At 35.3% G+C, this 57,671-nt stretch carries 73 protein-coding genes (2 of these 73 only partly in view); 50 read left to right on the top strand and 23 right to left on the bottom strand.

Annotated features, from left to right (window positions below):
- The 23 genes from JOC34_RS02460 to JOC34_RS02350 form a co-directional block, all read right to left on the bottom strand.
- On the bottom strand, nt 1–159 hold the 5' portion of the coding sequence (locus JOC34_RS02460; RefSeq protein ID WP_205135117.1) for a hypothetical protein. 24 nt of this gene lie to the left of the window's left edge; 159 of the gene's 183 nt are visible here — the first part of the coding sequence; it begins with the start codon at nt 157–159; its stop codon lies beyond the left edge, outside the window.
- A gap of 39 nt (nt 160–198) precedes the next feature.
- A complete protein-coding gene (locus JOC34_RS02455) occupies nt 199–396 on the bottom strand; it encodes a hypothetical protein (protein WP_205135116.1) in 198 nt (65 codons plus the stop codon).
- Between the two features lie 51 nt (nt 397–447).
- Nucleotides 448–840, bottom strand: a complete 393-nt coding sequence (locus JOC34_RS02450) for a hypothetical protein (RefSeq protein WP_205135115.1) — start codon at nt 838–840, stop codon at nt 448–450.
- A gap of 26 nt (nt 841–866) precedes the next feature.
- Entirely contained in the window at nt 867–1,100 is a 234-nt protein-coding gene (locus tag JOC34_RS02445; RefSeq protein ID WP_205135114.1) for a hypothetical protein, read from the bottom strand.
- A gap of 23 nt (nt 1,101–1,123) precedes the next feature.
- Nucleotides 1,124–1,294 (bottom strand): hypothetical protein, encoded by a 171-nt coding sequence (locus JOC34_RS02440; protein WP_205135113.1) that lies wholly within the window; start codon nt 1,292–1,294, stop codon nt 1,124–1,126.
- A gap of 23 nt (nt 1,295–1,317) precedes the next feature.
- Complete coding sequence (locus JOC34_RS02435) at nt 1,318–1,617, bottom strand: hypothetical protein (RefSeq protein ID WP_205135112.1); 300 nt, start codon at nt 1,615–1,617, stop codon at nt 1,318–1,320.
- A 28-nt stretch (nt 1,618–1,645) separates the two neighbouring features.
- The gene (locus JOC34_RS02430; protein ID WP_205135111.1) at nt 1,646–1,900 is read right to left on the bottom strand and encodes a hypothetical protein; all 255 of its coding nucleotides are present in this window, start codon (nt 1,898–1,900) and stop codon (nt 1,646–1,648) included.
- Between the two features lie 39 nt (nt 1,901–1,939).
- Entirely contained in the window at nt 1,940–2,152 is a 213-nt protein-coding gene (locus JOC34_RS02425; protein ID WP_205135110.1) for a hypothetical protein, read from the bottom strand.
- 21 nt (nt 2,153–2,173) lie between these two features.
- On the bottom strand, nt 2,174–2,353 hold the full coding sequence (locus JOC34_RS02420; RefSeq protein ID WP_205135109.1) for a hypothetical protein: 180 nt from the start codon (nt 2,351–2,353) through the stop codon (nt 2,174–2,176).
- Between the two features lie 36 nt (nt 2,354–2,389).
- The gene (locus JOC34_RS02415) at nt 2,390–2,587 is read right to left on the bottom strand and encodes a hypothetical protein (protein WP_205135108.1); all 198 of its coding nucleotides are present in this window, start codon (nt 2,585–2,587) and stop codon (nt 2,390–2,392) included.
- A 52-nt stretch (nt 2,588–2,639) separates the two neighbouring features.
- Complete coding sequence (locus JOC34_RS02410) at nt 2,640–2,810, bottom strand: hypothetical protein (RefSeq protein WP_205135107.1); 171 nt, start codon at nt 2,808–2,810, stop codon at nt 2,640–2,642.
- 44 nt (nt 2,811–2,854) lie between these two features.
- Entirely contained in the window at nt 2,855–3,124 is a 270-nt protein-coding gene (locus JOC34_RS02405) for a hypothetical protein (protein WP_205135106.1), read from the bottom strand.
- A gap of 22 nt (nt 3,125–3,146) precedes the next feature.
- On the bottom strand, nt 3,147–3,311 hold the full coding sequence (locus JOC34_RS02400; RefSeq protein WP_205135105.1) for a hypothetical protein: 165 nt from the start codon (nt 3,309–3,311) through the stop codon (nt 3,147–3,149).
- A 174-nt stretch (nt 3,312–3,485) separates the two neighbouring features.
- The gene (locus JOC34_RS02395) at nt 3,486–3,668 is read right to left on the bottom strand and encodes a hypothetical protein (protein ID WP_205135104.1); all 183 of its coding nucleotides are present in this window, start codon (nt 3,666–3,668) and stop codon (nt 3,486–3,488) included.
- Nucleotides 3,669–3,748: 80 nt separating this feature from the next.
- Nucleotides 3,749–4,039: a hypothetical protein gene (locus JOC34_RS02390; protein ID WP_205135103.1), complete on the bottom strand. Its 291-nt coding sequence runs from the start codon at nt 4,037–4,039 to the stop codon at nt 3,749–3,751.
- 258 nt (nt 4,040–4,297) lie between these two features.
- On the bottom strand, nt 4,298–4,561 hold the full coding sequence (locus tag JOC34_RS02385) for a hypothetical protein (RefSeq protein WP_205135102.1): 264 nt from the start codon (nt 4,559–4,561) through the stop codon (nt 4,298–4,300).
- Between the two features lie 135 nt (nt 4,562–4,696).
- Complete coding sequence (locus JOC34_RS02380) at nt 4,697–5,038, bottom strand: hypothetical protein (RefSeq protein ID WP_205135101.1); 342 nt, start codon at nt 5,036–5,038, stop codon at nt 4,697–4,699.
- Between the two features lie 26 nt (nt 5,039–5,064).
- Nucleotides 5,065–5,268 carry a hypothetical protein gene (locus tag JOC34_RS02375; RefSeq protein ID WP_205135100.1) on the bottom strand — a complete coding sequence of 68 codons (204 nt, stop codon included), beginning with the start codon at nt 5,266–5,268 and terminating at the stop codon, nt 5,065–5,067.
- A 29-nt stretch (nt 5,269–5,297) separates the two neighbouring features.
- Nucleotides 5,298–5,579 carry a hypothetical protein gene (locus JOC34_RS02370; RefSeq protein ID WP_205135099.1) on the bottom strand — a complete coding sequence of 94 codons (282 nt, stop codon included), beginning with the start codon at nt 5,577–5,579 and terminating at the stop codon, nt 5,298–5,300.
- 129 nt (nt 5,580–5,708) lie between these two features.
- Complete coding sequence (locus JOC34_RS02365) at nt 5,709–6,038, bottom strand: hypothetical protein (RefSeq protein ID WP_205135098.1); 330 nt, start codon at nt 6,036–6,038, stop codon at nt 5,709–5,711.
- Nucleotides 6,039–6,072: 34 nt separating this feature from the next.
- Nucleotides 6,073–6,291 carry a hypothetical protein gene (locus tag JOC34_RS02360; protein WP_205135097.1) on the bottom strand — a complete coding sequence of 73 codons (219 nt, stop codon included), beginning with the start codon at nt 6,289–6,291 and terminating at the stop codon, nt 6,073–6,075.
- A gap of 1,676 nt (nt 6,292–7,967) precedes the next feature.
- Nucleotides 7,968–8,681, bottom strand: coding sequence for a hypothetical protein (locus tag JOC34_RS02355; RefSeq protein WP_205135096.1), 714 nt, complete (start codon nt 8,679–8,681; stop codon nt 7,968–7,970).
- A 484-nt stretch (nt 8,682–9,165) separates the two neighbouring features.
- Entirely contained in the window at nt 9,166–10,224 is a 1,059-nt protein-coding gene (locus JOC34_RS02350) for a tyrosine-type recombinase/integrase (RefSeq protein WP_205135095.1), read from the bottom strand.
- Between the two features lie 322 nt (nt 10,225–10,546).
- Between JOC34_RS02350 and JOC34_RS02345 the strand changes: the two genes are divergently transcribed.
- The 50 genes from JOC34_RS02345 to JOC34_RS02100 form a co-directional block, all read left to right on the top strand.
- Complete coding sequence (locus JOC34_RS02345; protein WP_205135094.1) at nt 10,547–10,684, top strand: hypothetical protein; 138 nt, start codon at nt 10,547–10,549, stop codon at nt 10,682–10,684.
- 49 nt (nt 10,685–10,733) lie between these two features.
- Nucleotides 10,734–13,250: a hypothetical protein gene (locus tag JOC34_RS02340; RefSeq protein WP_205135909.1), complete on the top strand. Its 2,517-nt coding sequence runs from the start codon at nt 10,734–10,736 to the stop codon at nt 13,248–13,250.
- A 216-nt stretch (nt 13,251–13,466) separates the two neighbouring features.
- Entirely contained in the window at nt 13,467–13,739 is a 273-nt protein-coding gene (locus JOC34_RS02335) for an HU family DNA-binding protein (RefSeq protein ID WP_205135093.1), read from the top strand.
- 110 nt (nt 13,740–13,849) lie between these two features.
- Nucleotides 13,850–14,515: a PhoH family protein gene (locus tag JOC34_RS02330; RefSeq protein ID WP_205135092.1), complete on the top strand. Its 666-nt coding sequence runs from the start codon at nt 13,850–13,852 to the stop codon at nt 14,513–14,515.
- 33 nt (nt 14,516–14,548) lie between these two features.
- On the top strand, nt 14,549–14,755 hold the full coding sequence (locus JOC34_RS02325; RefSeq protein WP_205135091.1) for a hypothetical protein: 207 nt from the start codon (nt 14,549–14,551) through the stop codon (nt 14,753–14,755).
- Between the two features lie 4 nt (nt 14,756–14,759).
- A complete protein-coding gene (locus JOC34_RS02320) occupies nt 14,760–15,956 on the top strand; it encodes a hypothetical protein (protein ID WP_205135090.1) in 1,197 nt (398 codons plus the stop codon).
- 82 nt (nt 15,957–16,038) lie between these two features.
- A complete protein-coding gene (locus JOC34_RS02315; protein ID WP_205135089.1) occupies nt 16,039–16,281 on the top strand; it encodes a hypothetical protein in 243 nt (80 codons plus the stop codon).
- Between the two features lie 27 nt (nt 16,282–16,308).
- The gene (locus tag JOC34_RS02310) at nt 16,309–16,752 is read left to right on the top strand and encodes a DUF1617 family protein (RefSeq protein WP_205135088.1); all 444 of its coding nucleotides are present in this window, start codon (nt 16,309–16,311) and stop codon (nt 16,750–16,752) included.
- Nucleotides 16,753–16,754: 2 nt separating this feature from the next.
- Entirely contained in the window at nt 16,755–16,979 is a 225-nt protein-coding gene (locus JOC34_RS02305; protein ID WP_205135087.1) for a hypothetical protein, read from the top strand.
- 38 nt (nt 16,980–17,017) lie between these two features.
- Complete coding sequence (locus JOC34_RS02300) at nt 17,018–17,275, top strand: hypothetical protein (RefSeq protein WP_205135086.1); 258 nt, start codon at nt 17,018–17,020, stop codon at nt 17,273–17,275.
- Complete coding sequence (locus tag JOC34_RS02295; protein WP_205135085.1) at nt 17,275–17,487, top strand: hypothetical protein; 213 nt, start codon at nt 17,275–17,277, stop codon at nt 17,485–17,487. The genes JOC34_RS02300 and JOC34_RS02295 overlap by 1 nt, the downstream gene beginning before the upstream one ends.
- A 2-nt stretch (nt 17,488–17,489) precedes the next feature.
- Nucleotides 17,490–17,843: a hypothetical protein gene (locus JOC34_RS02290; protein WP_205135084.1), complete on the top strand. Its 354-nt coding sequence runs from the start codon at nt 17,490–17,492 to the stop codon at nt 17,841–17,843.
- A gap of 626 nt (nt 17,844–18,469) precedes the next feature.
- On the top strand, nt 18,470–19,357 hold the full coding sequence (locus JOC34_RS02285) for a hypothetical protein (RefSeq protein WP_205135083.1): 888 nt from the start codon (nt 18,470–18,472) through the stop codon (nt 19,355–19,357).
- Complete coding sequence (locus JOC34_RS02280; RefSeq protein ID WP_205135082.1) at nt 19,357–21,078, top strand: hypothetical protein; 1,722 nt, start codon at nt 19,357–19,359, stop codon at nt 21,076–21,078. The genes JOC34_RS02285 and JOC34_RS02280 overlap by 1 nt, the downstream gene beginning before the upstream one ends.
- 11 nt (nt 21,079–21,089) lie before the next feature.
- Nucleotides 21,090–22,607, top strand: a complete 1,518-nt coding sequence (locus JOC34_RS02275; RefSeq protein ID WP_205135081.1) for a hypothetical protein — start codon at nt 21,090–21,092, stop codon at nt 22,605–22,607.
- A 29-nt stretch (nt 22,608–22,636) separates the two neighbouring features.
- Entirely contained in the window at nt 22,637–23,785 is a 1,149-nt protein-coding gene (locus tag JOC34_RS02270; RefSeq protein WP_205135080.1) for a hypothetical protein, read from the top strand.
- A gap of 51 nt (nt 23,786–23,836) precedes the next feature.
- Nucleotides 23,837–24,280 carry a hypothetical protein gene (locus JOC34_RS02265; RefSeq protein WP_205135079.1) on the top strand — a complete coding sequence of 148 codons (444 nt, stop codon included), beginning with the start codon at nt 23,837–23,839 and terminating at the stop codon, nt 24,278–24,280.
- 54 nt (nt 24,281–24,334) lie between these two features.
- A complete protein-coding gene (locus JOC34_RS02260; RefSeq protein ID WP_205135078.1) occupies nt 24,335–25,420 on the top strand; it encodes a hypothetical protein in 1,086 nt (361 codons plus the stop codon).
- Between the two features lie 4 nt (nt 25,421–25,424).
- A complete protein-coding gene (locus tag JOC34_RS02255; RefSeq protein WP_205135077.1) occupies nt 25,425–26,201 on the top strand; it encodes an HNH endonuclease in 777 nt (258 codons plus the stop codon).
- An 81-nt stretch (nt 26,202–26,282) separates the two neighbouring features.
- The gene (locus tag JOC34_RS02250) at nt 26,283–26,747 is read left to right on the top strand and encodes a hypothetical protein (RefSeq protein WP_205135076.1); all 465 of its coding nucleotides are present in this window, start codon (nt 26,283–26,285) and stop codon (nt 26,745–26,747) included.
- A 13-nt stretch (nt 26,748–26,760) separates the two neighbouring features.
- Nucleotides 26,761–27,153, top strand: a complete 393-nt coding sequence (locus JOC34_RS02245) for a hypothetical protein (protein WP_205135075.1) — start codon at nt 26,761–26,763, stop codon at nt 27,151–27,153.
- Nucleotides 27,146–27,796, top strand: coding sequence for a hypothetical protein (locus tag JOC34_RS02240; protein WP_205135074.1), 651 nt, complete (start codon nt 27,146–27,148; stop codon nt 27,794–27,796). The genes JOC34_RS02245 and JOC34_RS02240 overlap by 8 nt, the downstream gene beginning before the upstream one ends.
- 19 nt (nt 27,797–27,815) lie before the next feature.
- The gene (locus tag JOC34_RS02235) at nt 27,816–28,124 is read left to right on the top strand and encodes a hypothetical protein (RefSeq protein ID WP_205135073.1); all 309 of its coding nucleotides are present in this window, start codon (nt 27,816–27,818) and stop codon (nt 28,122–28,124) included.
- A complete protein-coding gene (locus JOC34_RS02230; protein ID WP_205135072.1) occupies nt 28,125–28,616 on the top strand; it encodes a hypothetical protein in 492 nt (163 codons plus the stop codon).
- A complete protein-coding gene (locus JOC34_RS02225) occupies nt 28,610–29,353 on the top strand; it encodes a hypothetical protein (protein ID WP_205135071.1) in 744 nt (247 codons plus the stop codon). The genes JOC34_RS02230 and JOC34_RS02225 overlap by 7 nt, the downstream gene beginning before the upstream one ends.
- The gene (locus JOC34_RS02220) at nt 29,353–30,105 is read left to right on the top strand and encodes a hypothetical protein (RefSeq protein ID WP_205135070.1); all 753 of its coding nucleotides are present in this window, start codon (nt 29,353–29,355) and stop codon (nt 30,103–30,105) included. Before JOC34_RS02225 ends, JOC34_RS02220 begins: the two co-directional genes overlap by 1 nt.
- Nucleotides 30,106–30,202: 97 nt before the next feature.
- Nucleotides 30,203–30,658, top strand: a complete 456-nt coding sequence (locus JOC34_RS02215) for an Ig-like domain-containing protein (protein ID WP_205135069.1) — start codon at nt 30,203–30,205, stop codon at nt 30,656–30,658.
- Nucleotides 30,659–30,756: 98 nt separating this feature from the next.
- A complete protein-coding gene (locus tag JOC34_RS02210; RefSeq protein WP_205135068.1) occupies nt 30,757–31,293 on the top strand; it encodes a hypothetical protein in 537 nt (178 codons plus the stop codon).
- A 14-nt stretch (nt 31,294–31,307) separates the two neighbouring features.
- Nucleotides 31,308–31,790: a hypothetical protein gene (locus JOC34_RS02205; protein WP_205135067.1), complete on the top strand. Its 483-nt coding sequence runs from the start codon at nt 31,308–31,310 to the stop codon at nt 31,788–31,790.
- A gap of 14 nt (nt 31,791–31,804) precedes the next feature.
- Nucleotides 31,805–32,806, top strand: coding sequence for a tyrosine-type recombinase/integrase (locus tag JOC34_RS02200; RefSeq protein ID WP_205135066.1), 1,002 nt, complete (start codon nt 31,805–31,807; stop codon nt 32,804–32,806).
- A 173-nt stretch (nt 32,807–32,979) separates the two neighbouring features.
- On the top strand, nt 32,980–33,786 hold the full coding sequence (locus JOC34_RS02195) for an FxLYD domain-containing protein (protein ID WP_205135065.1): 807 nt from the start codon (nt 32,980–32,982) through the stop codon (nt 33,784–33,786).
- Nucleotides 33,787–34,075: 289 nt separating this feature from the next.
- Complete coding sequence (locus JOC34_RS02190) at nt 34,076–34,222, top strand: hypothetical protein (protein WP_205135064.1); 147 nt, start codon at nt 34,076–34,078, stop codon at nt 34,220–34,222.
- Nucleotides 34,212–34,661, top strand: a complete 450-nt coding sequence (locus tag JOC34_RS02185) for a putative toxin-antitoxin system toxin component, PIN family (protein ID WP_205135063.1) — start codon at nt 34,212–34,214, stop codon at nt 34,659–34,661. The genes JOC34_RS02190 and JOC34_RS02185 overlap by 11 nt, the downstream gene beginning before the upstream one ends.
- Nucleotides 34,662–34,797: 136 nt before the next feature.
- Nucleotides 34,798–36,348, top strand: coding sequence for a phage tail tape measure protein (locus JOC34_RS02180; RefSeq protein WP_205135062.1), 1,551 nt, complete (start codon nt 34,798–34,800; stop codon nt 36,346–36,348).
- 154 nt (nt 36,349–36,502) lie between these two features.
- Nucleotides 36,503–37,300, top strand: coding sequence for an endonuclease domain-containing protein (locus JOC34_RS02175; RefSeq protein ID WP_205135061.1), 798 nt, complete (start codon nt 36,503–36,505; stop codon nt 37,298–37,300).
- Between the two features lie 150 nt (nt 37,301–37,450).
- A complete protein-coding gene (locus JOC34_RS02170) occupies nt 37,451–42,439 on the top strand; it encodes a transglycosylase SLT domain-containing protein (RefSeq protein WP_205135060.1) in 4,989 nt (1,662 codons plus the stop codon).
- Between the two features lie 65 nt (nt 42,440–42,504).
- Nucleotides 42,505–43,299: a phage distal tail protein gene (locus tag JOC34_RS02165; RefSeq protein ID WP_205135059.1), complete on the top strand. Its 795-nt coding sequence runs from the start codon at nt 42,505–42,507 to the stop codon at nt 43,297–43,299.
- A gap of 27 nt (nt 43,300–43,326) precedes the next feature.
- Nucleotides 43,327–50,073: a DUF7359 domain-containing protein gene (locus tag JOC34_RS02160; RefSeq protein ID WP_205135058.1), complete on the top strand. Its 6,747-nt coding sequence runs from the start codon at nt 43,327–43,329 to the stop codon at nt 50,071–50,073.
- Between the two features lie 21 nt (nt 50,074–50,094).
- Nucleotides 50,095–50,385: a hypothetical protein gene (locus tag JOC34_RS02155; protein ID WP_205135057.1), complete on the top strand. Its 291-nt coding sequence runs from the start codon at nt 50,095–50,097 to the stop codon at nt 50,383–50,385.
- Nucleotides 50,386–50,389: 4 nt separating this feature from the next.
- Complete coding sequence (locus JOC34_RS02150) at nt 50,390–50,542, top strand: hypothetical protein (RefSeq protein WP_205135056.1); 153 nt, start codon at nt 50,390–50,392, stop codon at nt 50,540–50,542.
- 61 nt (nt 50,543–50,603) lie between these two features.
- Entirely contained in the window at nt 50,604–52,940 is a 2,337-nt protein-coding gene (locus JOC34_RS02145; protein ID WP_205135055.1) for a right-handed parallel beta-helix repeat-containing protein, read from the top strand.
- A 61-nt stretch (nt 52,941–53,001) separates the two neighbouring features.
- Nucleotides 53,002–53,340 (top strand): phage tail fiber protein, encoded by a 339-nt coding sequence (locus tag JOC34_RS02140; protein ID WP_205135054.1) that lies wholly within the window; start codon nt 53,002–53,004, stop codon nt 53,338–53,340.
- A 12-nt stretch (nt 53,341–53,352) separates the two neighbouring features.
- Nucleotides 53,353–54,249, top strand: a complete 897-nt coding sequence (locus JOC34_RS02135; RefSeq protein WP_205135053.1) for a hypothetical protein — start codon at nt 53,353–53,355, stop codon at nt 54,247–54,249.
- Between the two features lie 53 nt (nt 54,250–54,302).
- Nucleotides 54,303–55,040: a hypothetical protein gene (locus JOC34_RS02130; RefSeq protein WP_205135052.1), complete on the top strand. Its 738-nt coding sequence runs from the start codon at nt 54,303–54,305 to the stop codon at nt 55,038–55,040.
- A 13-nt stretch (nt 55,041–55,053) separates the two neighbouring features.
- Nucleotides 55,054–55,269 (top strand): hypothetical protein, encoded by a 216-nt coding sequence (locus JOC34_RS02125; protein WP_205135051.1) that lies wholly within the window; start codon nt 55,054–55,056, stop codon nt 55,267–55,269.
- A 119-nt stretch (nt 55,270–55,388) separates the two neighbouring features.
- A complete protein-coding gene (locus JOC34_RS02120) occupies nt 55,389–55,637 on the top strand; it encodes a hypothetical protein (protein WP_205135050.1) in 249 nt (82 codons plus the stop codon).
- A 354-nt stretch (nt 55,638–55,991) separates the two neighbouring features.
- Nucleotides 55,992–56,255, top strand: a complete 264-nt coding sequence (locus JOC34_RS02115) for a hemolysin XhlA family protein (RefSeq protein ID WP_205135049.1) — start codon at nt 55,992–55,994, stop codon at nt 56,253–56,255.
- An 18-nt stretch (nt 56,256–56,273) separates the two neighbouring features.
- Nucleotides 56,274–56,714, top strand: a complete 441-nt coding sequence (locus tag JOC34_RS02110; RefSeq protein ID WP_205135048.1) for a hypothetical protein — start codon at nt 56,274–56,276, stop codon at nt 56,712–56,714.
- Nucleotides 56,715–56,753: 39 nt separating this feature from the next.
- Complete coding sequence (locus JOC34_RS02105) at nt 56,754–57,047, top strand: phage holin family protein (protein WP_205135047.1); 294 nt, start codon at nt 56,754–56,756, stop codon at nt 57,045–57,047.
- Nucleotides 57,048–57,144: 97 nt separating this feature from the next.
- Nucleotides 57,145–57,671 carry the 5' portion of an N-acetylmuramoyl-L-alanine amidase gene (locus tag JOC34_RS02100; RefSeq protein WP_205135046.1) on the top strand. The gene runs 703 nt beyond the window's last position, so 527 of the gene's 1,230 nt are visible here — the first part of the coding sequence; the start codon lies at nt 57,145–57,147; its stop codon lies off the right edge, out of view.

Below are 57,671 nucleotides of genomic sequence, written 5' to 3'. Positions count from 1 at the left end.
GTCTAACTCGCCTGTAATCTGCATAACGCTACTTTCTTTTATCTTATTTAAAGCAATCATGTACAACGTGTTATCATCTTCTATAGGTTCATCATTCTCGATAACTGCCCTAACTTCTCCGAAATCAGTGTTAAAAGACACAATATACTCATAACTCATTTTCATTACCTCCAATTATTTTTCAATATAAGAACGGTTTTATTGAATTTCTATTTTCCTTATATCTTCATCTAAAAACTTATAATAAGCCTTGCTTTTTGCTTCTTCTGGATTGTTTGCCCAAATACCTGTATATGTTGTACTGTCCATGTATATCACTTTAATATCGTAATATTTTTGTTTGCTTCTTCTTTCTATTATAGAATCTTTAAAATTGCTATTTTTTACCCAATTCATTTTAACAACCTCCATATAATTTATTGTTGTCCTCTGAATAAAACAATGAATTTATGCAATTAATTCATATTTCCCCTGGCTAATTAATTCTTTTCTTTTGTTAAGTTGTTCTTTTAAAGTTGTTTGCAAATATTCTGTTGGTAGATAATAACCGCCAAACATGCTACTGCCAACCTTTGTGACTAACCCTTGCTTTTCTAATGATTGCTTAATGTCATTTTCTGCAATACTTTTTTTACGTCCGTCAAATTCAACTGTCATGAAGAAATACTTTAGTTTATGACCTTCCAAAGTTTCTACTTTATTTCTAAAATCAAATTCTTTTGCGCTTTCTATATTTTCCCTATAAGATTCATCAATATAATTTTCTAATATAATCTCATTGATGGAAATATATCCACTTGATGGTGATTCCTCAATTTTTACATAAGCATTTGCTTTCATTTTGACAACCTCCATTATTATATTGTTTATACTCTTTCAAACTTTAATTTCCATGATGGATAAACACCGCTTGTGCAATCATGTTCTTTAATTAAGTGTGCAATGTGCTGTAAATTATCGTCTTGACTATCCCAGTCATGCGTTTCAAAGCCTATTTTCCAATGTAAATTTTCAATCATTCCATGCATAAAACCATTCTTGATTGTGGCTGCAATTACTTCCTGCTCATTATCTGATAGACCATTATAATTAATATTCATGTCGTAACCTCCCAATAATAATTTTATATTAATTCAACTTTTATACATTGCTGCATATCATCGTGTGGCTTTTCTTCCGTGTCCCCAAAGTTAAACCACTGATTTAAAAAGTAGTCCTTTGCGCTTTCTAGTGTGCCGTTTATGTCTGTTGTAGATGTATCACCATTTGAATATGTACATTTAATTGCTATCATTTTACATTCCTCCTATTTGTCGTTTAATAAAAATTATCTTTTTCAGTTTTCCATGATATGCTTTTAATTTCTTCAATTTCTAGGTTTATAAGACTTTGAAATAAGATACCTCCATATTCATTTAAGTGTTCCTCGTTTTCCTGTACGTCCTCACAATCAATAAGATAGGTTAATCCTTCCTTTTTGTCGTAAAGTCTGTAGTTGGTATCCCATGTATTTAAAGGTTTTGTTATTGCATAGTTTTCATTTTTACTAATTATATTTCCATGTCCATACTTTAAGCTGTCTACCAAATTTGTTAATTGCGATTGTGCCATAATCATTCCAATTCCTCCTAATATAATATTGATTTTATCCGATTAGTTTTTTCATTCTAAGGTTTTCCACTGCTTCTATATTCTTACTCAAAATTTTATGAAAGCTTACCTTTGCTTTGTTTGATTGCAACCCATCTAAATAACTTCCTACAAAATATTTTTCTGCTTCATATATGTTATTAGACTTATCCTTAATGAACATAGATAAATTTTCACCATGTAATAATTCAACTTCCTTTTGCTTTACCTCGTTTTCTAAGTTGCTAAAATCTATAAGAATTGTATTCATTTTTATTCCTCCTAATTTTTAAGTTGAAATGTAGTTTTTTTAATTCAAGTCCATTAAATAGTTATCTGTCTCGCATTCTGGACAACCTTTAAATCCTGTTTCTAAGTCGTTTGCGTCTTCATAAAATAGTTCTAATTCGTCATCACTTTCAAAGTACGATAAGCATTTGTTGCAACGTGTTTCATATTGATCACTTCCATGCTTATACTCTGATAATAGTTCTGACATTGTTTTTTTGTTATCCTTTTTCATTGTGGATCATTCTCCTTTGCTTTATCCTTCTTGTTCTTCTTGTTCTAACCGTTCTGGTAACACTGATTCATAAAAGTAAAACTCTAATACTTCATTGCTTAACTCATTAAAATTTAAGTTGTTTTCTGGAAATCCTTCAAATGCTCCATTAATTTGATTATTTTCTAACCAGTCAATTGTTGATTGTCTATTGTATTCCATTTATAATCATTCTCCTTTTAAATTGTTGTTTTTATCTTAAAATTCTTCTGTAATTTCCGTTTCAATAATTTCAATATCCATCATTTCGCTAACATGAAATTCAGCGTCTTCACGACTAGGGAAACCAAATTCAGTGTATGAAGCTATCTCTGTTCCTACAGGGAATATTGCCACACTATATAATTTTTCATCATTTTCAATTTCTCCTAAAATAGATACTTTTACTTTTTCCATTTTACATTCTCCTTTTAATTTAATTTTTTAATAAATTGTGACTTTTATTTAATTAATTGCTAAAATTAAATTCGATATTATCTTTAACCATTCTTATCCCATCTGCATATTGCATATATTTTTTAGCATTCTTTCTATCTCTTTCTTGTAAGCAATCCATTGCATTTTTATTCATTTGCTCAATAGTATCGTCAACAACTTTCAGCACATTTTCTATTTCCATAACACTCCGACCCCTTTTTTTTCTAATAAAATTATAGTTTTAAATTAATCAGCAAATTCCTGTTCGCTAATTTCAATCGTTGCAAAGTTTTCGCCTAATTCGCATACACCATAAAAGTTATAGAATTGTGGCTCCCCTCTATCGTCCTCATGGCTTTCCATTTGATCTAATTTGCTCCCATTGATCATTGTTAAAAATTTCTGTTTCATTTCCTTGCCAAACTTGCTCGCATTCTCTAACCTAGTAAAGCTTTTAACTTCCCATTCAGTATGCATTGATAAATCAAAATGAGCTATAACTGTATAAAATTTCATTTTCAAAACCTCCTGTATTTAATTAACATTTAATCTGTTCATTATTGACAATATAATTACTGCATGACTTGCTTTGTAATTGCTTCATAGTGTCGCTTATATTACTTGTTCGTACTGTGCTATCCGTTGCGATTCCTGCTATCATAATTACAGATAGTGACAGACCAATTAAAAACCGTTTAATCATATTATTCTACCCTCGCAATTTAACTCATACCATTTCCCATTGACTAACACCTCTTTATACAATGAAGCCTTGCCGTTAATGTCTTTTTTCCATACGTGGCGCACCTCTGCAATAACCATTTAATAACCTCCAATTATACTATAATGATACTTAATAGTAGTTAAAAAATTTTATTTATGCGATATTCGCTAACATTTTACAATTGTAATCATTTTCCAATACTTCAATAATATCATTAATCATAAATGCAGGGTGTAAAGTTTCACGACCAAACGCCTTAAATGTTACACTTCCATTATTTACAATTAGACTGATTTTATTTTCATATGGATCAATGAAGTTAATTTCTTTATTCATAGTGTTTTCACCTCTTATAATTAAATTTTATTTTATGTATGTTAGGGATTGAGTAAATAATCCCTATGTATTTTGTATTTTTATATGTCTTCCACTTCGTAATAAGTGTAGTTTTCATTATTGTCATGACATGCCATAATTAGCATATTATTTTCCGTTATTGCAAAATGGCTTATTATTATTCCATCATAGTATTGTTGTTCGTTACATGCGTTATACATTCCATAGCTGCTTGATGATGTGTACGCCATTCCCAATTTATCAGTTGATGGGATTTCTTTATTCTCATTTATTATTATTTCAATTCCCTTTAGTTCAATGTTAGACAATTCTTTTTTAAATGCTACTGTCAGATTCTCTATTTTTCTCATAATGTAAAACCTCCAATTAATTTGTATTTTTTAACTATCTTTATTATATACTCATATGAGTTAATAGTCAAGTGTTTTATAATTTATTTTACTATAAAGATACTTAATTATAGATTGTAACAAGTTATATTTAATATTATTAATGATATGATAAACATTATTATTATTCCGTAATCAACTAATTCATATGATTGTATCTTGTCTATTATTCCCCTCATGCTATTTCCTCCTTTTAATCTGTTATGCGAGCGTTTAAAGCTATATCCATATGTTGCCTTGCTCTGTCCAACAATTCTCTATATCAAACCTTGTATCGTCTTCCATGTCTGCAATACCACCTATTGTGCAACTTGCTATCATTTTCATTCCGTTATATATTATTAATTCCTGACTTGAGAAAACCCTATAATCTGTGCCGTTTGATATTATAAATTCCTTAACCTCTTCGGGTGTTATTTCCCAATTTATTATTTGCTTGGGTAACTCTTGAATGTTTTTAGATAGATGTATTATTGTTGTCATAGTGTTTATTGCTCCTTTGAATTGATTTATTTTTTATTACTTCTTAACTGTTAATTATATTATAACATCACCTTAATGTAATTGCAAGCATTATTTATAGTATAATGCTACTTAATTTTAGGTAAATAAAATTGATTAATCTATTATTACTTTTCCGGAATAATAACCATGTATTCCATGCTTCATAAGCCTATCTATTATTTCCCATTCGTTCATGTTTTCATCTATTATTATTACGGCTTTTCGGCATTGTTCTTGTAATGTAATATTAATTGCTTTATGGTCAATTAGATTATTTAATTTATTGATAACGTACTCCTTTGATGTTTTTCTGTTAAGGTAGCTGCCAGATTTTATGCCGTTCCATTGTGGCAAGCCCTCTTTTCCATCATATGCCATGTCTAACATATGCGATCTTAATTTTAGAGTATCAACTTTAATTTCCTTTGCCATTTGTTCGTTAGCTTGTATTATCATTTTATTTATCTCCTTTTTAATATAGTTTATTTCCAATATTTTTGTGGAAGTAATATAGGCTTAAATTCATATCCTGCACCATATGCTAATTTGTATTCATTTGTTAAATGCTTAAATTCCTTCCTGTCCGCTGCATAGTCGCAATGCTCGTATGCTCTATCGTAAGGCGTTTTGACTAATATTTGATACTTATACCCTCGTTCTGGTTGATATGCTTTTGGGTAACTCATTTTTATCATTCTCCTTTTAATTTTAGTTACTATTGTTTGTCCATTGAAATTACTTCATTATGCTTATTAAGTCCTACTGTAAGATTATCGCCTAACTTGTATTCGTCAGATACATCATAGATAATTGTAAAATCAGCGTCATTTCTTGGATTCTTGCAAACATACTCATGATATTCTGATTGTTGCTCGAATCCGTATTCTGATAGTGGAACAACCTCACAATTCAACACTTCATTAGCTGCAATGTCGCCTGCAAACGTTGGGACAATCAATACTTTAATTAATAGTGATACACCGAGTAAAGTTTTCATTATATTTTCTCCTTTGAGTTGATTTATTTTGTATTTCCTAACCTTGCTATAATTATATTATAACATTACTTAATGGTAAATGCAAGTGCTTTATTCGTTATATTGTTACTTAATTTTAATTAAAAAATATTAGTATTGTTCTACTTCATAACCTAATTGATCCATTATTGATTGTTGTTCCTGTGTGACTGTCTGCCACGGCTTAACTAGAATGCATTGAGTCTCTGGAATGATCATGACAAGACTATATTCCTTTACTACAACGTCCCAGAATGAATCGTCATACCTGTCTATATCGGTGAATGATTCCATCATTCTGTGTTCCTCGGAACGCTTTCCCATGTCGTATACACCGTCAATCATACTACCGTCCGTCAGTATCCATATGCCTTCATGTATATTATTTGTTAGTTGGTAGCCCTCATCTATTAAATCTAGTTTAAATTGTTCTATATTCATATTGTATTGTCTCCTTTTATAATTATGTAATTGCTTAGTAGTTAATATAGTTTATAAATGATTGTATTGTTCTTGCGTCTGTAACATCTGTTTCATGCTTTAATGATTCTAATGACTGTTTACATTCCTCTAATGCATCGGTTAAACTTATTTCACCATTGGAATACTCGTCTAATAATTCATGATAGAAACCGTTCTTATCAATTGCTTGCAAGTAATCACATATTGTAGCTAATTTTTGATTGTATCTCATTGCTATTACTTCCCTTCTTATTGTATTTCCATATCAATATACTATATAGATTATAATGCATTCATATGATAATACAATGTGATTGCTACTGTTTCATGCTATGGTATGTTACTTGGTTCATGGCATCTTATCCATGTATCGTATGCTTATCATACTTCCATATGCTATAACGTGCAATGATCCGTGCATCTTTTTCTTGTCCATGAGTAGCATTCCTATTGATAGGATAGTTGTATAAGATTGTCAATGTTCATTAGTAAGCTGATACTCGATTAGAGTTTGGACAGTGGAAATCAATCCCTTTCCTTAACTCTGTATAAGTATATTATAACACGAATCATATACTTATACAAGTATATATTGACTTAATTGAGTATATAATTAAAGTTTGTTGATTGTGTATACTTTGATACATTTGATTGTGCATTATATACAATTATATTATATATTGATTGGCTGCCTATTGTACGATTGTATGTGTGATTGAATGGATAGACTAGAGTATATAGGATAGATCGTAATAGAGTAGAGTGTGTGGCATGCATAGGCTTAACGTGCATGAGTATGATTGATACTATTGATTGCCTATGCCTATTGATACATGGTGCATGTGTGTGATGTGACTGCATGATGATATGGGTATGTGTTGCTCATGATGTGCTTGCCTATGTTCGGTTACATTTATATATTATAATATTATTTTTATATTTATTTTATTATTTAATTTTATATATAATACAATTGAAATATAGGTTTAGTTTGATTGAGATTATATGATTACATTTACTTATTGATTTATATTGACTGTATTATATATATTTATTGGACAGAGTGGCGAGAGAGTGAGACAGAGTTAGTATGATTATACAATTTTATGGATATTTATTATATTTTATATTGGATCTATACTACTGTTTAATACAAGGTAGTGATTAATATTTAGTACCTTTTATATTATAATACTTGCAATTATATTTTTGTGTTACTAAGGCGAAAAGTAAAGTTTGCTTTACATTTAAGGTGGTACACACAAGCGGTATAGTCTATTGTCAGTTAATTTATTACATTAAAGTATATACTTTCCAATTAATCATAAACATTGTCACACCAATGATTATCAGCGAAACTGTCGGTATAACGTATATTAGTAGGACAGTAAATATCAATGGTATCAAAGGGTTTCACCCATTAGAGGGGGGTCTGAAAAGTCCATGAATATAGAATATTCCGCATATATAAGGCCAACTGTTCCATTTCCACGCTCAATATAAATTAGCCAAATTAAATGTAAAATAATATAAATTAAAATATAAATATATACGTAAATTATGCAAATTTTGTCTCGTAAACGGTCTCGGGAGCGTCTCGAATGAAGTCAATAGTATCAATAGTTTTCCTCATATCATACTACACCAATATTTACTCATTTTAACAAAAAGCTATGTATAATCACCGTATAACCCTTGCCAAGCCTATGTTTGTTCGAGACAAAGTAGTCGATACGTCAATTTAAGCCTATACATGATGCATATTAATAGTATAATCCATGCTGCACCTACATTCATTCGATACACTGTCTATCGATCCATAAAAAATAACCCAGAAATTAATCTGAGTTACAAATTTTATATATCATATTTTATCTAACACCTAACTATGTAGATGATGCACTTGAGCTATTCTCTAAATTTATTCATAGCTGTATAGTTAGACTTCTTAAACGAGTCAATATCGTCCATATCTCTAAGTAAGAAGTGTTCATATTTGGTATGACCCTTATTGTCTTTCTTCAGGTAACTTGCCATCACTCCTAATTTATTCATATCGGCATAATACTTAAGTACACTCTTGTTACTATAACCTATCCATTCTGCTAATTTATTTACACTAATAAAACACTTGTCTTCTGGATTATTAGTCCACTTGTTCATCAATAAAAATAAGGAAACATGTCTGTAAGTTAGCCCATTCTCCAGCATATACCTGATTATATCTAGTGGTACAGACATATAGAAGCTACACTTCATATAATCCAAATCATTTATAATAAGCAACTCCTTTGTATATAGGCTATTCTTATTTTTAGACTTGAAATTCTTATGTGACGTTACCTTAACAACAGACAATTCTTCTAATCTACTTAATAGCACGTATACATCATCAATGCTGACCAACCTTCCATATTCGTTCATAGAGTCATAAATTTGCTTGATAGATGTGACGTAATTTAAATCAGACTTAAAATTAAATTGATCATATCGTATAAACTTTTGCAAATTTAGATATAAAGCTAATAATTTTTCACCCCCACCATCTTTAAAGTAGAAATATTCACCTTGTGTAAACCAATTACCATTAATCAAAGTATGCTTCTTAGAAAAGGCAAACATTTAGACACCCCTTTTTAATTTTATAATTACAAAACAACCAATACATAAGATAATTCATGTAAAACACACCACAACACATGCCAACAAGCAGTTTTATTCAACATCGACACGTATAATTTTCTTTGAATGAAATGAAAAAGAACAATTATAAAGCTGTCGGAGAATAATATAGTATTAATAGATCTAATAATATAGAAGTAATATGTTGTACTTTGAGCATGGATTTTTGAAAAATTAGAGGGTCAAAAAGAAAAATTTTCACAGATTTGTGTTTTTAATTATATGCAAAATCACCGTAAACCACGTCCTGTATATGATTTCTCATATTACGCTCTATGTGTTGTACTTTTATCATGGAATTGTTTAAAAAACATCTTTTTTTGCAAAACCCAAGTGTAAAATTTTCATGGATTTTTACTCCCTTGAATGTATTATAATATCACCTAATAAATTTGTCAAATACACAAACAGAAAAGCCATTCAATTAAGAATGACTCATTCCCATTTCTTTCATCTTGTTAATTATTTCATATTGTGACCCTCTACTCATTTCTTTAAATAACTTCTTCCAATCATCTGCAGACAAGTGATCTACCATTGACTCATCCATATCTAACCCAATGTATAGAGCGGGGGAATCCTTTAGGTTTTGACTTCTTTCAACGTATCCTCTAGATGTATCAATCGAACTATGGCCAAGATAATCCTTAACCTTCATAATATCATTGCCAGAAGCAGCATATGTTTCCCCGCCATATAATCTTCTAATGCTATGAAATACAACCTGTCTACTCTCATCAATACCAATAGCCTCATTGATCTCCTTCATCATTCTCTCCACTGTCTTACTGGATAACTTAAACACTTTCTCATTCTTATCATTTTCATCTTTTCTTAAATCTAATAACATCTCAGCCAGATCGTCTCGGATAGCTTGTGCATGTTTCTTACCTTTGATTGCATGGTGCAATACCCACATTCCACCTTCTCTGCGTAGATCTGTATAGTCAAGACCCAGCAGACCGTTTAATCTAATACCTGTCATTCTTGCTGTATGAATCAACGCAGCCTTTACTTTAGGTAATTTTTTATTAGGTAGTCCACTAACATATTCAATCATCTTATCAGACTCTTCCCAGTCAATATCTCCGTGATGATTCTCATCAGTCAAACTTAAACTTTTCAACCTCAATTCATCTGGTTGGATCTTGTATTTGTTTTTCTTAACCTTCTTCAGATGAGTGAATAAAGAATAAATAGCAGTCATTGTATTGTTCGTAGATGAATTGGCGTACCTTCTCTCATCCTTTAGGAATGTCCTGAACTTCTGCATTGTTGTATATTCAATATTAGTAATATCTATAGGTGTTAAAAAATAAACATCTCCACTGGTGTATCTGTTATCCTCTGTCCAGTTAAAGAACAACTCAATGCTCGCTTTATACCTCTGATGCGTCTTATCACTACCATGCTTCAAATCCTCTAGGAATGTTTCAATATCATCATATACTTCATTTCTATTTAATTCATATACGTTATTCATATTTATTAATTCCTTTCAATTGTCGTTTATAATATTTATTATACAGACATTTTAAATTAAGTCAAGTAATATTATAATATATTAATCATTCAATTGAACATATACTTTAGAGACGATTTAGATATGCTGGCTAACGTTCTAATATAGGATTGGAATGAACACATCTATATAGCATAACTACCTCTACAGGTGCCTTAAATCGATCTGTATATAAGAAGATAAACTATCCCCCATTTTTCAATAGGTTGTGATTTATAGAGGGCTTGACATTTTTATTGGGTAGCATTATAATATATGTATGCCGAAAATAAGGAGGTGAGAAATGTTGAATATATTTATCGATGAGGAAACAGGACTAAACAATATTGATTTAATTTTAGAGTCAAAATTTCGCGAAGGAGTTGACGATCTCCTAGAAGAACCTGGGACGGAAACTACATATGATCGTTTTATTTTTTAATTATAGGGTATTATTATAGTATAGTAATGGGAGGAATGATTGATTGGCGATGGACTTACAAAAACAAATACACATGTACTCTCTAGATACCTCTGCATTCTATAATGAGGTAGAGCAATCTATTCATAGAAAACTGATGAGGTCTTACGGTTACTTTAATTATTTGAAATCTTTAAAGGACGATAATCCAAACAGAAAACATTTTATCAAGTCTAGGATTGGAAAGTTGAAAAAGAAGTTAAATGTCGAACTTATTAAAAATAATAATGGAGATATGAGGAACTTGGACGGGGATCAACTTAAAGAGGCAAACGTCATATCAGTATTTGAAACAACCTTAACTAGAGTGCTCGGTGTTCTTACGAATAGCCTAACCGAAGAAATACTGGTGATTAGAGCCTATTATTTTGAAGTTCTTCGTGACTTAATACATAACGGATTTATGTACAATGGAGAAAAATACATATACTTTTCATCAAGTGCTGGTCAAATACGAACAAAGAAAGGCGTTTGGATAAAAGAAAGTTCATGGAATAAGCATAAAAACACCATCTCATGCGGGCTGAGTGTGAAAGATATCAATAAGCAAGGCGGAAGTAATATCAACAAGTATCTTGCATACATAGCTTTAACTAACAGTGCTTCAGTTGAAATAAAGGGGTTTGACATTGACAAAACAATCGTTGTAGATGATTTAGAGACAAATGTAGAGGGTTTGGTTGACTACATAGATAGGGATAGCTATGAAATAGCTAGAAAGAAAATGGACGTACCAATCGAGCATACAGATGGAGCGGGAATGATACTGCCCCAATCGAATGATAAGTCATTTATGGTTAGACTACCGTTTATTAAAGGATTACTCGTCCCCTTCCCTTTCGATAAATTCTCTGAAGATAACGATGCGACAAAAGTTACTGATATATACGGAAAAGAATGGGATATAGTGAAAGATGATATACAGATCATATTCACAAAAAGCCAATTTAAAATGTGGAAGTACTACAGTAGCTGGGATGATTACAAAGATAAATTTATAAAGTATAACTGTCAGGCAGCTAAATTAAATGAAGAAGAAGACGTCTTCAATGAAGCCAAGTTAAACTACCAGATGATACAGACACTCTCTGATATAACGGACGAAGAATTGGATGAGATATCACAAAGCACTATTGAGGACATTATTGAGATCGGTTCAGATAAAGAAACCATGCTGAGAGTACTAGGTGCAAATGAAGGTAATCCAAGAAAAAATTATTTTCAAAAAGCGCTGGAGATGTATCCAGAATTATTGAATGATATTCATGCGAAGCAATCAATTAAAGATGTTAAGAGAAGTCTTGTAAGGAATGGGAAGTCTGGCAGAATCAATATTGATGGCAAATACACCTTTATATGCCCAGACATGTATGCGTTCTGCGAGTACTTGTTTTTGGGAGACAATAACCCCAAAGGTTTATTGCACGACGGCAATGTTTATTGCAAGCTATACAACGAAGGAGAAGTTGATGTACTTAGATCCCCTCACTTGTATCGAGAACATAGCATTAAAAACAATGTTAAAAGTAAGACTTTGGATAAGTGGTTTATTACGGATGGCATCTATACCAGCATCCATGACACTATAAGTAAAATGCTCCAATTTGATGTTGATGGGGACAAAGCTCTGGTTGTTGATGATCCCACGTTTGTTAGGGTTGCAAAAAGAAATATGAAAGGCATAGTCCCACTGTATTACGAGATGGCTGTCGCGCCTAAAGAGGAAATAACTGAGTCTAAAATATATGACAGCTTAATAAAAGCTTTCCATGCGAACATTGGAGAAGTAAGTAATAACATAACTAAGATATGGAACAGTAAGGATGTTGATTTAGATGTTGTCAGATGGCTTTGCATGGAAAATAACTTTATTATAGATTATGCAAAAACGCTATATATGCCAACTAGACCGCAGCATGTAAATGACAGGATAAATTCATACATAAAAAGCAAAGTCCCCCACTTCTTTATCTTTGCGAAGGATAAAGACAATAAGAACGTGGAGGAGATTAATGACAGTGCGGTAAATAGACTCAACTACATAATACCAAATAAACGTATTTACTTTACGAAAGTTGCAGGTAAATTCGATTATAAGATGCTAATGAGGAATCCAAGAACAAAAATAGATAGTGAAATAATAGAAAGATATACATATTTAGATAGAAGAAAGAAGTGGCTTATAAGCGACGACGACGTTCGCAAGAGCAATGATAGGCTATATGTTTATAAGTTTATACGAGATAAGCTTCTCAAGATAAATAATAATCCAATATATATTACCGACACATTGGTGGAGTATTTATATGGAGAAAAAGAAAGTAGCGCAAAGACGACTTTATGGGAGTCATTCGGTGATGTACTAACAGAATCATTGGGTGCCAACGTTAAAAACAAAAGAAATTGCACAGATTGCAATTCGTCATTCAGGGTCGTTAACTCTAGACAGGTTAGATGCTCAGATTGCCAGAGTGAAAAGGTTAAAGAAGATGCTAAATTGAGGAAAAGACGACAAAGAAATGGATAAATTAAGTACATATTGCGTGACATTTTTTCAACCAAACCTTGAAATACCAGTAATGCCAACGCTTTTCCCGTTTCAATTTATAAAAACGTTAATGGTCTTTATAGGAAGGGCGAAAGTTAAACTACAAAAATAAAGGATTAGTAGTCTCTTCCCTATTTTTTTGATTAAGTAGCATTATAATATAAATAAAATTTAACAAAAGGGAGAATGAAAAGGATGAACAAAACAGATTTAATTACAGAGGTAGCAGGTAAGGTGGATTTTTCAAAGAAAGATGCAACTCAATTGGTGGATGCTGTATTTGAAACAATTCAAGAATCATTAGCAAGTGGAGAAAAGGTTCAGATTTTAAACTTCGGCAATTTTGATGTACGTGAGAGGGCTGCTCGTAAGGGACGTAATCCACAGGACGGCACTGAGATTGATATTCCGGCAACTAAAGTTCCGGCATTCAAAGCAGGTAAAGCATTGAAAGAATCAGTAAAATAATTAATTTTAAAATAACAGTACATAAAAAATAGAGTGTCTACAGTGGAAGTAAGGGGCACTCTTCCCCTCCACTCACTGATACCTAAATAAACTTAGGGAGACTATTATACATGCCCAGACCGAAAGATAATATGTTTTTTGGCTTAGAGTTAACAGACGAACAAGAAGTTTATGTGGATAGTGTATTTGACAACCTTTTTACAATTTGCAATGCGAAAGCTGGGACTGGTAAAACGACACTAGCTATCGCATCAGCAAGGTTACTAATTGCAGATAAAAGAAATGATTTAGATGGACTATTATATACATTTAACCCTGTTGAAGAAGGAACTCTCGGGTACACAGATGGTGGGGTAGAAAAGAAAGAGTCTAAGTATATTAGTCCACTGTTAGATGCATTGTCAGCGATTAACGAAGATTCTAGATTTGCTCTGAAGAGAGAAACTAATAATGACATGATTAATGAAAACACATGGGTGGAAGCCAATTCCCATGTATTCCTACGTGGAACAAATATTGTCAACAAGGTAGTTGTAATTGATGAAAGTCAAAACTTTACTAAAGGTGACTTAAAGAAGCTATTAACCAGAATACATGACTCGTGCCGAGTTATAATGATTGGCCATGACGGACAAATAGACCTGAAGAACCCTTCTAAAAGTGGATTTACTCCATACATAGAGCACTTTGAAGGTGAGGATTACGTCAAAGTGTGTACTTTGACTCATAACTTTAGGGGAAAATTGGCGCAAAAGGCTGATGATTTAGTTTGGTAGTCTAGAAAAATAGAATAAAAGGGAGTAATAAATATGTACAAGACTAACATTACGAAAGAATTTAAAAATAAAGGACTATATGATCCAGAACTGGGAAAGTTAATTTCTACAAATAAAGCAACTGAAGGTGAAACTTTCGATATTGCAGAAGCACTGAAGAAGATCGGTGCTGGCGGTGTTGAAGTTAGTATTGCAATTACTCAAAAAGACGTTATCGAAGACGTAGAGGAAAGTGAGTGATTGAATGACTTTGCCTGAATTTTTGCATAAGCGAGACGGAGAAAGTGTAGACGACTATCATATTAGACTGTTTGAAAACAAAGATGACTATGACATAGATAAATATACTATCACTAACCTATTGAATGAAGCTGCGGGAACTAATTACGATGAAAGCAAGTGGAGAAAAGACTACTCATTGTATATACGTTGGAAAGACTACATATTGCAAAATAGCTTAGATCAGGAAAGATTAGCCTTATATGAAGAATCTAGGATTGAGCAAGAAAAAGAGAAGATTCGTAAGCAGGATCAGAAGCGTGAGTATCAAAAAATGCTTCGTAACTCCGCCAGATTCGAAAATATTCAAATAGACGTTCGTGAATCTATTTTTGAATTGGAGAAAGTTAAGCCTCTTCATCCTCATGAAAAATATAAAATACATGTAAATGATGAGAAACATGGGTTAGCATTGTTTAGCGACTGGCATTTTGGGAGTGAAGTTGATAACAATCATAATAAATACAATAAAGAAATATTCGACTTACGAGTAAGAGAATTAGTTGACAAAATCATCAGACATGGCACAACAAATAACATATCTACGCTGCACATTGCTCAACTTGGTGATTTAATAAATGGGCTGATTCATGTTTCGGCTAGAGTGCAAGCGAACGAGACCTTGGTTGGACAAATCCAGCATGCATCTGAAAGATTAGCTGAAGTGATTAACAAATTAGCAAGTGTTTTCCCTAAAATTGTTTATTACAATGTTATCGGAAACCATGCACGTACATCACCCAATAAGTCGGATGTTGGCCTAAGCGAAAACTTTGAGTATCTTGTACCTTGGTTTCTAGAAGCTAGGTTAAGTCATTTAGATAATGTTGAGATGATCGTCGATAAAGATGGCTATGTGGAAGCTAATATTTTTGACAGCAAAATGGTGTTTGTTCATGGAAACTTCGATCAAGCCGATAAAGCTGTGACAAGACTTCCTCAATTACTGGGCTATGTGCCTGACTTTATTGTGGGTGGGCATGTGCACCATAATTATATGAAAGAGTATGGGAAAACTACTACTCTAGTAAATGGATCTTTGATTGGATTGGATGATTATGCCACACAAGGAAGATTTGGTGGTTCCCCTTCTCAAAAGTTTATTGTATTTGACGAGAATTATGGAATGGAATGCGAGTACATAATTAAATTTAAAAATTAATTAAGTAACATTATAATGTAGAGGTGTAAAATTACATACGCCTCTCCCCTTTCTTTCAAAATATGATTAAAGGATGATTTGAATGGCAGATATCTACAACTTTCCAGATGATCAAAATGATGAAGAATGTGACTGCGAAGCTTGTCAAATTACAGAAGAATACTTCGAAATAGTTCTTGAGTGTGAAACCAATGATGAAAAATTAGCTGTTTTACGTGGATTATTTGAGGATGCTTATGAATTAGGTCAAAAAGACATGATCATACGTGATATTGAGGTTAAAACTGATCTTTTAAACAGAAATAATGAAGATAATTATCAGTAATAATTTGGAATAAACGGAGGAAATAAAATGCAATTAAAGTTAGAAAATATTCAGGTTGGAAATTGTGTGTCCGTACTAGAAAAAATGCCTCTAAAAGGTATGAAATCTATACATAGAACACGGTTAGCTAATCAGTTAAAAGAAAAATTAGATAGAATTATTAAAGAAGAAAAGGAAATTCGTAAGGATCACAGCCATTTAAATGAAGATGATGAACCAAAAATAAAAGAAAATGGAACTTTAGATCTTAAAGTTGATATTGAAGAGTTTCGGAAAATTATGCAAGAGTTCTATGAGGATAAAATTGTAATTGATGGCGGAGACTCACAGGTCGCTTTAAAGTCTGTTAAGAATTCAGTTGAGGACTGCGAAGTTGAATGGGATGGCAAAGAAGCTGTTGCATTTGAACATTTGTATAGCGGATTTGAAGGAGAAGACAGTAAGGATGCCAAACAAGATGGTGGTGAGTAAAATTGGCTGAAGTTGAGGTAAAGATGAATGATGGTATCATTAAAAACTTAACGATTGATAACTATGATGCTGAGGAGATTGCAGAACGTTTGAATGATAGCAAGCACAATATGATTGCATTAGGAAGTGGATCGAGAGCAGTCGTGGTGCAGCGCTACTCCATTGTGCGTATCACACCCGTTGAATTAAAAGACGAAGATCAAAACGAGGATGAAGATGGTGAATAGTACATCCTCCCTATTATAATCAAAAAGGAGAGATGTAAATGCAATATGGTTCAAGTTTTCATGGAACGGATTCTATTAAAACTAGTGTAGCAAATGAAGAAATACTACCAACAGCTTCTAAGTTTTATAAATTCAGCTTGATGAATGAAGGAGATTCTACCGTAAGTATTAATGGCAGCGATCCAATTTTCTTAAAGTCTGGAATAGGATTTTCCACTGACCAGTCTGACGTATATGTTAAGTCATTTAAGTTCTTAGAAGATAACATTCAGTATTTTTGGGTAGGTGGAAGATAATGTTAGGACAAGGATATTTCTTAGGTGGATTTGGCTCTAGTAGAACGGGTTCTGGCGGCGAAGATGTAAAATTGGAAGATGGAAATATTATATTCTCCCCTACCGACCCTATTTATATTGATGAAAACGACAATGTTTATTTTGATGAAGAAAACAAGAATTCTAGAATGTACATAGAAGATAATAAAGTTTATGTGGAACAGGTGGTGTAATAATGGCAGGAATTGAAATTGCTAAAAAGAGTGATTTAGAAGGATTTGTAGATGGTGATTACGTAGATGGAAAACTCGCAGAGGTAGACACTGATATAAGCGCGTTAACTGATTTAGTTGGACAAAAAGCCGATGATAGCCACACACATAGCTATAATGATTTAACTAATACTCCCTCTATTCCAGATGTATCGGGATTAGCAACCGCAACATCTGTTGATGATCTGGCTGGTAAGGTAGCTGATAAAGCCAATTCAGGTGACGTATACCCTAAGTCTGAGGTAGATGATTTAATTTCAGGATTACAGGCGCAGATAGATGAATTGAAGACTGATAATCCAGATCCAGAAGAGTAAGTTATAAAAGGATTCTTTTATCTTAACCAAACCAATGTACGACTTTCGTCTTCATGACGATAAAAAATCTGGATAGCTACCAGCGGATTGGAATTTCGCCTCCATAAGTGCGATCTTTAAAATATGCTCGGACAGTTGACTCTGAGCGCCTTGCTAGGAAGGCTTTATAATGTTCTAGAAAATGTGTAACATTGTCAACTTTTAATACATGGTGAGGTGGGAAAGGTTCCCCACGCGCTTGGCTAATGCAACAAAAGTCGGTTAATTATTCCGTCGGAAGATAACGCCAAGCTAAAAGAGATGCAGGAGTGCCGACCTGTCACCATAAAATAGCTCATTTACCAAGATGTAAAAGGAGCATCCAGTTTTCGCAAAGCGATTACCGGTTTTTTGTACACTAAGATTCTTTTTGAGATATCCAATACTGACTAGACTCTATTGGGTATCGATTAAGAGAGTCTTTTTTGATTTTCTTATACTACTTAGAGATATGTTGTGATTAGCTATCGCGACTAACTTAGGAGAGGTTTTAACATCCCTTCCCCTCTCCTATTCTCATCGATTTATTTTTTATTAGGTAGTTTTATAGTGTAAAGGGAATAGAATTGAAGGAGGTTATGTAAGGATTGACAACTAAAAAAAATAAAATACAGCCAAAAAAAGAATGTGTGGAGTGTAAGAAAGTTTTGACTCTGCAAAGGTTTTATAAATGTGATAACTCTCCACTTTATCCTGATGGAAGGTTCCATATGTGTGTAACTTGCGTCGGCAATCTGTCCAATGGGGAAAATGGATATGAAATAGTCTTAATGATACTACATGCAATGAATAAACCTTTTATTCAGTCATTGTGGGACGACTGTGACGTATCTGGTAATTACTTTAGACAAATCAACTCACTTCCTCAGTATAGAGGATTATCATGGGATAACAGCGATTTCGGAGACAGTATTATTCTAGAGAAAACTAAAGAAAATGACAACTATGTGGATTTAGATGTTATGGAGAATAGATGGGGATCTGGATATACACCGGAAGAGTATACACTGTTCGAAAGAAAATATGCAGTACTTAAAAACAACTATCCAGAAAAAACATCCATGCATACGGAGGCTCTATTTACTTACATCAGATATCGGGTAAAGGAAGAGCTTTCAACCGCGAAAGGCGATGTTAAAGATGCCAAGGAATGGGGCACACTTGCTTCCAAGGCAGCTACAGACGCTAAAATAAATCCCTCTCAATTATCTCAAGCTGATCTGACGGATGGATTAGATACTGTTGGTCAGATAGTCAGAGCCACTGAGCAAGTCGAGGATATCATATCAATACTACCTCAATTCAAGTCAAGGCCAAAGGATAAGGTTGATTTCACTATTTGGAGTTACATTAATTACGCCAGAGACCTAGAAGGGAAGTCTTTAATTGACTACAAAGATGTGTATGAATTTTATGAGGAAAGAAAATCTGAATACGAGGACGAATACGGAATTATAGAGGAGGAAGGAGATTAATGGCATCTCACGGCAACTTCCAATCTAAAAGCGCCAAACACACCAGGAATAGACACAATAGGAACGAGCCTCAGTTTGTCGGACATGTTAAAGGCAGAAGTGAAACTGAGGATGATAATTTTACAAAAAACATTCATAAGTATAAAGATTTTGTTGTCTGGGGTAGGTTTTATCCAGATTTATTTTTCGACTTAATAACACCTGAAGTTGGTGGAATTAGACTTGACTTAGACCAGCGTGTATTCCTTAGAGCTATGTCGAGATTTCTCTCTACATATGGCGTATTTCCGCGTGGTTATGGCAAGACATACCTCGAAATACTAGGAATGTATCATGCTGCAATATTCTTTCCTGATATTGATATATCCATGACAGCTCAAACTAGAGAGAACGCAGCTAAACTGGTTGATGAGAAACATAGGGAAATAATGAAGCACTTCCCTCTCCTTAAAGAAGAAGTTCAAACGTATAGATCCTCCAAGGATAGCGTGGAAGTTGTCTTCACATCTGGCGGAAGAATAGATGTTTTGGCAAACCAGCAATCAACAAAGGGAGCAAGAAGAAAAAGATTAAACGTCGAAGAAGCTGCTCAAATAAACAATGATCTTTTTCAGGATGTTCTAGAGCCGATTGTAAATATACCAAGAAGAACTATTGGGAAAAATTCAGCTGTAAACCCTGAAGAGATGAATGGACAAATTAATTTCTTCACGACCAGCTGGTTCAGAGGCACATCCGAATACGATAGAAACATAGCTCTCTATAAAGACATGATTAACCTAAAGGGCGTATTTCTGATTGGATCGGATTGGCAATTGGCTCATTCTTTCGGTAGGGGTGAAACGAAATCTCAAATATTAAGTAAAAAGGAGAAGCTCTCCCCCACTTTCTTTGCTTTAAACTATGAAAGTCGTTGGGTCGGTGCAAGTTCTTCTGCTCTTGTAGATATTAAAAAGGTCATGGATTTAAGGGTAATGACAAAGCCGGAATACAAAACAGATGGGCGAAGTGAATATATATTGGCTATGGACGTTGCTAGAAGTGACGACACATCAAATAACCAGTCTTCCATAGCAGTTCTTAAGCTTGATAGGACAAAAAACGGAAGAATAAAACATATAAGACTTGTAAATATTATCAACCTGCCGAACGGATTGAACTTTGAGTCACAGGCTATTGAATTGAAAAAAATAAAGAAAGTATTCAATGCTTCAAAAGTAGTAATTGATGGGAATGGATTGGGAACAGCTATCATTGATGAGGTTCTTAAGGAAACATTTGATCCGAAAACAGGAGATAGTCTTGGATGTTGGAGCACAATCAACACAGATAGGGTTCCAGAAAGCAGTGATGCTGAAAAGATAGTCTACGACCTTCATTCTCAAGGTATCAATAGCGACATAATAATAAACTTTATCGACATGGTGGAAGCTCAGAAGCTACTGCTATTAGAAAAAGTTGATAATGCTAATTATGACATAAATGATGATGATGATCTGAAGAGGATTGCCCCTTTTATGCAGACAGACATATTGATTGAGGAGATTGCTAACTTAAAATTAAAAGAGTTAAACAGTGGAAAGTACACTGTTGAGCAAGTTGTTAGGAAGATTGATAAAGACAGATATTCCGCTGTCGCTTATGGGTTATGGTTTATCAAGAACTTTGAAGATGAATCACACAGCGGTGAAGAATACGAATTCGGTTTTTTCTTCAATTAGGAGGTGAATGAATGGCTGAAAGTGAGCAAAATAATTATGAATTAAATATGGATCTAACGACTGAATCTATTATTGTAGGTGGAAGATTTACTGGCATTAACATTGATAGTGTAAAGACTTGGCTAAAAAGACCAATGCAATTCAATAAAGAACTGAGGAATGCGTCAAGAATACTATATAACTCAAATGGCATATACACAAATACTATAGATTATATGGTAGCCCTCCCTACTTTGGATAAAATTGTGCATGGTAAAAACAAAAATCATAACAGATTTAAAGATAATAGAGAAAAGTTTAATGACACTTTATTAAAAATGAAAGATAAAAGGATTGCTAGGGATATATTTTTCAAGGTGGCGTTAGAAGGTATATCATTTTACTATTTTGAAACTGAGGAAAATAAACCTTTTCCTAAACATATGAGTGATCAGGATATAGATTCTATAGAGTTAAATTCTGAAGTGGTTTGTAGTGCAATCCCCCTCCCTACTGACTATTGTCGGATTGTAGGAACTAGAAATTCATCTTACATAGTAGCTTTTAACTGCGAATATTTTGATCAATTTACTGGAAAAGGAAGATCTAAAAAGTTGTTAAGATATCCCACAGAAATCAGACGAGCGTATAAAGCGTATAAAGCTGATTTTAATAAAAAGTGGGCAATATTGGACAATGATAGAACCATTACTGTAAAGATACGATCTAAAATGGATGAAAGATGGGGTCGCCCATTAGGTATGGCTGGGTATGTTGACATGTTATACGACGAGTATTTTGTTGACACTAAAAGAAAAGTATTAGATGACGTAAATAGTACGGTTATATATCAAACTTTTCCAGAAGGTGAAAAAAGTGGTCAGTCTTCTTTGACTACAAAACAACAAAAGCGTCAGCATGACAATATTAAATCAGCTTTATTCACAAAAGGTGCTACCAAAGGAGTAAATTTCTTCTCAATCGCATCTGGTACGAAGTTGGATAAATTAACTACAAACATTGAAATGTTAAAAGTCAAAGGTGAGGACGAGTTAATCAATAGGATATCTACCAGTTTAGGATTTGCTGGTAGTGCGCTAAACGGTCAAGGTGGAAGTTTATCTGGTCAGAAGTCCAATTTAGAATTGGTTTCATCTGAATTATTTAGCTGGCAAGAACAGATTCAAGAGGAATTTAATAAAGTTATTAATGCCAACATTATAAATGATAGTAAAACATACATAGAAGTCTATTACATGCCTATCACACACGTTAACCGTAAAGATATGATCCGTAATATGAAAGAGTTATATACACATGGTGGTGGGTCTCTAATCGCTTGGATATCTAGCACTGGCATGTCTTCAGATGCTTATTTGTCGTTATTGGATTATGAAAAAGAAGAAGGGTTTACTGAAAAGTATCCTCCGAATCAGACTGCATTCACCCAAACTAATAAAGACGGAGTTGATCAGAAACCGATTAATGATGATAGCGATAATGAAAATACAATGAAAAATAAAAATAATGGGAGCAATCCAGTTGAATAAACTCGGCAGCTTTAAAGGTGGTGAGAAAAATGTATATAGAAGTGGCTGAGAATAACAAAAGAACTGGAATAACTCCTATCAGAATTGTGATGCATGAAATATATAGCTCTCCTGATGAATATAACAAAAATGGAATTAGTTGGAAAAGAGAGTATGTAGAAAAACAGATAAGTACAATTAGCGGCTCACCTATCGTTGCAGAGTTTGTGGATGATGATTTTGACATGCCTTTAGGTCATGGCGATGTCTATGTTGATGACGATGGAGAAGTTTACTTTCAGAATTCTGTTGTCGTAGGGACTATGAATGACGCCAAGATTGAAAATGTTGAAATAAATAAAGAAATGAAAACTGTATTGGTTGGATACGGTCATCTTTACAACCAGAGATTTCCTAATTTTATAAAGTGGATTAAAGAAGTTAATGAATTCGAGCAGGTTAAAAGCTCAGTTGAGATATGCGCTTCTCACCCTCACAAAAACATCATTTATGAAGATGGATGGAAAGAGGCTGGCAGAGTACCTATGGAGTATCAGTATTCAGGTCATGCAATATTATCAGAAACTCCCGCAGACGATAGTGCCGTACTGTTAGAGATAAATAAATTTAAGGAGGACAAGAAAATGTCAAAAGAGTTAATTGCAGAATTAAATAGCAAAATTGATGGTAAAGATACTGAGATCAATAAGCTAAAAGTTCAAGCAGGTACAAAGGATACTGAGTTAAATGAGCTAGGTGGAAAGTTAGAGAAAAAAACCAATGAGCTTAATACTGTTATCCAAGAGTTGAATGATAAAAAGAAAGAATTAGAAGGAATTCAGGGTGAGGTAAATGAGCTTCGTGAATTCAAACAGAAGGCTGAAGGCGAGAAGTTAGCTGCAGAACTGAATGAAAAACTTTCCGCTTACACAGATGAGGAGAAATCTGTTTCTAAGGATAAAATTGAAACTTTCTCTAAGTCCCCTTCTGCTGAAAAAGTATCTGAAATTGTAAATGAAATCAACTCAGATATTGCCAAGAAGATTGTGGAAGATCGTAAGAAAAAACAAGCTACTGAAGACGAAGATAAGAAGAAAAGAGATAAAGACGATAAAGATAAAAAGTCTGAACAAAATAGTTATATTTTTGGTGACATACTTGAGGAAGATACAGAATCATCTATTGACGAGTTGCTATAAAATAACTTGTAAAATAAAAAATAAATTAAAATTTATAGGAGGAATATAAACATGTTTAACTTTGTAACAATTAGTGCTTATAATCACGTTCGTAACAACCCGCGTTGTAAGGCACAGGAGGATTTGGTAAATGGATTAGCTGTAACTTTGGATGAAGTAGCAAAGGAAGCCAACCTACCTGACACAGAAGGCGCAAAGGGTACTGAATTATTTGTAGTATTTAACATCATTGATAAGCCGGAGATTCGTAACTCAGCTGACTTTAAAGTAGAAAAAGGTGAATTCGTTCGTGCATTCTTACTTCATGATGCAAAAGAACTTCCTGTTGAAGTAGGTACCGCTGCCCTGTCCGGCCAATCTGCCGTAGGCGACAAATTAGTAGTTGAAGCTGGAACAGGTAAATGGGTAAAAGCTGGAGAAGATGACGATCATGCAATTCAACTGGAAGTAACTGCTAAAACACCTAATGGCGTAGAGGCTATTGTTAAAGCATAATTAAGTAATATTATAATACATAAACTAAAATATTAAACTCGGAGGTAATAGAACATGTACGGAATTGAATTAAATAACGTTCGTCGAGATGCGAACTTTAACACTAAAATAAACAAAAACTCAAAGGCAGTAGAAATTTTCTCTGCTATCATTAAAGGTGAAGATACAACTAAATATGGCAAGAACGTTGATACAGTAATGAAGCATATCGCTGATTTATCGAGCAAGGCTGATGCTGGTGATGGTCTTGCTAAAGCTGAGATCAACTCGTATGTACGTATCGCTTTAGAATCCCCGCTGCAAACTCGTATTGATCTGTTTGATTTTATGGGCAAATTTACAAAGGTTGGCTATGCTGATCAAGTTATGTTGACTAAATACAAGCACACTACTCGTTCTGGCTTCCAAGCTAGTCAAGGTGACGTGCCGCTTTCTACTGTTCAATGGGAAGAATCTCCAATGGCAACTCAAACCATTTCTGGTGGTTTTGCTATTAACTATCGTGAACTTTTGTCTGGAAATCTTAACAAAGTATCCGAAGGTATCGAGCAGGTTAAAACTGATATGCATAACAAGGCAATGAACTATGTATTGACTACACTGTACAATGAAGTAAAAAATCATACTGGTGTAAAATACTTTGCTGAAACTGACGGAATTCTGAAGGAAAGTGTTGATGATGTTTTAACAAAGGTTCGTCGTAATGGTCGACCATCTATTGTTGGTGACTACTCAGTTGTCTCTCAAGTTAATGGATTCAATGGTTTTGGACAAAATGCTCCTAAGAACTTCTCTGATGCAGCACTAGAAGAAATTCGTCAAGCTGGATTCTTGGGAATGTATGGTGGCGCTCCTGTTCAAGAGTTGCCTAACCAATATGACCGTACTACTTTAAATTCTGCTGGTGATAACTATACTACACTTCTTCCTGAAGGATTAATGTATGTTATTCCTAAGAATTCTGGAATGATTTCGCCTCTACAGGTTGTTCAACGTGGAGATCTTACTTCTGCGACTGGATTCCATGTAGAGAATGGTGAAGAAGTTACACGTTTTGACCTCGAAATCGGAAGCGGAATAGCGCAACCCGACGCTATTGGTATCATTTCTGATACTAACTTTGATGCTCCACAAGCCTAAATAAATGAGTCAAAGAAACACAAGGTACGATATTGAGTATGTAAAAGAAGTTTTTCTCAGCAATGGTTTTACGCTCTTAGAGGACGAGTATATTAATGTTGATACGCCTATGGATGCAATTTGTATATGTGGCAGAAAGACAAGAAAGACTCTAAGAGATGTTAGAACTGCAAAAGGGTGTAGAGGGTGTATGGGAAGCAGAATGTCCGCAAGATACAGAAGAAAATACGAAGACGTTAAGCAGTATTTCGAAGACAATGGGTGCACCCTTCTATCACCTACTTATAAAAACAATAGAGAAAAACTTGACTACATATGTGAATGTGGAAATGTTTCGAAAATATCTTTCGGAAAATTCAAAGAAGGCAAAAGGTGTAAAGAGTGTGGGAAAAGGAAGATATCCAATAAGCTAAAAGGCGTTAAAAGACCAGAAAGAAACGGCGAGAACCATCCGAATTGGAAGCACGATAAGACCGATGAAGAACGTTTGGCTGACAGAAAGTATAGAGAGTATCACGAATGGAGAAATTCTGTATTTGTGAGAGATGGATATACGTGTCAACACTGCGGTCAATTGGGTGAATCTTTAGAGGCACATCATCTGAATGGATACAGTTGGGATATTGAAAATAGAGTGAATATAGATAATGGCATAACACTATGCGAATCATGTCATAGTCTATATCACTTTCAGTTTGGCAAGCAAAATGTTGTCAAAGAAGATTTTCTATATTTTATCCAAGGGGTATCTTGGGATATGAGGTATCAGGTAGAGGTTTAGATAGAATATATATTGAATAAGAGTAGAGTTGGTCTCCCCTTCCCTGCTCTTACTTTTAGGATTAAAAGGAGGAAATATTGAATGACAATAAGTGCAGAAAAGAAAGTTCCAGTACGCAATCTATGTGGATGGGACTTATATTTTGGAAACATCGAATCAAATGGATCTGTAAGACTTCCATCTGAGGGCATTCGTAGAGTTTTATTTGGTGAAGTCATGGCTCAAGTTAATGATAATAATATTATGTTTGTTGGTACGGATGGTATCGGATCTCACGCTAGGATTTATGTTGAAGATAAAGAAGCTAGAGTTGAATTGGGCTTTGAGACCGATGGATCTAAGGATGTGCAGAATGTACTGACAGCGGATAAGGTTAAAAAGCTGTTAGAGTACAAAACTCAGAAGACATTTGAGAAACATGTCACAGAGGAAGTAGTTACTAGAGCTGAAAAGATGTTCATGATTGAGGAATCTCAGAGACAAAAATTGAATGAGTACTCTAAGATTAAGTTTTTAGAGGATTACACTGGATTTAAATATGATTAAGGACGTGGTGTAAATGGCCACACCAAAGAAGCTAGTAGTAGACAGTTTTCATACAGAATTTATGTCAACTACTGTGTTGCATTCTGAGTTAGAAGATATGTTCTTATTGAAAGCAATTGGAGACTTTGAATTAGAGTTGGATTCATTGGATTATAATGATTCGGTCGGCGAGTTTGACAGGGATCTAATTCGTCCTGAAATAACTGTATTGGGATTATTGATGTATAAGCACTATCTTGGCAGAGAAAAAGATAGAGTTATGAAGATAAACAATATCGTTGGTAAGGATATCAAATTAACCTCAATGGCGGACAGTAAACGCATAATTGCGAAAGCTTATCATGATGCGTTTGATGAGGCTGATGAAATGATGGGCAAATTAAAGGACGGTTCTTACTATGAGTGAAGACTGGTATCTTATGACATCTAATAACAAGTATTTGAGTGGATTTGAATTGGATTCATTTGAAGAAGCCTATGATGCATTTGGAGACCTATTAGATCAGTCGCCTGAGTCATACAATGTTCAAGTCAATAGTGTTGATAAGAGAATTATTATACAAACAACTCATAAAAGCATAAATAAGACGATTCTATTCTCTAAAGGAAATATTAATCAAGGCGATATTGTGCTATTTGACGATCTGAATTGGCTTGTCTTAGATATGCCTACATTTAATAGGATATATGAGAAATCTATTATGGCGGTATGCAATGAGACATTTACAGTAGTTGAAAAAGGCGAGCGATACATCAAAGATTTCGATGAATTGGGTCGTCCTGAGTATGGGTGGCACGATGATAAAAATCATGAAATATCATGTGTGGTTGAATCGAGCGCAGAGTCAATGTATAGCAGAGATAAAGTTGTCAATATGCCTGAAGGGACATTGTCCATAAAAATACCTTTTGACAAATCTCACCTTATTACGCTGGAGACTAAAATTGATGTTTTTGATGCCCCTTATCAAGTTTACAACATAAATAAAGCTAATGTATTTAAAGGTAAAGGTGTTGTTGAGTTATTTGTTAGGAAAACTACTACATAAGAGTTTGGAATGATCGGAAGTGGAACATAAAAAGGAAACTATAGATAATCTATTCGACTATTACACGAATCAGATATTTAAAATATTGTATTTGTTCGAGAATAGCGATTTAGAAGGATATAAACATGTCGGAAAAATAAAAGACGAAATCTACAGATTAGATAAAGTCATACCTGAAGTTCATGATAACTATCAATGCTATGTGCTGCTACTTAAACTGGAACATTTGTATAATCGAATGTTATTTATGGATGGTGCTCACAAGAACATCAAAAACCATGTAATGGAGTCATGTAATCTAGTGAAGGAAATCAGGGAGGTAATCTAAATGAAGATGAGGGCATTGTTGCAGGAAGTTTATAAATCCTTCTCTACGGACGAAGAATTGCTAAGACTTCTTTATTATAAGCCTGAAAGCATGAGTGATAACCCCCTCTCTCCCACTAAAGATGATGTTCTGGATATGAATGAAAAATGGGACATAATCGAAGATAGAATCAGATTCTCACCCACTGCTGATGGACTGTTGGATGATGATCCTATATGCAGAATTCTTTTTTATCAAAGTCCAAGAAACGCCCTTAAAGGTAATTATGCTAGTTCTATACAGTCATTCAACATAGACGTATTTGTGCATCGTGAATTTAATGATGTAGACATGAGATTGGCTTGGATTACAGATCATATCGGGACTAAGATGTCTAACTATTATTTCCAAAATATTGGAACTGTTAGATTTGTTTATGGTGATAATCTAGGTGCTCCTGAAGGGTACTTTGGATACACTACAACTTTTGAATACGGTGATTTTCAGTGGTAGAAAACTACAAAATGAGAATGATGGCTGGGTATCCAATTGATGTCGGAGGAATTAAGGTATGGCCTTTAACGTTAAGAGAAGTTTTGGATATTGGCGAAAAAGAGCATTCTAGTATGGTTTCTATCTTTCTTGTAGAAAAAGATAGTCTCGTTGAGGAAGGTCAGGATCTATCTGGAGTTTATGTTTATCACATAATCCATGCGCTGGCAATAAATGATCACAATATTAGAGATGTACTCCTTAATGCTATGGGAGTCATGTTTAAAGAGGATGTCAGTATAGATGAAGACGGATTCTTTATTTATAAAGATGGTGTTCAGACGTATATAACGCCAGAGCAGTTTGAGGAAATTAGAGAAGTGATTCGGATTCAAAATTATCTAGGTGATGACTCAGAATCTGAAGGTGGATACAAGCCAGCAAACAGCAAGGCTCAAGAGTATGCTGACAGAATTGCAAAAATGAAAGATAAGCTAAGGAAAGATAAAGGTGAAGACAAGGGTCTTGCCCTACACGATTTAGCTTCAATTGTATCTACACATAGCAATAATATAAATCTTTTAAATGTATGGGATTTAACCATTTACCAGTTATATGAAAACTACATAAGACTGATGGTTTGGGATGATTACCATAGTACGCATATGCATATCCCCCATATGGAAGAAAAAGATATTAAAAAAATGAAACACTGGGCAACTCCAGTTGACCTAGATACTTTAAGGAGGAAAAATTAATGCAATATGGTATTAAAGAAGTCTTAGACTTAACTATTTTAAACTATGCAACAAAGAAACCAGTATCATTTATTGACTACGCATTGGCAAGTACGAATGAGGTAACTGCTGAACGAACACCAATCAAGGGTGGTCGTGGAATGGCTAAACTCATGGAGTTTGACGGAGAGAAAGAATCTGTTCTTAACGTAACTATCCCATTGGTTGATTTGAGCTTACTAGCTCATATTGCTGGTGATGAACTTATCAACGAAACTACTGCCGAGATTCTTCAGACAGATCGATTGAAGGTTAATGACGGTAAGATTACTTTAACCAAAGAGCCTATTGGTAAAGTTTCAGTATTCGAGATCGAAGGTTTAAGAGACTTTGGTGATGAAGTGGATGCCGAATTTACCGATAAAGATGGCACAGTTGAAGGTTCCGACGGTAAGGAAGTATTTGCCATCTATCAATATGCAGCCCCTAAAGGCGCTAAGGAGATTAAAGTACGTACTGACAAATTCCCTCAAGAAGTTGAGCTTCACGGAAAAGGAATTGCTCGTTCTCAGGAGGATGGATTGGACTATCCTGTCAACGTAACTGTACATAAAGCACGTCCTCAAGCAGACTTTACTTTTACAATGGAAGGTACTGAGCCTACTGAGTTAGAGTTAGTATTTGATATGGCAGCCTTCAAGGATAGTGCTGGACACTCTACTTATATTAGCTATATCTTTGAAAGTACTCCAGAAGGACAGGATACACCCTAAGCAGCCCGTAAATCTTAAGGCTGATTCTAAGAGCGATACGAGTGCTGATCTATCTTGGAATTAGCAGGGATTAGGGCATTCCGAAAGGATGAAATTAATGTCAACAACTTATAATGTATATAGAGATGGAAAAAAGATTGCCACTGGATTGCCTAAAAAGTCTTATTTAGACAAGGGATTAACGCCTAACACTACATATAAATACCAAGTAAGTTCAGTGAACAATGTTGGTGAGTCTGATTTGTCTGAAGCTATTTCTGTTGAGACAAACTACAGCGATGTAGTTGAGGTTAAAGTGGATAAGAATCAGCTAGATTTAAATATTGGAGATACTGAGTCGTTAAATGCTACCGTCTCCCCCTCCACTGCTCAAAAAGGTGTCAAATGGGAATCAAGTGACGGTTCAGTGGTTACGGTCAGTGACGGTAACATTGAGGCTGTCGCAGAAGGAATTGCGGAAATTACTGTATCAAGTACTGCAGATTCGTCTAAGAGAGATACCTGTGAGGTTACTGTAGTAGAACCAGAACCTGAGCCGGAACCGGAAGAATAGTATTTTAAAAGTAAAATAAAGTAACAATATAATATATAGGGTCGAGGATTAAACCTCTTCCCTATTTTTTTAATCGGATAAAACGGAGGTTTTAAACAATGGCTAACAAAGAAACAGTAAGAAAGTTACCGTTAATTAAGATGGTAAATGAAGATAATAAAAAGTTTGATGAAACAATGTCAATTGAATTTTATATAGACGGAAAAAGATATGAAGTAAAACTAACCCCCTTCTTTGCCAAAGAAAGAATCGATCAATGCGTTCAAGAGCTAGTTAAAAGTGTAAAACAAGCTGAGGATGAGGGTATTGAGTTGTCTGATGGATTATTCTTCCCCCTCGTACATGCTGAAATAATTCGTGAATTTACAGATCTTACATTCCCTAAAAATCCAAAGCAGAATATACAATTTTTTATGAAGCTATATAACTCAAGATATTATGATGAAATCATGGAAATGATGCTGGAAGATGAAATAGCAAAAGTTTATGAAAAGGTATTTAAGATGATTGAAACAAATGGAAAAATAGAGAAGCAATTTAAGACCATGCAAGACGAGGTTAAGAATTTAGATATTAAGACACCTGAACTGAAGCAGCACTTGCAGGAACAGGTCAAAATCGACTCAAATGAGTAAGGATTTGATTAAGTATGGCTAGAAATTTTAGTAATTTAAATGATCTATTTGCAGCTATTCAAAGTGATATGGAAGATGTAATGAATCAAGACGTACTCCCTTCTACCTCACAAGTTATGTCAGAAAAAACACAAACCGAAGTATATGATGCATATGACCCTTATCAACATCAACGACGTGGAGCTAGTGGTGGCTTGGCAGATCCAAGCAATGTTGTTGGCACAGTAATAGATAGAACTGGGTACGGAATGACTATGCTGATTCAAAATATAACAAAAGGTGCAAATAGTGGCCAACCTATAGCTGGTCTGATTGAGCATGGTGATTCCAATGGTCATGGCGAGTACGACTGGAAAACAAACAGGAGTAATACGGCTTATAAATACCTGCAGCCAAGAAGATTTATGTTTGAATCTGTTCGGCATATGCAGCTTACCCTAAGTCACGTAAAAGCCATGAAGTCTGGTTTACGTGCGCGAGGATATACAATTAAATAGAAATGGTGGAGAATATGAGTAAAGAGATAGAAAAAAATATGCTAAGGCAAAGAGCTAAAAAGATGCCAGTTGTCACAGATGAAATGTGGAAAGAAGTTAATCAGGAGTACAGAGAATTTGTAGGTGAATACTTGTCTGCACAAAACCATTCTCCTCAAACTAGAAAACAATATACATCTGGACTTCGACATTTTGGCTACTTTCTGCTTAATTCGTTAAACAATAAACCAATGCATGAATTAACCAAAAGAGACATGTTGAGATATATGTCTTTTCTTAAAGATAGAGGAATGTCTTCCAGTGGTATCAATTTTAAAAAGGCATGCGTTTCTAGTTTGATGAATTATATAGAGAATTTTATAGCTGATGAAGTAAAAACTTACAGTTCATTTAGGAACCTGACTAGAGGATTACCAGCTATTCCTAAGAATCAAGTTTACGAAAAAATAAAGGTGACTTATGATGAGTACAAGGAAATGATGGATATATTGGAAAAAGATAAGAATTACCTAGGTATGGCATGGCTTGCTACTGCCTTCAATGTCGGTGCTCGTCGAAGTGAAATTATTCAATTTAAAACGAGTATATTAAAAGACCCATTCCCTGAAGATAAGAGTTTTATTATGAGTCATAACGTTCGTCTTAAAGGTTCTGGAGAAGATGGGAAAATCGAACCATACATGATTGACAAGGAAGCGTATGATTACATGAAGTTGTGGGTTGAAAAGCGTGGGTATGAAAGTGACTACATTTTTACTACAAAACATAACGGGGTTTTTGGACAAATGTCATCTTCATGGGCAGATTACTTCTGTTCAGAAAATTTATCTTACATATTAAACAGAAGAATTAATCCGCATTTATTTAAAGCTAGTTGTATTACCTACTTATTGGAGCAAGGTGTCAAGTTAGAGATGGTTTCCAAATACATCGCACACCATTCTGATGTGTCAACGACAATTCAGCATTACGATTTACGTGACTTTGAAGAGGAACGTAATAACATATTTGGTTAAAATTCATCTTTTATCCCCTATTAGTCCCCTATCTCGAAATTTAAAATATACATATTAGTTTGGATATAGGGGACTAAAGTTGGGTATTTTTCTGAATAGTGATTGACTTAACCTTTTGTTGACATTATAATATATGTTAAATATGTCAGTTATTAAAGGGAGTTGTTAATTATATGAAAAAGATTTATTTGTTGCCCTTTTTTGCAATTATTATGTTATTAGTCGGATGCAATTCTATGTCAGATGACGATTATAAGGAGATTGTAGAAAAGTTTTCTTCAAAGATGGATAGAGATTCGACTGTTAGTGGCGTGGATGTGCATTCTTTCCTATCTTATGATGAAGATCAGAGCACAAAAGATCATTACGTTTATAATGTGTTTAATCGAACGGAAGATAATTTATTTGATATGACAGACGACGATCAGATAAGCGTTGCTATGGATCTAGGTAAGTCGCTCGCAGTATTGACTGAAACTGGAGATATTACCAACAAAACTGATTGCGGTGAAAACAATGTCAAATGTTCTATCGGTGACATTAAGATCTCTAGCTCAGATGGTACAATCGAGTACCCTTTCTCTGATTTCTTAAATGAAGATAGTGTAGAGATAAAAAAGACTATTCTTGATCCGGCTGAGACGGCAGTTATGTCAGGCGTTGCCCCTTCACTTGACGATTCAAATAGCGAAAATGACGAATCTGATGATGGGCAATTAGAATTACAGGATAAAAGTTGTACCCATGATAAAGGCTATATGAAAACAAAGGGATTTATTAAAAATAATGACTCCAAGCCTCATAAACATATCCGAGTTGAAGTTGACTACTTAGATGCAGACGGAAATGTAGTTGACTCTGACTGGACTTATGCTGTTGATTCTCAAGAACTCAAACCAGACGGTAGAAAATCGTATGAAATTACGACTCCTGACAACGATAAGATCACAGAATGCAATCAGGTAATAGTAGTAGAGTGATACATGGCAAGTCATCCTTGATTGGATGGCTTTTTATTTGTTTGAATTTTCCTTGACTTTTTAATTGGGTAGTATTATAATATAAACACAGGGATAGATAATGACTGATCATCGTTATAAATAAGAGGTTGATCCGAATCCTTTTCTCTTCTTTAATTCAAATTATCTGCAATCTTTTACATGCCATAGATATTCTGGTATACTATAAGTAATTAAAGTCAATTCTATGCATATACATAATTCTATGAAGGATGTGATGTGTATGTGTAAGGACAAGGAGGATAAAAAGATGCAAGCTACAGCTCACGACACAAGGGTGTCTCAATCCAACTCTTTTCTAAAACTTAGGCATAAAATGCAAACCCAAATGAAAAAGAAGAATGTAACATATGAGGACGTATTGAAGTGGACAAAGGATATCAAAGATGGCAAGTAGAATTGTGGTAGATACAAATGTATTTATTGGCGCAATATTTGGTGAAGAAACGTCAGATAGTGCTAATCTACTTGCCACACTAGATGAAAATGGTGTCAGGATTGTCTTTTCCCAAGAGTTTATTGGTGAACTGATGTATATAATGAAGCGACATTGTAACTCGCTGGGACTTGACTATGAGTCAACGAGACAGGCGCTAATAAATATTACTGACCTATTCCAACAAGGTAAGTCAACTAATACTAGACATTTGGATAGAGAATTAATACCTGTCATAAATGATCCAGATGACCAGATGTTAGTAGAAGCTGCATACTCATCTGATGCAGATTATTTAATTACTTGGGATAAAAAGAGTGGAATTTTAGATTTGGATGGATACTCGTTTAAATGTTGTACGCCACTGGAATACATGCAGGATTTAGAAGAAGTTGTGTAAATTGATGAAAGTTAATGCCCTACGTTGATGTGTAGGGCATTTTTGTATGTAATTTTATAATTAAGTTTAAGGCACTCACTTTATTGTGGGTGTCTTTTTTTGTGCATTTTTATATGAAAGTTGGTGATTTCGGTATATGAATAATGGAACAGATTTAGGGATATTGATTAGCGCCTCCCTTGACGCAGAGAAATCCATAGGTAAGATTAACTCAGATTTAAAAAGAATGGAAAGTCAATTACATAACATTGGGTTAACTGTGGATACAAAAGGATTAGATCAGAAAATACAAGCTCAGATGGCTGGTATTAAGAAGACTATGAACGAGTCCCTGAAGATGGATATGGGTGGAATTGAGAAAAATAACTCCGCCCTCTTCTCTTCTATAAAGAATCTGGAAAGTCAATTTGGTGGATCTACTCAGAAAGTAGTTAAGGACGTCGCATTAGTTGAAAATAAAACTGGTCAATTAGAACAGAAAATAAAATCGTATATGGTTACGATGAAAACTGCTGATGATCAGATTAAGAAAATAAGACTTGCACCTGAATTGGATAAGGATACCGGAAAAGAAATAATAAGTCCGAAATCGATTCAAACCATTGAGGATTCTACTAAGAAGCTCAGAGAAAGAGATCAGGTTCTTTCTCAGGAGTTGAAGAATCATCGGGAATTGCAGTCCATTGAAAGACAGCGTGCTGAAGAGGAAAATAAAAAAGAAGTTAAGTCACAAAACGATAGACTTTCCCAAGAGCTAAAAAATAATAAGGAGTTATTGGCTCTTGAAAGAAAGCGTTCAGAAGAACAACAAAAGATGGGCACTAAAATTGGTCAGTCTAATAATTTAAAGCAACTCGACACTAACTCCAGACAGCATTTGGACACTGTATTGAAACAGCAAGACGCTTTGAAGGGTTTAAAGATAATACAGTCCAATGTTAATGAAACTTCTGGAAAATGGTCTGCTTTAATTAGTAAGAATAGTTCGGAAAATCTAAAGTTGACTGGAACGATTGATAGATCAACTGGTGCAGTACATAGACAGAATCAGGAAATAAAACAAGCTACCGCAAGTCAAATGGGTATGCTTCAATCATTGAAGGTTGCAGCGATGAGAGTCCCAGTTTGGATGGGCGCGATGACGGCCTTCTATGCTCCCCTACGCGGAATGAAGTCTGCAATTGATAACGTAAGAATGCTTGACGAAAGAATGGTTGAATTAAGAAGAGTCATGGATGCAACTCCACAGACTTACAACAAGCTGATAACGGAAAGTATCGACCTGTCTCAAGAACTGGGAAATCGTGTAGCAGATGTTTCTCAGGCAATGACTGACTTCTCCCGACAGGGATACGAGCCAGACATGCTTATGGATTTGACGAAAACTGCAACCATCCTAAGTAACATATCGGATCTCTCACCAAGTGACGGAATGGATACGATCACTGCCGGACTTAAGGCCTTTGATATCGAAGCAAAAGACAGTATGTCGCTGATAGATCGTCTTAATGAAGTTGACAACAACTACGCTATTAGTACGGCTGACTTAAGTAATGCAATGATGAAATCAGCAGCAACTGCTAATACATTTGGTGTAAGTCTGGATAGTTTAATTGGTCATACGGCAGCTATTGGAATCACGACCAGAGAATCAGGAAATATTATCGGTAAACTTATTGCCGCCTAATCGGGAAACCGATTAGTGAACATCTTACTATAACAGGGGAAGCCTTGGGGAAGGTAATCCTGTGGGAAGAATATTTTGGATAATAAAAAAGGAGAAGATATACATACGTAGCAGATTTAAGTGTCTTTATTTTTGTGATATATGTGGTGTAGAGGTGTATAAAACCAAATCACAAACAGAGAAAATAACCAAGGGTGTAGCGACATGCTCTCTGCAGTGTTTAGGTAAACTCAATGCAATTAGAAAATATAATCGAGTAGACAAAACTTGCACTATGTGTGGCAAATCATATAATGTGATACCAGCAAATGCAGATAGTGTCGTATGTTCAGTAGACTGTCAGAAAAAATGGCAGTCTACTTTTTTAATTGGTGAAAATGCTAACAACTGGAAAGGCGGAGATAGAGATAAGCTGTGTGAGTTTTGTAATGATTTTTACACTTGCTCTTCTCCTTACAATTTTAAACATCAAAGGTTCTGTTCTGATTTTTGTCGTATAGAATACTGGAAAGAAAACACTTTACATAATGAAAGGTTTTCAAAATCGTGGTATGAAGGAAATCGAAGATACAGAGAAAGCCTTGCTGATAGAAGAGTAGAAACGCGACCAGAAAGAATGGTTAGAGAGTGGCTTGATGATAATGATATTAAATATATGCAGGAGCAGGGATTTTTCCGCAGATATTTTGCGGATTTTTTCATTCCCAAAGAAATGTTAATTATTGAAGTCATGGGAAATTATTGGCACGGAAATCCTAGTATGTATGGGAATGACAAAATACCATTAAATCAAGAACAAACCGCTAACATGGAAAGAGATGTTCGAAAGAAGAAAGACTTTGAACGATATGGATTTAATTACATAGAGATATGGGAGCAAGATATTTATAAAGATGTAGACAAAAAATTATCCAAAATATTCCCCGCAACGACTACACGTAGGACACCCTAGCATAATTGGGTGATGATATAGTCTGAACTACATATATAACCTATTGTACAAAAATGTAGAAAGAGGGTCAGAGGTAACCAGACCACTTAAAGGAGTACCCTCTTCGCCATTTAGTTATGGTCAGTAGCCAGAGATGGTGAAAGTAACAGAATGAATAGCCTGAAAACTCTATACACAAGAATAACAACACTCGATGAAGCCGTGGCATCTTTAGACTCTGTCGGAGTCAGTACAAAAGATGCTGCTGGTGGTATGCGAGATGTTGATGATATTCTTGGAGATTTAGCCGGAAAGTGGGATTCTCTTAACGCTGAACAGCAACAGAATATTGGCGTAAATGTTGCTGGACGATTCCAAGTTTCTAGATTTTTAACATTGATGCAACAATATGATACAGCTCTTGACGTAACAGAAACATCTCTCCACTCCCAAGGATCGGCAATGCGTGAGCAGTCCGAATACGCCAAGTCATTGGAAGCTAGATACAACAGGCTTTCTAATGCCGGGGTAGAATTAAGTAGATCAATGGGAGATGCAGTTCTTACTAATGGAATTGTTTCTGTAACTGAAGGAATTGCACGACTTACTAGTTCAGCAGATGGATTAGTGAAATCTGTAGGCGTAATGGCTCCTGTAATGGGAGTTGCTGGATTAGCTACAGTTGGGCTAAGCACAAAAGTTCGTACATTAGCTACTGCCCTTATATTTGGCACAGGCGAAATGAAACGATCTCAACTTGCCACCGTAGGATTGAGCCAATCTATGGATAGAGCTGCTGTTAAAACAGTAGTATTCAAAAACGCGTTACGTGGATTAGCCACAGCTACTGTAGTCGGAGCTGCTTTTATGGCTGCTGGATTTGCTCTCGAGAAATTAATTAATCTTCTCGGGGAATCGATTCAGAAAAAAGAAGAACTAAGAGAGCAAAATGAAACATCAGTAAACTCCATAAGAAATGAAAAGGAAAATATAGATGAATTAGTTGATAGTTATGAAAAATTATCTAATGTCGAAAGAGACAATGAACAAGAAGAAGAATATGCTAGGTTGCAAAATGAAATAGCCTCCCTTCTTCCGGGTATCAAAACGGGAGAAAACGCTAAAGGTGAGGCCATCATTGCTAGTTCAGAAGCTGTACGCGAACATGTGGGCTTACTAGAAAAACAAATAGAATTAGAACAGTCCCAGTTAAGAAGCGAAGCCCCTTCTACTCTTGAAGATAATAATAAGGATCTAGAAAAGTATAGACAACAGATGGAAGATGAAGAAAAGGATCTCGAGAAGTGGACTAAGCTGGCCAATGATGCTGCTGATAAATTAGCTGCGAGTAGAGATGGAACTGGTGATAAGCTCAAGGCAAGAGAAGAAAGCGGTCTTGAGAATGACATTGAGAGATGGAATCGCTACGCTACTGATGCGTCTAACGCCTCCATTGAAGCCTCTAACAGTATGTATGAGATTCAGGAAAGTACAAATCAAACAATTAGCGCTATAATTTCTGACTTTGATGATCTATCCTCTGTAGATGTGGGCACCATAGCTAACATAGTAAACGAAGAAGGCATCTCTTCTATTGATGAAATTGACAAGTTAGCTGAAAGAATAGTTGACTTAAAATCCGAGTTAGGTGACGGATTTACAATTGAAAACTTAGATTTGAGTCAGATTGAACTAGTTGAATCTAAGATGAAGGATATATCTAATATTAGTCCTGACGATGATGCTCATTGGGAAAAATTAAGCGATGAGTTTAGAAAAGCTGGCATAGAAGGAAGTAATCTAGCCACCTTAATGGGAGGATTAAGATACGAACAGCACGATATTGCTAATGCCTTCGCTTTGAGTGCTGATGCAGTGGCTGGCCAAGTGCCTAAATTTGACGAAGTTGGAAATATAGTAGATTGGGTAACTGAGCAGTTTATCGACAACGAGGAAGCTGTAGAAGACTCGAAAACAGCTATGGAAGAACTGATGGATACATATAATGAAGCTACAGGTAGCATATCTGAGTTAAATGGTATTATCGATGAGTTAAATGAAGGAAATGGCTTAACAGCGGATTCTATTGGGATTATATTAGAAAAATATCCAGAACTACTAGGGTATCTTGACAATGAAAAAGTATTAAAGCAAAAATTAGAAGAAGCAACTATCAGTGAAGGTAAAACAGCTACTGATGTTCTTAGAAAAAAGCTTGAAAATGATGAGCATTTCTTAAAGGAGTCAATGAGTGGTTACAAACAACTATACAACTTTCTTAATGATTCTTATGATATAGACTTGGGAAATTTTAATACGTTAGCTGCAGCTAAGGCTAAAGTGGAAGGTAATTTAATCAACGAGCTTGCCGGAGCTTGGTCTAAGTATCTTCAAGTAACTGGCGAAGGATTAGTTGATTTAAATGTTCAGGCACAAGAGTTAATGGCTGAAGTATCGGACGACCCAATAAGACGTGTTGTAGAGATGCCAATTCTTAGAACTGGCTTACTTGGAAATAGAAATCAAATTAATACAGAATTAGAGAAAGTAAATGCTGAGTTTAATAAAGTTACTGACCAAGCTCTAAATATAGACTCAAATGGCATAGCTATGAACTTGGATAAAGTCGGTAGTAGTGCAGAAAAGAATGCTGGTAAGGCTGGGAATGCAGCTAAAAAAGCTGGAGAAAAAGCTAAAAAGTCTGGCGAAGATGTCAATGAAATGACCAAAGAGTACGAAAGTGCTATCTATGCAGCTGAAAAGTTTAAATTAGCATTAGAAGAATTGAACTTACAACTAGAAAAACAAAGATCAATTCAATCTAAATATCCAGAGTATTCTAAGCAATATAGAAATGCACTAGAAAAAGAAATTAAGCTACTTAAAGAAAAGCGTGGATTGACACAAAAGCAAGCTAGTGAATTAGAAAAACAGATTAAGAATGGAACAATCGTACCTACTGGTGTTCTGAGTAGTGTTGCAAGTACAAGTAAAACTACAACAGCTGCCAGCTCGTCAAAAGGACAATATTCTGGTAAATACGCCAAAGAAATCAATGCCTCCGCTAAACGTCATGGTGTTGATCCATTTTTAGTTGCGGCAATAATACAGCAAGAATCAAATTGGAATCCTAAAGCTAGGTCTGGTGCTGGCGCTCAAGGTTTAATGCAGTTAATGCCCGGTACAGCTAGAGGATTAGGTGTTAAGAATTCGTATAATCCAGCTCAAAATATTGAGGGTGGAACTAAATACATAGCTCAACAATTGAAATCATTCGGTGGAGACATAACTAAAGCATTGGCTGCCTATAACGCAGGCCCCGGTAACGTCCGTAAATATGGCGGAGTTCCTCCTTTTAAGGAAACTCAAAACTATGTAAAAATAGTTCAGAAAAACTTAAAGAGCTTTGGTAAAGCGTTAACCTTTACAGAGAAAACAGTCAATTCATCTAGCAAGTCAATGAATAAGGCTGCTAACTATTATCTTGACAACTTTAAGATTACATCGCCTTATGGTGAGCGAACTCATCCGGTTACTGGAAAAAAAGGCAAGATGCATCACGGGGTTGACTTTGCTAACGGAAAAGCCGGAGATCCCGTTAAGGCTCTACGTGCTGGCAAGGTAACAACAGCTGGATACTCCACTACTGCAGGTAACTGGGTTGTCGTTCAGCAAGACGATGGAACAGTTGCTAAATATATGCATATGTTGAGCGATCTTAAGGTTAAGAAAGGTCAAAATGTAAGTGCAAACCAGCAGATTGGCAGAGTTGGAAGTACTGGTAGCTCAACGGGAAATCATATCCATATAGGTATTGAGCGTAACGGAAAGTCTATTGATCCAATGGATTATATACAAGACTTATCCAAGACTGCAGCACAGGGACAACAGGATGTTGATGGAGCTAAATCTGAATTAGCTGGACTTAAGGGTGATATAACGGAAATAAATGATCAGATTGAAGAATTGTATTTTGCGATTGTTGAATCTCATTTAGCAGCTTATGATCATTCTAAAGAAAAGCTTGAAAAAGGATTGGCTCAGGTTGATTATTATCAATCTAGATATAGTGAAGATTCGAATGCTTGGGCAAAACAACAGCTTAAGCGTGAAAAGTTAATGAAAGATCAAACTAAGTATCAAAAAGATTCGATTAAGTTTCTTGAAAGAGAAATTAAAGCTAATAAGAATCTAACAAAAGCTCAAAAGATGCACTTAAATGATGAGTTGAGAGATCGTCAGATTGAATTGTGGAATATGGAAAGAGCAGTATTAGAGGAGCGAATCAGTATGGCTGAAAAGTTAACATCTGTGTATAAGGATGCGCTTCAAGCTCAGAAAGATGCTGCTCTTGATTCAGTTGATAAGCTTCTTAAGGAAATTGATGACAAAGAAAAAGAAGCTGATTACAAGAAAAAATTAAGAGATGAGCAAAAAAATCGTCAGGAAATAGAGGATGAAATATCTAAGTTGTCAATGAATGATTCGGGTGCTGCTAGAAAGAAAATTAAAGAATTAACTGAGGAACTTCAAAAGCTAGATGAATCCATAGATGACATGCAGCATGAAAAAGGCATGGATGACCGTAAGGATGCTCTTGGTAAAGAAAAAGAAAAAATTGAGACTAAGTATGACAATTTAATAAACGATGAAAAAGCATTCGCTGATATGCGTTCTCAAATCATTGATGGCAATACAAAGAGTATCAAAAATAAATTAGATTCATTTTATAAGCAACTTGGTAGCATGACAGATGCCCTTGGCAAGAGTACTGTAAACAACCTAAAAAGATCAATCAGTCAAATGAATGCTTATATGGGTGGAAAAAACTTTACAGGTATGAAAGTCCCTTCTTTCGATACGGGTGGAATGACATCTGTTAAGAAGAATAGTGGTGGGATTGCAGTTGTCCATGATAAAGAAATAATTCTAAATAAGGACGATACTAGCAATTTCCTAAAAGCAATTGACATGACTAGAAGTATGGTTAACTCAATAGGAAAAGTTAAGTCCCCTCCCCTATCTTCTACTGAAGTAAAAGAAGGTGGAGATACTATAGTCCACGTTAATATCGAAAATACTACTGGCAGCAGAAAAGAGACAGAAATGAATTGGAAGAATATCGTCAAAGGAGTCAAGCTAAAAGGCGGTAAAATTTAATAAGCAAGCTATAGAGTCAGTCCATTTGGGTTGACTCTATTTTTAATGAGGTGGTGTATTCAAATTTGATTAGAGAAAGCAGATATTTTAATTTTGCAGGTATAAAATCAACAGATTTTGGCATAGAGAACATTACAATTTCAGGTGGATTGCAGTCGGAGGAAGTTGTGGCGAGTAAAACAATCAACGAAGTTTATATACGTGGAAGAAAAAAGCCTTACTTCATAGATGTATCAGAAGAACCTAGAACGATAGAGTTGGAATTTGCGTTCATGAGAACCTGGGATGACAGGTTGATTGATGAAGTGATCAGATGGCTGAATGTGGATTATTATCAACCCTTGTATTTCAGTGAGGATGAGGATGACTATAGCAATGGCACGGAAAGAGTGTATTATGTCATTCCCGTCAATGGGATAGAGTTGATGCATTATGGCCTCAAGCAAGGCTACTTGAAACTTTCTATGCGGTGCAATTCCGGCAAAGGTTACAGTCGTGACATTGCTACGCCTATTTATCAGCCGTGGAATGATGACACAACGGGAACTACAGATATAGAATTAGACAACTATGGCCACTTCTCCATTTATCCTGATATTTGGATTGAAAAGATTGGCGACGGTGATATAACCATATTTAATCGTACAAATGGAAATCAAGAGTTCAAATTAGAAAATATAGAAATAGGAGAAAAGCTTGATATAGATTGCGAGAATGAAATTATCGAAACGGATAAAGAAAGAACGTATAGATATGATGATTTTAATGACAATTATCTAGAACTGATCTACGGAAGAAATATATTGACAATCACAAACAACGCTAAGTTTCAATTTAGATATAAATACATATTCTCTTAGACACATCAAGGAAGGAGGTAAATGCTTTTGTATAATAGAAATAGTTTAGAGCCAAATAAGCCATCTCTGTTTTTGGCAAAGCCAGATAAAACTGTGATCGCTAAATTAAAACATATTAAAGATGAAGAGTTGACGGTTAACTATGGTGAGATAAATGAATTGTCTTTCACCCTTCCCTTCTATGTTGACATAGGTAATAAAAATGTTAGAAATCCTCACGCTGATAAATTTAAAGAAAAATTCCTTATTAAATCTGTCAATGATGGAAAGATTGAATGGTTTCTTATAAATAGTATAGGGAAAGTGTCGGATGACTCCGACGATTTAAATATAGGTTGCTTCTCATTAGGTTACCAACTGTGGTATGACAAAATGATTGAATATGAAGAAACGAGTATGAACTGTTTGATGGTTATGCAAGATGTTCTTAACGGAACTGACTGGACTGTAGGGTATATTAATCCAGAATTCAATTTGAAGCATCGGAAATTTGAAGTATCGAGTCAAACTAAGTTAGATTTTATTTATGAAATTGCTGATACATTTAAAGGGAAAGCCGTTTTTGACACAGTCGATAAAACAGTAAGTTTTTATAAGGAAGAGGAATTACAGGTTAATAAGGGATTTAAAGTTGGATATGGCAAATATATTGAAAACATTGATGAGAATATTGATGCTGATGAGATCGTAACAAGACTTTATGTATATGGTAGCGATGGAATGAGAATAAACTCTGTCAACCCTACTGGTCAACCTTACATAGATGACTTTTCGTATTTTCTATACCCGTTCGAAATGGATGAAAATGGCAAGGTTATTTCTCATAGTGAATACATGAGTGACAACTTGGCCAAGGCATTGATTTCGTATAATAGGTACGTATCAGGTAGAAAAGATGAATTTGGTGATTACCTAAAAGAAAAAAGCGAATTGCAATCGGACATGACGACTGAGGATAACAGATTAGTTGAATTAAAAGTAGAGCTGGAAATAATCCTAGATTCAATTACACTGGCCAAAGATATCGGCGAAACTACCAGTGCATTAAATATCAATCGTAGCAATAAGAATAAGCAAATATCGATCCAGCAGTCAAAGGTTAATGCAATTGAGAAGAAAATAAATATAATTGATGAAAGCGTCAAACAACTACGTGAAGATCTGAAAATTGAAAATCACTTTGATAAAGATCAACGAAACGAATTGTTTAACTTTATCCAAGTAGACGAATGGACTGACGACAACCAATTTGACGAAAGCGATCTATATGAGGCTGGATTAGAACAAATTAAAGAAGTAAATAGCCCTCCAATTGATGTAAGTATGGGTTTGGTTAACTTTTTTGAAATGGTCAGTGAGGGACATAATTGGGGCAGATTTGGAATTGGAGACACGATACATATCGACCATAAAAGGATTGGCACTGATATTAAAGCCAATCTTTCGCAGATAATTTTTGACTATGAGACTCCATCTATCGGTGTTACCGTCTCTAATGCTAAAAAGTCGGAATCGGATGAGTCGAAAATAAAGAATGCATTTTACACCATTGACAAAGTTAACACCGACCATAATAAGCGTAAAATTAATTGGAATAAGGCAGCATATAACTTTAATTTACGTAATGACAGACTGTCAGAAAAGCCAACAAAACCTACCCCCCTACTGTTAAGTCACAAGGATAATGACGATGGTTCTGTAAACTTGAACTTAAAGTGGGACTATCCAGATCATGCTAAGACAAATAAAAACGCAGACAATATAGATGGATTTAACATTTATCTTCATCACTCCATAAATAATGAATCATATCAATTTGGTTCTAAAATGGGCGAAGAGGATCAGAAAGGTGTATCGTATGGTACGAGAGCATTTACCTACCCTTCTGTCCCAGCAAATTTATATTATACAATAGGAATTCAAGCTTACCGTCGTGTTGATGAAGATGTCAACAGAGACGGTATTTTATTGTCCGATATTGTTAGATTTAATGGAGTCGGTGGATTAAACATTTCTATGCCTGTTCATCCCTCCCCTGCTACTGCATCGTCAGAACCAAGATTGATGTCAACATTTAATTCTATGGCTTTATCTGTTGTTGAATCTGATGATGACCCAGAAGAAGATTGGGAAGAAGAATTAGACGAGGAGACTTTAGGAGTTGACGACGGAGAAGTTCAGATATCTCCGGTTAGCATTGAGGAGTATGACAATCCTACTTCCACCCCCTATCAGCCCAGAACAGATGTCAACTTGAAGGGTAAAGTAAATGGATCATTCCATTCTGTCGGAGACGAGCCAGAAAACCCTAATGTTACTGATGTTTGGATAAGTTTAGAAGATGGCAAAACTAGGATTTGGGACGGAAAAAAATGGTCAATCGATACTGAAGCCAGTGATAATAAAAAAGAAACTGACAAGATCATTGGCGAGTTAGAAGAAAAGCTTCAAAGAGAACTCAATGAAATGCTGGACGATCTTAACGACAGAATGGAACATGTTGATTCTGAAATGGATCGTATTGAGAATGAAGTCATTCCAAATGTTGAAGACACTATAACCAAAACGTATATTCCAGAACAAGACACACCTCCTACTAAAATACCAAGGAGTGGACTTTGGAAAGATACATCGCAATATCCCTCTAGGTTAATGCGGTATGATGAGGCTAAGGATGAGTGGGTTCCACTTGCTCAAACAAAAGAAGAAATAGACAACCTAATCGAACAAATGCGTGAAGATGCTGTTCTGGAGGGAAAAGAATATACAGAAGAAGAGATTCAGGCTGAACGTGAGCGGATTCTTAAAGAATTGAACAAGCAGACTGGGAATATCGATCAAAAAATCAAAGACTTATTTGACATGTCTGAAGGATTGAAAGATGGGTTCGAGGGTGCCGCAGAACATATTGAGAAGTCTGAGCAATCTTATCGTAAAGAGAAGGCAGAAATTGAAGAAGGAATAAAAGAGTTAGAAGATGTAGCTGCAGATTTAAATAACCGAGCTGAAGAATTGCAAGAACGTATTGGTGACTTAGATGGAAAGATTACCGAGACAATTGTAGACGTTGATGATGCATTAGGTAAGATATCAGCTGCCGTCGAAGTTGTAGAACGGATAGATGGTCGTGTAAGCGAGAACTCTTCCAAGCTAGAAATTCAAGAAGGTCTAATAAATGGAAAAGTTGATGACTTTATATACCAAGAAGACAAGGCAGGAATTATTGAATCTGTAGAAAGTAACGTTGCTGAAATCGCACTGACTGCAAAAGGATTGGAAGCTAAAGCAGAACAGTCTACAGTAGATAATTTAACCGGTCGTATTTCAGATGCTGAATCAACCCTAGAGATACATGCAGAAGGATTAGAATTTAAGGCTGATAAGTCTGAGATATACACAAAAAAAGAAATGGACGAAGAATTTAAAGTATACGAAAACAAGTTCGTTGAATTCGATGCAACCATTGATGGAATCTTAGGCAAAGTATCTGACACTGAAGCTACAGTTGATGCTGTTACTGGTGAAGTGACAGGAATAAAAAAAGATGTGACCTCCCTATCATTGCGAGCTGATGGATTGGAAGGAAACTTTAGTAGTCTTAACGACACTATTGATGGAATTGAAGAAGATGTAACTGCTATTAGTGTAAGAGCTGATGGGATTTCAGCAGAGATTGAAAGGATCGAATCCGAACACGATGGCAGAATTTCCGAAAACTCGACTCAGATTGGAATTCAAGCTGGACTTATTGAAGCCAAATTAGACTCCACTACTTATCAAACTGATAAAAGTGGAATTTTATCTGAAATTGAGGCTAATAAAACCTTGATACAAGCGACTTCTGAGAGGGTTGATTTATCAGTTACTAAAAAAGAGTTCGAAGCTTTGGTTATTGGTGGCAGGAATTTATTAAGAAGTTATGACAAGTGGGAGAAAACTCAGGCATCGAGCATTGAGATAATTACTCCTTATAAGTTTAAGATAATTGAAAACGGAAGTCCGAGTACGAGGCTGGAATTTTGGGTAGACGTTGAGCCAAATACAGATTACACCATAACGGCAAGCGTGGAGTATGGTAGAACAGCCGTTTATCATGAGGATGGAAGCGTACTTGTAAAACTCATAGACAACAACATAAATGAAACATTCAACACAGGTGATGCAACTAAAGTAAGGGTTCATCACGGTAAGTATTCACAAGAAATGCGCGAGTGTACATTTTCTAACACTCAATTAGAAAAAGGAAATAAAGCCACAGATTGGGAAGCAGCACCAGAGGATACAGACGCACAGCTTGAAACGATCTCAGACAGAATTTCCACCACTCAAGCTGACTTATCTATACTAGCCGAAGGTGTATCTCTCAAAGCAGAGAAATCTGAAGTATACACTAAAACCGAAATGAATACTCAACTAGGAGATAAGCTAGACACTACTGTATACAGCAATAAAATGAGTCAGTTAGATGTGACTATTGAGGGTATTCAAGGTAGCGTGTCTAATATTAAATCTGATGTAGATGGCACTAAGAGTCAAATAGCTGATTTAAGTATAAGAGCGGATGGAATCGAAGGCAGCGTTAGTGATATTAGTAGTGGAATAGATGGCATAAGTGAGCAAGTTGCCAGCCTATCCGTCAAAGCAGACCGAATTGAGACAAGTGTTAGCAATATTTCTGTTGGTGGAAGAAACCTGTGGCGCTGGACAGATTACGAAACTGCAAGTTTGGAAAATATAAAAAACAGTTATTTTCATAATTTCCCTAGTTCTTCACCTGTTATTAGACAGGCAAACTGGGGATCGGTACAAGGAACCTTTATAGAGGGGCGTAGTGTGATCTCGTATGTAGGGTCAGTCGGAGAAAGAACTGAATATGCGATTAACCCGATTGACGAAAATGGAAAATACTATATGCGCTTAGAACCAAACGCAGAATACACTTTTTCCATGTGGTATTACCACGGTGGAGGGATTGCTAATCTGCAAATGCTTGTGTGGGCATATGATGATGACGGAAGTAATAGATCAAACTATATCGCTAATAGATTTAGCACTGAATACCATGACAAATTTAAAAGATTAGAATGGACTTTTAAGACTGATGACAGAGTGTTATACGAAACACGCTTGTATATAAGACCAGATAATGCAAGACCAGACGGCACAGCAATGAGTTATCACATGTATCAGCCACAGCTTGAAAAAGGAAATATGGCTACGTCATATCAACAAGCACCAGAAGATATAGGCAGTCGCATGCTTATCGCTGAATCGTCTATCCAACAAAATGCAGAAAATATTAATTTAAAAGTGGATAGAGACGGCATAGTAAATTCACTTAACTTGTCATCTGAAGGATTAAAAATTGATGTAAATAAAATGGATGTCACAGGCTTAGTTTCATTTATCAACTCAGACGGATCAACTGGCACTGCTATCAATGGTAGCAAATTGGTCACTGGCAGTGTTACAGCTAAAGAGTTAAATGTAAATGAGATATTTGGCAACTCAGCTGTAATCGGCAAGATACAAGCAGATTCTGTATTGACTGCTAATTTATCAGCGTCTCAGATTACTGCTGGAACATTTGATGCTGGCAAAATAAGTGTAGTCAATCTTAGTGCCTCTTCCCTTATAGCTGGTGAAATTGATGCAAGTAAAGTTAACATTAGAAACTTGAATGCAGCAGAGATGAAAACAGGCACTTTAACTGGTGTAGATATTACTGGGGTCAACATTACTGGATCAAACTTCAGAGCAAAAGATGGAGACTTCACTCTTCAAGACAATGTGTCCAATGTTGAATATAGCGTCACACCAGCCCGTAACATGATTCAAGATCATTCGTTTGAGATGATGCAACCGGGATACTCTAGCGCTGATTCAATTAAACATAACTGGGTAGATATCGATAAGACAATTAACGATAAGTGGAGCATCACAGGCAAACCTAAAATTGTTACCCAATTCGCTCCAGAGGATGCGAAAGCACTTGCTATACATGGTAACAGAGCGATAGCGGTAAAAGATGCAAACTTTGTTAGACAATATATTTATGAAGGCGTTGGTGGTGGAGCTAAATTTACGATATCTGGCTTCTTCAAAAGACAATGGAACCAGCCGCCCGGCAAGCCACGCTTTGAGGTGGACGTTATAAACGCAGCTGGTGGTCGAACTAGGTTAATAAACGAAATATTTGAAACTGTACCAAATGATTATTCCGTTGTTAGACGTTCTTCTACTTTTACAGTTCCAAGCAACTTTCAAATAGGTGGATCTTTGGATGTGAAAATATCGGGTGGAGATAGCAATTGGGTGCATTGTGATGGTATTCAAATGGTCGAAGGTGACAAGCCCACTGTATACCAACCGGAGGATAGTATTTGGGAGATCACAAAAGGAAATTATAATGTAAGAAACGAAAACAGACTCCTTTGGTCTGGGGCGGTTTATTTGAGGTCGGATCACGTATTATACCCAGAGAAGCCCTTGGAGTATTGCAACAATGGGTGGATTTTAGAATGGAGTAACTATGTTATAGGCGATGGAGCAACCGACAGTGACTGGCAGTATACCTATATCTCAAAAAACACATCTGTGAATGCTACTAGCAGCAATGGAGCTAGGGTTTATTTGCGTAGCGGAAATTGGGATGGCAATGAAGTTATGAAATATTTCACGATTAGAGGCGGTGGAGAAAGACTTGTCGGTCATGACACTAATGGTCAGGGGCAAAACAGGAATATGGCTTTAAGGGCAATTTATGAATGGTAAATCACTAGAGGAGTTGTGCAAATGATCAAAATATACCTTTTGACGGACGTAGATGGATATGTGAGCATAACTTCATCTACGTCGTTAAGAAACGAAAATGAGCAGACTATTGAAGTGTCGAAAGATCATGAAGTTTTACGGAACTCAGAGATATTTAAATATGTGGATGGTAAGTTGATTAAAGACGTAGATAAACAAAGGCAATTGAAAGCTGAAGCGAATGATAAACCAGATAAATTGACGGATGATGAGATGAATGCTATCGCTATTATGGAACTGTCCGAGAAAATAATGAATATTGAAATGGGGTGACGATGTGTACGAAGGAAGCATGTTAGCGTTGCTTTTCGCAACGTATGTTATTCGTGGTATGTGGGATTACAATAGAGTCCCTACACAGCTGAGAGAAGAAGTCAATGCAATTTTAATAGCAGAAGGACAGGAAGATTTGATCAAACAGAAGGAATAAAATGAGCGGCTATTTTATATGGCTGCTCTTTTTTAATGATAAATAAAGAAAGGGTGATTTAGTGAACATCCCAAAAATATACAACGATCCAGTAATCGCAAGGCGCAGAAACGGCACCACAGGCGATCCGTTCCGTCAAATTACTGAGACACTATCCTTAAACAGGAATTATGCTTTGTTAACGGAAATTCCAAATAGATTTAATCGGGTTCAAATTAAAGAATATTACGAAATAACTGATGGAGAAATAGAAGAAAATCAATTCAGAGTAGACTATGTTAATGGCATAGTCTTTTTTCATGATTCAAAACAAGGAGTATCGCTAACTTTCACTTATTTAGGTGAAGGCGCCTACCTCTTCCCTGACACAAGAATATACGTGACAGGCTATAAAGACGGCTGGACATTAAACGACAAACTTAAAGATGTTGACAGGTTGATTAACGAACAAAAGAATCGAGTGGATACACTAATACGTGAAACTCCACAACCAGATGAAATTCTGGATGTTCGTACCGACAGAAATGGCAAAGTATTTCCTGTCGCCAGAGATAGAATTAATTCAGAACAAGAAAAAATTGAAGAAGCTTATGAGGACTTAAATAAGAAAAAATACTCATCACTAAAAAAGAGATTAGATGCCGATCAGAAAATGGTAGATGATGCTTTTCTTAGCTCGGATGAAAGTCAGCTATTCGACAATTTGGACGCAAGATTGAGATTTGATCACACTCAAATACACAAACGAGTAGATGATGAAGTAGAAAAAATCAATCAAAGATTTCTTCGTGAAGTTAACGTGTTGGATTTTGGAGCTAAAGGTGATGGAAAAGCCGATGATACCAAGGCTATACAGGATGCCATGAACCTTGCTGAGAAAGACAAGTTTATCAAGATTACATTTCCACATGGAGTGTTTAAGATTACGAGTACACTCAGAGTGAAAATGAATACCCACTTGCATCTTAGTGAGCAAACTACAATTTTAAAAGAGTTTGGTGGATACATGCTGGCAAATGGTATGCCAGATGATGAATTCACGAAGTATGACGGCAACTCCAACATTACAGTAGATGGCGGAGTATGGGATTACAACGGTGTGAAATTCCCTCAGATGGCAAACTGTTTTGCTTTTGGACACTCTCAAAATATAGTCTTTAAAAATCTCACTATCAAAGATGTGGCTGGATCGCATGCTATCGAATTGAATTCTAGTAGAGAAGTTCAGTTTTTGAATTGTAAATTTCTTGGATTTATAGATACAGGTGGACGTTCATTCTCCGAAGCAATTCAATTAGACTTAGCTAAAGGGGCAGGCTACTTTGGAGCATTTGGAGGCTATGACAACACGCAGTGTCATAACGTTTTAGTCCAAGGGTGCTATTTTGGAGAGTCTGGAACAAGAGGATCTGGAGCTTGGCCTAGAGGAGTTGGCTCTCATGCTGCCACTATTGGAAGATGGCATTCATACATAACTATTGTAGACAATATATTTGAAAACTTAACTATGCAAGCTATACGTGCATTCAGTTGGAATCACTTAATCGTATCTAATAATCATATTATCAATTGTGGATCAGCTGTAAACGTTGTTCCTCCTAAACATTCTAGCAACCCGAATAATACGATAGATGTAGATGGTGTACAGACAAACAAAAGTCAGAATGTATATAACTTTAAAATCACTAATAATCTTATTCGTGGAGGAGGAGCTCACTCGTCCTCTATTCGTATTCAAAGTGAAAAAGATGTGTGGATTTATGGGGTAGTTGTAAGTGGCAATACCATATCTCAGAAACAAGGAAATACTGTTGGTGTCTACTTAAGAGGTGTAAGTCGAGCTGTTGTTTCTAATAACGTTATCCATGAGAATCAAGCATCGGGATTGTCTCTTCGGGACTGCTATTCATTGGTAGTTGATGGTAACTCATTGACTAATATTGGTACAAACGCAATATCTGCCAATGGTGTTCAGATGCTTACAATTTCAGGCAACTCAATAGATTATTGCGGAGGAAAAGGAATGAGCATACAAGCTTGTCAACAAGCAACCATTTCTGGCAATTCCGTAAAGAGAACAACTACATATGGCATACATATTCATACCAATTCTCTAGGCTTTACGATATCCGGTAACACAATTATAGGTTCTGGGCGAAAGAATCCCGGTGAAGCAGGATCTCAGTGTATTAGAATTACCACCAATTCATCCAATGGAGCAGTAACGGGAAATCTGCTTAGAGGATGGGGAGAAGATTATGAGCCATCTTACGGTATATGGGTAACTGCTACAACTTACAGAATATTTGTAACTGGCAATAACTCTCCGGGATTAGATGCGTATTTCTCGGGGAATCAGCCGAGTTCGAACAAGCATACAGCTAACTCATGGAATTAAATAAGCAAGCAAAGCTTAGAGGGGTCTCCCCTCTTTTTTATATTGTCAAAGGAGAGATAAAATGGCGTTTACTAATTTTTTGAAAAATAAGGTACTAGAAGAGAATTTTACAGACAGGGCAGTTGATGTAGCATTATTTACAGATGTCGAGACTGAAGTGACTGAGGATAGCTATGAAAGGCAATCAATAGAATTCCAGTATTCAAAGAATGGAGAAATTAAGAATGAAGCAGAAGTTCGCTTTCCAATTTCCGAAGAAGATTATGGAATTGTAACCCACATAGGAATCTATTCAGCGGAAGAGTTAATAGACTTAACTGAATTAAAAAATACAAGAGAGATACTATCAGGAGACCAGTTTGTAATTGGTGAAAATGGATACACAATTAGTCTGGATTGAGGTGAGTAGTGTATGTCAATCAACTCACAAACAACGTCACAATCACATGTGGATTATTCAGTATACAGGTTTAGCGCAAGGTCAATCAACAAATCAAACTCACATGTAGAACATACAGTTGATAAGTCAGATGGAATATACTCAACAAATATATCTAAATCAAGTATGAGGTATCACTTAGAGATCAAAAGGTCGGTTACGTCTAATACAAAATCAAACACTATAGAAAAGTCACATAGAGTTATTTATAACAAGGTTGGGACGCAGACAAAGTCTGATTCTCATACATCCTACATAGTAAGAAAAGAAGAAAGTGTAACATCTAAAAATAAATCAATATCAGCAACGGACGTAAATGTACTTGCGATCGTTCATAATTCCTATGACATAATCAAACTGGCATTAGACTACAATCTTGGAGATATGAAATCAATTCCGACTACAGTTGATACATATATACATGATAAATTTATATTTAAGTTTCCCCTATTCAACAAGCATTCACTTACTATTTACATTTATGATGACAGATATGATTTTAACAAAGACTTTCACAACGCTACGATAAAAGTATATGAGGACGGCAAGTGGATTCATGAAAATATATGGGTGGATAAAATTGAACAGTATTTGTTTGATTTACATATTGAGATCGAAACTAATAGAGAACGATTAGAAAATGAAAGAAAATTAGAGGAATATAACAGACAAAGAGAAGAAAATGAGAAGCTAATACGATTCGCTATTTTACTTGGCGCTGCAACTTCAAAAGGTATTATACTTCCTTATTGGATAGATGCAGACAAGTCATATGATGAGGATTATGCTTTTGATGAGGACAGTACATTAGCCGACTTCATGAACTATATGTTTGATGCTGATGTGATTGATGTAAATATTGATGAGTAGGTCTCCCCTACTCTTTTTTTAATGTTAAAAAGAAAAAATGGAGGAGGAGTTAAATGGCTGAGACTAAGATTGATCTTAAGGATTTAGAGAAGGCTTGGAAAGATGTGGCTGACTGGACTAAAGATGCAAAAGTTGAAGTTACAAATCAAAAAGAAGTACAGACAGTTGACGGTGAAGTTAGTATATCTAACCTCCCCGAACCTGTAGATGTACAAAAAGTAGAAATGACAAATCAAAAAGATGTGATATTTCCTGATTTGCAAAATGTTAAAGATGCAGATGTTAAGGCTGAGTTGGAGTCAATTAAAGGTACACAGGCTGAAATTATTGCTGCTTTGAAAACTACTAATGAAAGCCTATTGGAGACGAATAAGAAATTAGAAGGAACTCTTGATACTAAACTTACTGGGAGTAATCTTGAGGATGGGATACCCACTATAAATATAGGTAATAGTAAAGGAATTGTATTAGCTGACAAAGAGCAAATAATGTCAGGTTCCTCGAAAACATTTGCTACGTTAAGCAGGGATAATGAATTATTAGGCGCTAAAAAAATATCATTTTACGTATCTAGTGACCAAAAATGTAAAGCTGTTGCGTATTTTTATAGTTATGTAACCGACGATCTTGTTAGAAACAACATAGAAATAACCGCAGAAACATCAACGACTTTGGCAAGACCGTCATTTTTAACGATGGAAGTACCAGTAACAAAAAGGGTAGCCGTTATTGTTACTAACCTTTCAGATTCTGATGCAGTTTGTAATGTAAATTTAGGAATTTCATGGTAAGGAGGATATTTTTATGGATGAATTAGATAAACTCCCGAGAGACCCTTACGGATTTGGGGAGATATGGTTGGACGCGCATGAATGCAGTATTACAAAAGAATCGTTTATTAAGATGTTCGGGGAGACCGATTTTTTATTCAAATATGTTTTTTTGTATAATCATGAAGCTACCACACCAATGTGGAAAGACCAATTTGATGCATGGAAAGAACAAGGCATACTCAACTAACTGGTTATCTAAAGTTTAGTATGAAAATAAAAATATTTTAAATTAATCGTCATTATTCAAGAGTTACCCTACCCTATCTGCTATATTATATATAACCAAATAAAAAGGAGATAGGTAAAATGAATAATGATAAAATAATACGAGAAATACTACTGAAGATCAAAGGTGGAGATTTTGTAGGACTCTCAACAATTGAAGTGGCAAATGACCTAGCTGATAAGCATGGAGTGCATTCATTTGATATTCTGGATGAGTTTACGATTATTGAGAGAAATGGTTATGCTAAGTTCGGAAGTTTAGTCGGAGCTGGAGATCAGATGATTAATGGAATAACGGAAAGAGGAAACGAATATTTAAGGAGAAAATAATTAGGCGCATCCCTTTTGGGGTGCTCTTTTTATGTCAAATATAAGTTTTCCAATAAAAGAAGGTTTTTATCTGAATTATGAGTTAGTAAAACAGAGTAAATGTAAGCATTCGGTAGATAAACGAAGGTGATTTTTAAGTCTGATATAGATCAGGCTTATTTTTTATGGAATAAAAAGGAGTGTGTTCTTTATTGTGTACAAGTTTACAATAAATGTGTACTTTATTGAGAACGGCACAAAAGAACACAAAAGGAAGGAGTTTCACACAAGTCAATTAATCTAGGAGAGATTTATGTTGGTTTTACTTAGAGATGTACAGAAAGAAATAAATTATGGAGATTAGAGGTGGTGATCGTGTCAGATAAAACTCAGTGGGACATTGAACACTTGCAGAAGAAAGCCGACCAACATGAAGCCAAATTAAACAGTCACGACAAAAGATTAGCTGCCTTGCAGTCTTTCAAAGACTCCACTGTTGAAAAATTGCTTACAATCTTTAAATCTATTGAAGAAATCAAGGAAGAAAGTAGATGGATGAAAAGAAGCTTTACTACAGCATTAATAGGTGGGATTGTGACTGCTGTGGTTTCATTGGTTATATGGCTCATACAAAATTAGAAAGGAGTGAGCCTGAAATTGGATGACAAAGAGATTAAATTAGAAGAGATAAGCAATAAGGTGAACAATTATAAAGCCGCAAAATCACCTCCCATTTTTGAAATGTTTGTAACTTTATTTTCAATTTTAACTGCTGTAATGTTATTTTTATTTCCTGATATGCTACAACCTGCAGACAATAGTATAACAAATTTATACTGGTTGTTACTATCCATTATGCCTCAATATATGTGGGCAATGGCGTTCTTTATATCAGGGGTTACTAAAGCGATCGGCATGTTGGTGGATAATAATGCGACTAGAATAACAGGGTTAGTGTTATCGGCATTACTTTATACTACGTTTAGTATTTGTTACATATTGAATTTCCCAACAATTGGGGCTATTACGTTTACTAGTATGACGATATTTACACTGATAAGTATTTCAACTGTGAAGCATACGGGACTTAAGGAATAGATTAAGGCAATTAAATTTATTTAAGGAGATTGATAAATTATGGATAAAAATAAAAAAGGTATCAACTGGCAAATTAGAGCTAAGAATCCAGTTTTCTGGGCGCAGGTATTACTAGCAGTATTAACTCCCATTCTTGCATATGTGGGGCTGTCATTTGGGGATTTGACCACTTGGAGTTCAATAGCTGATTTGATTCAGTCTGCATACAGCAATCCATACTTGTTAGGTTTGGTTGTTGTCAGTGTGTTTAACTCTGTAACTGACCCTACTGTTTCTGGTATTTCTGACTCTGAATTATCTCGGACATATACAAAACCAAAGAAGAATAAATAAATATTACATAATAATTTAATGATTAATCAGTAAGGACATGTCTCGATTGGGATGTGTCCTTATTTGTGTTTATAAAAATTGAAGGAGACGATTATTAATGGTTAAAACAGTAGCAGTAGATATTGGGCATGGGAGTAATACATTCCCCCCATCAAAAGGGGTTTATAATGGTGGTAAAGGATACGCTGAGCACAGCTTCAACGCTAAATTAGGTATGCGTATTAAAGATATATTAGAAGCAAATGGTGTTAAAGTCATCCTTGGTCAACAGCCAAATAAAGCTGATGTACCACTGACCACTCGAACAAATTTATACAACAGAGAGAACGTTGATGTAGTGTTTTCTGTCCACGCTAATGCTGGTGGAGGAACAGGTCGTTGTGCTTTTTATTGGGGCACATCTAATGAATCTAAAAAACTCGCAGAAACTGTTGTTAAGCATATTAAAGCCAAAGGATACAGTACTCATGGCAATGGCTTACATGCAGGTGAGCGTGGTTCATGGACGAATCTTCACATCAATAGAGAAACTAACATGCCTGCTGTACTAGTCGAGCATGGTTTTATGGATACAGCCAGTGACTTTGAGTTGATTTTTGGTGGCAAACAGTCGCAGTATATTGA

This window comes from Virgibacillus halotolerans (assembly GCF_016908515.1).
GTDB classification, from domain to species: Bacteria; Bacillota; Bacilli; order Bacillales; family Amphibacillaceae; genus Virgibacillus_M; species Virgibacillus_M halotolerans.
Note: the sequence above shows the minus strand (reverse complement) of the source record. Positions and strands in the feature narration are given on the sequence as shown.

Coding starts and splice junctions, on each gene's coding strand:
- JOC34_RS02455 (WP_205135116.1), bottom strand. CDS start 396: ATGAATTGGGTAAAAAATAGCAATTTTAAAGATTCTATAATAGAAAGA.
- JOC34_RS02450 (WP_205135115.1), bottom strand. CDS start 840: ATGAAAGCAAATGCTTATGTAAAAATTGAGGAATCACCATCAAGTGGA.
- JOC34_RS02445 (WP_205135114.1), bottom strand. CDS start 1,100: ATGAATATTAATTATAATGGTCTATCAGATAATGAGCAGGAAGTAATT.
- JOC34_RS02440 (WP_205135113.1), bottom strand. CDS start 1,294: ATGATAGCAATTAAATGTACATATTCAAATGGTGATACATCTACAACA.
- JOC34_RS02435 (WP_205135112.1), bottom strand. CDS start 1,617: ATGATTATGGCACAATCGCAATTAACAAATTTGGTAGACAGCTTAAAG.
- JOC34_RS02430 (WP_205135111.1), bottom strand. CDS start 1,900: ATGAATACAATTCTTATAGATTTTAGCAACTTAGAAAACGAGGTAAAG.
- JOC34_RS02425 (WP_205135110.1), bottom strand. CDS start 2,152: ATGAAAAAGGATAACAAAAAAACAATGTCAGAACTATTATCAGAGTAT.
- JOC34_RS02420 (WP_205135109.1), bottom strand. CDS start 2,353: ATGGAATACAATAGACAATCAACAATTGACTGGTTAGAAAATAATCAA.
- JOC34_RS02415 (WP_205135108.1), bottom strand. CDS start 2,587: ATGGAAAAAGTAAAAGTATCTATTTTAGGAGAAATTGAAAATGATGAA.
- JOC34_RS02410 (WP_205135107.1), bottom strand. CDS start 2,810: ATGGAAATAGAAAATGTGCTGAAAGTTGTTGACGATACTATTGAGCAA.
- JOC34_RS02405 (WP_205135106.1), bottom strand. CDS start 3,124: ATGAAATTTTATACAGTTATAGCTCATTTTGATTTATCAATGCATACT.
- JOC34_RS02400 (WP_205135105.1), bottom strand. CDS start 3,311: ATGATTAAACGGTTTTTAATTGGTCTGTCACTATCTGTAATTATGATA.
- JOC34_RS02395 (WP_205135104.1), bottom strand. CDS start 3,668: ATGAATAAAGAAATTAACTTCATTGATCCATATGAAAATAAAATCAGT.
- JOC34_RS02390 (WP_205135103.1), bottom strand. CDS start 4,039: ATGAGAAAAATAGAGAATCTGACAGTAGCATTTAAAAAAGAATTGTCT.
- JOC34_RS02385 (WP_205135102.1), bottom strand. CDS start 4,561: ATGACAACAATAATACATCTATCTAAAAACATTCAAGAGTTACCCAAG.
- JOC34_RS02380 (WP_205135101.1), bottom strand. CDS start 5,038: ATGATAATACAAGCTAACGAACAAATGGCAAAGGAAATTAAAGTTGAT.
- JOC34_RS02375 (WP_205135100.1), bottom strand. CDS start 5,268: ATGAGTTACCCAAAAGCATATCAACCAGAACGAGGGTATAAGTATCAA.
- JOC34_RS02370 (WP_205135099.1), bottom strand. CDS start 5,579: ATGAAAACTTTACTCGGTGTATCACTATTAATTAAAGTATTGATTGTC.
- JOC34_RS02365 (WP_205135098.1), bottom strand. CDS start 6,038: ATGAATATAGAACAATTTAAACTAGATTTAATAGATGAGGGCTACCAA.
- JOC34_RS02360 (WP_205135097.1), bottom strand. CDS start 6,291: ATGAGATACAATCAAAAATTAGCTACAATATGTGATTACTTGCAAGCA.
- JOC34_RS02355 (WP_205135096.1), bottom strand. CDS start 8,681: ATGTTTGCCTTTTCTAAGAAGCATACTTTGATTAATGGTAATTGGTTT.
- JOC34_RS02350 (WP_205135095.1), bottom strand. CDS start 10,224: ATGAATAACGTATATGAATTAAATAGAAATGAAGTATATGATGATATT.
- JOC34_RS02345 (WP_205135094.1), top strand. CDS start 10,547: ATGTTGAATATATTTATCGATGAGGAAACAGGACTAAACAATATTGAT.
- JOC34_RS02340 (WP_205135909.1), top strand. CDS start 10,734: ATGGACTTACAAAAACAAATACACATGTACTCTCTAGATACCTCTGCA.
- JOC34_RS02335 (WP_205135093.1), top strand. CDS start 13,467: ATGAACAAAACAGATTTAATTACAGAGGTAGCAGGTAAGGTGGATTTT.
- JOC34_RS02330 (WP_205135092.1), top strand. CDS start 13,850: ATGCCCAGACCGAAAGATAATATGTTTTTTGGCTTAGAGTTAACAGAC.
- JOC34_RS02325 (WP_205135091.1), top strand. CDS start 14,549: ATGTACAAGACTAACATTACGAAAGAATTTAAAAATAAAGGACTATAT.
- JOC34_RS02320 (WP_205135090.1), top strand. CDS start 14,760: ATGACTTTGCCTGAATTTTTGCATAAGCGAGACGGAGAAAGTGTAGAC.
- JOC34_RS02315 (WP_205135089.1), top strand. CDS start 16,039: ATGGCAGATATCTACAACTTTCCAGATGATCAAAATGATGAAGAATGT.
- JOC34_RS02310 (WP_205135088.1), top strand. CDS start 16,309: ATGCAATTAAAGTTAGAAAATATTCAGGTTGGAAATTGTGTGTCCGTA.
- JOC34_RS02300 (WP_205135086.1), top strand. CDS start 17,018: ATGCAATATGGTTCAAGTTTTCATGGAACGGATTCTATTAAAACTAGT.
- JOC34_RS02295 (WP_205135085.1), top strand. CDS start 17,275: ATGTTAGGACAAGGATATTTCTTAGGTGGATTTGGCTCTAGTAGAACG.
- JOC34_RS02290 (WP_205135084.1), top strand. CDS start 17,490: ATGGCAGGAATTGAAATTGCTAAAAAGAGTGATTTAGAAGGATTTGTA.
- JOC34_RS02280 (WP_205135082.1), top strand. CDS start 19,357: ATGGCATCTCACGGCAACTTCCAATCTAAAAGCGCCAAACACACCAGG.
- JOC34_RS02275 (WP_205135081.1), top strand. CDS start 21,090: ATGGCTGAAAGTGAGCAAAATAATTATGAATTAAATATGGATCTAACG.
- JOC34_RS02270 (WP_205135080.1), top strand. CDS start 22,637: ATGTATATAGAAGTGGCTGAGAATAACAAAAGAACTGGAATAACTCCT.
- JOC34_RS02265 (WP_205135079.1), top strand. CDS start 23,837: ATGTTTAACTTTGTAACAATTAGTGCTTATAATCACGTTCGTAACAAC.
- JOC34_RS02260 (WP_205135078.1), top strand. CDS start 24,335: ATGTACGGAATTGAATTAAATAACGTTCGTCGAGATGCGAACTTTAAC.
- JOC34_RS02255 (WP_205135077.1), top strand. CDS start 25,425: ATGAGTCAAAGAAACACAAGGTACGATATTGAGTATGTAAAAGAAGTT.
- JOC34_RS02250 (WP_205135076.1), top strand. CDS start 26,283: ATGACAATAAGTGCAGAAAAGAAAGTTCCAGTACGCAATCTATGTGGA.
- JOC34_RS02245 (WP_205135075.1), top strand. CDS start 26,761: ATGGCCACACCAAAGAAGCTAGTAGTAGACAGTTTTCATACAGAATTT.
- JOC34_RS02240 (WP_205135074.1), top strand. CDS start 27,146: ATGAGTGAAGACTGGTATCTTATGACATCTAATAACAAGTATTTGAGT.
- JOC34_RS02230 (WP_205135072.1), top strand. CDS start 28,125: ATGAAGATGAGGGCATTGTTGCAGGAAGTTTATAAATCCTTCTCTACG.
- JOC34_RS02220 (WP_205135070.1), top strand. CDS start 29,353: ATGCAATATGGTATTAAAGAAGTCTTAGACTTAACTATTTTAAACTAT.
- JOC34_RS02215 (WP_205135069.1), top strand. CDS start 30,203: ATGTCAACAACTTATAATGTATATAGAGATGGAAAAAAGATTGCCACT.
- JOC34_RS02210 (WP_205135068.1), top strand. CDS start 30,757: ATGGCTAACAAAGAAACAGTAAGAAAGTTACCGTTAATTAAGATGGTA.
- JOC34_RS02205 (WP_205135067.1), top strand. CDS start 31,308: ATGGCTAGAAATTTTAGTAATTTAAATGATCTATTTGCAGCTATTCAA.
- JOC34_RS02200 (WP_205135066.1), top strand. CDS start 31,805: ATGAGTAAAGAGATAGAAAAAAATATGCTAAGGCAAAGAGCTAAAAAG.
- JOC34_RS02195 (WP_205135065.1), top strand. CDS start 32,980: ATGAAAAAGATTTATTTGTTGCCCTTTTTTGCAATTATTATGTTATTA.
- JOC34_RS02190 (WP_205135064.1), top strand. CDS start 34,076: ATGCAAGCTACAGCTCACGACACAAGGGTGTCTCAATCCAACTCTTTT.
- JOC34_RS02185 (WP_205135063.1), top strand. CDS start 34,212: ATGGCAAGTAGAATTGTGGTAGATACAAATGTATTTATTGGCGCAATA.
- JOC34_RS02180 (WP_205135062.1), top strand. CDS start 34,798: ATGAATAATGGAACAGATTTAGGGATATTGATTAGCGCCTCCCTTGAC.
- JOC34_RS02170 (WP_205135060.1), top strand. CDS start 37,451: ATGAATAGCCTGAAAACTCTATACACAAGAATAACAACACTCGATGAA.
- JOC34_RS02155 (WP_205135057.1), top strand. CDS start 50,095: ATGATCAAAATATACCTTTTGACGGACGTAGATGGATATGTGAGCATA.
- JOC34_RS02140 (WP_205135054.1), top strand. CDS start 53,002: ATGGCGTTTACTAATTTTTTGAAAAATAAGGTACTAGAAGAGAATTTT.
- JOC34_RS02135 (WP_205135053.1), top strand. CDS start 53,353: ATGTCAATCAACTCACAAACAACGTCACAATCACATGTGGATTATTCA.
- JOC34_RS02130 (WP_205135052.1), top strand. CDS start 54,303: ATGGCTGAGACTAAGATTGATCTTAAGGATTTAGAGAAGGCTTGGAAA.
- JOC34_RS02125 (WP_205135051.1), top strand. CDS start 55,054: ATGGATGAATTAGATAAACTCCCGAGAGACCCTTACGGATTTGGGGAG.
- JOC34_RS02120 (WP_205135050.1), top strand. CDS start 55,389: ATGAATAATGATAAAATAATACGAGAAATACTACTGAAGATCAAAGGT.
- JOC34_RS02105 (WP_205135047.1), top strand. CDS start 56,754: ATGGATAAAAATAAAAAAGGTATCAACTGGCAAATTAGAGCTAAGAAT.